Annotated in this window: 50 protein-coding genes and 1 pseudogene (1 of these 51 only partly in view); 22 read left to right on the forward strand and 29 right to left on the reverse strand. The window is 65.6% G+C overall.

The window, feature by feature from the left end:
- From AC3G88_RS25405 to AC3G88_RS25415, 3 genes and pseudogenes are all read left to right on the forward strand, one after another.
- Window positions 1-662 (forward strand): annotated as a pseudogene (locus AC3G88_RS25405) (lytic transglycosylase domain-containing protein); the annotation flags it as partial.
- A gap of 441 nt (window positions 663-1,103) precedes the next feature.
- Window positions 1,104-1,550 (forward strand): hypothetical protein, encoded by a 447-nt coding sequence (locus AC3G88_RS25410; RefSeq protein ID WP_488773742.1) that lies wholly within the window; start codon window positions 1,104-1,106, stop codon window positions 1,548-1,550.
- Window positions 1,551-2,154: 604 nt separating this feature from the next.
- Window positions 2,155-2,703, forward strand: coding sequence for a hypothetical protein (locus tag AC3G88_RS25415; protein WP_488894099.1), 549 nt, complete (start codon window positions 2,155-2,157; stop codon window positions 2,701-2,703).
- 165 nt (window positions 2,704-2,868) lie between these two features.
- On the opposite strand, the gene AC3G88_RS25420 is transcribed toward AC3G88_RS25415, so the two are convergent.
- From AC3G88_RS25420 to AC3G88_RS25430, 3 genes are read right to left on the reverse strand one after another with little or no spacing between them, the layout of a single operon-like run.
- Window positions 2,869-4,362: an efflux transporter outer membrane subunit gene (locus AC3G88_RS25420; RefSeq protein WP_488894100.1), complete on the reverse strand. Its 1,494-nt coding sequence runs from the start codon at window positions 4,360-4,362 to the stop codon at window positions 2,869-2,871.
- Entirely contained in the window at window positions 4,359-5,543 is a 1,185-nt protein-coding gene (locus AC3G88_RS25425) for an efflux RND transporter periplasmic adaptor subunit (RefSeq protein WP_488773738.1), read from the reverse strand. The genes AC3G88_RS25420 and AC3G88_RS25425 overlap by 4 nt, the downstream gene beginning before the upstream one ends.
- The gene (locus tag AC3G88_RS25430) at window positions 5,540-8,758 is read right to left on the reverse strand and encodes an efflux RND transporter permease subunit (RefSeq protein WP_488894101.1); all 3,219 of its coding nucleotides are present in this window, start codon (window positions 8,756-8,758) and stop codon (window positions 5,540-5,542) included. The genes AC3G88_RS25425 and AC3G88_RS25430 overlap by 4 nt, the downstream gene beginning before the upstream one ends.
- Before the next feature lie 186 nt (window positions 8,759-8,944).
- On the opposite strand from AC3G88_RS25430, the gene AC3G88_RS25435 reads away from it, so the two are divergent.
- The 3 genes from AC3G88_RS25435 to nfsB all read left to right on the forward strand — a co-directional run bounded on the left by AC3G88_RS25435 (window position 8,945) and on the right by nfsB (window position 11,868).
- Window positions 8,945-9,619 carry a heavy metal response regulator transcription factor gene (locus AC3G88_RS25435; RefSeq protein WP_488773736.1) on the forward strand — a complete coding sequence of 225 codons (675 nt, stop codon included), beginning with the start codon at window positions 8,945-8,947 and terminating at the stop codon, window positions 9,617-9,619.
- Window positions 9,616-11,040, forward strand: coding sequence for a heavy metal sensor histidine kinase (locus AC3G88_RS25440; protein WP_488773735.1), 1,425 nt, complete (start codon window positions 9,616-9,618; stop codon window positions 11,038-11,040). Before AC3G88_RS25435 ends, AC3G88_RS25440 begins: the two co-directional genes overlap by 4 nt.
- A gap of 174 nt (window positions 11,041-11,214) precedes the next feature.
- Window positions 11,215-11,868 carry an oxygen-insensitive NAD(P)H nitroreductase gene (nfsB, locus tag AC3G88_RS25445; RefSeq protein ID WP_488773734.1) on the forward strand — a complete coding sequence of 218 codons (654 nt, stop codon included), beginning with the start codon at window positions 11,215-11,217 and terminating at the stop codon, window positions 11,866-11,868.
- Window positions 11,869-11,922: 54 nt separating this feature from the next.
- On the opposite strand, the gene AC3G88_RS25450 is transcribed toward nfsB, so the two are convergent.
- On the reverse strand, window positions 11,923-12,690 hold the full coding sequence (locus AC3G88_RS25450) for a hypothetical protein (RefSeq protein ID WP_488773733.1): 768 nt from the start codon (window positions 12,688-12,690) through the stop codon (window positions 11,923-11,925).
- 49 nt (window positions 12,691-12,739) lie between these two features.
- Complete coding sequence (locus AC3G88_RS25455; protein ID WP_488773732.1) at window positions 12,740-13,660, reverse strand: LysR family transcriptional regulator; 921 nt, start codon at window positions 13,658-13,660, stop codon at window positions 12,740-12,742.
- Window positions 13,661-13,821: 161 nt separating this feature from the next.
- Between AC3G88_RS25455 and AC3G88_RS25460 the strand changes: the two genes are divergently transcribed.
- Window positions 13,822-14,577, forward strand: coding sequence for an SDR family NAD(P)-dependent oxidoreductase (locus AC3G88_RS25460; RefSeq protein WP_153948741.1), 756 nt, complete (start codon window positions 13,822-13,824; stop codon window positions 14,575-14,577).
- A gap of 107 nt (window positions 14,578-14,684) precedes the next feature.
- Here the strand turns inward: AC3G88_RS25460 and AC3G88_RS25465 are convergent, their stop codons facing one another.
- The 3 genes from AC3G88_RS25465 to hppD all read right to left on the reverse strand — a co-directional run bounded on the left by AC3G88_RS25465 (window position 14,685) and on the right by hppD (window position 18,603).
- Entirely contained in the window at window positions 14,685-15,881 is a 1,197-nt protein-coding gene (locus AC3G88_RS25465) for an amino acid aminotransferase (RefSeq protein ID WP_488773731.1), read from the reverse strand.
- Between the two features lie 66 nt (window positions 15,882-15,947).
- A complete protein-coding gene (locus AC3G88_RS25470) occupies window positions 15,948-17,336 on the reverse strand; it encodes an amino acid permease (RefSeq protein WP_488773730.1) in 1,389 nt (462 codons plus the stop codon).
- Window positions 17,337-17,529: 193 nt separating this feature from the next.
- Entirely contained in the window at window positions 17,530-18,603 is a 1,074-nt protein-coding gene (gene hppD / locus AC3G88_RS25475) for a 4-hydroxyphenylpyruvate dioxygenase (RefSeq protein WP_488773729.1), read from the reverse strand.
- A gap of 206 nt (window positions 18,604-18,809) precedes the next feature.
- Here hppD and AC3G88_RS25480 point away from each other — a divergent pair, with 206 nt between their 5' ends.
- Together AC3G88_RS25480 and AC3G88_RS25485 are read left to right on the forward strand one after the other, a co-directional pair.
- The gene (locus tag AC3G88_RS25480) at window positions 18,810-19,283 is read left to right on the forward strand and encodes an Lrp/AsnC family transcriptional regulator (protein WP_153948748.1); all 474 of its coding nucleotides are present in this window, start codon (window positions 18,810-18,812) and stop codon (window positions 19,281-19,283) included.
- 293 nt (window positions 19,284-19,576) lie between these two features.
- Window positions 19,577-20,098, forward strand: coding sequence for a hypothetical protein (locus AC3G88_RS25485; protein ID WP_488773728.1), 522 nt, complete (start codon window positions 19,577-19,579; stop codon window positions 20,096-20,098).
- A gap of 104 nt (window positions 20,099-20,202) precedes the next feature.
- On the opposite strand, the gene AC3G88_RS25490 is transcribed toward AC3G88_RS25485, so the two are convergent.
- Both AC3G88_RS25490 and AC3G88_RS25495 read right to left on the reverse strand, forming a co-directional pair.
- Window positions 20,203-20,529: a thioredoxin family protein gene (locus AC3G88_RS25490; protein WP_488773727.1), complete on the reverse strand. Its 327-nt coding sequence runs from the start codon at window positions 20,527-20,529 to the stop codon at window positions 20,203-20,205.
- 81 nt (window positions 20,530-20,610) lie between these two features.
- On the reverse strand, window positions 20,611-22,944 hold the full coding sequence (locus AC3G88_RS25495) for an ATP-dependent DNA helicase (RefSeq protein ID WP_488773726.1): 2,334 nt from the start codon (window positions 22,942-22,944) through the stop codon (window positions 20,611-20,613).
- 116 nt (window positions 22,945-23,060) lie between these two features.
- Between AC3G88_RS25495 and xth the strand changes: the two genes are divergently transcribed.
- Window positions 23,061-24,011: an exodeoxyribonuclease III gene (gene xth, locus AC3G88_RS25500; protein ID WP_488773725.1), complete on the forward strand. Its 951-nt coding sequence runs from the start codon at window positions 23,061-23,063 to the stop codon at window positions 24,009-24,011.
- A gap of 146 nt (window positions 24,012-24,157) precedes the next feature.
- Here the strand turns inward: xth and AC3G88_RS25505 are convergent, their stop codons facing one another.
- The 4 genes from AC3G88_RS25505 to AC3G88_RS25520 all read right to left on the reverse strand — a co-directional run bounded on the left by AC3G88_RS25505 (window position 24,158) and on the right by AC3G88_RS25520 (window position 27,004).
- Complete coding sequence (locus AC3G88_RS25505) at window positions 24,158-24,763, reverse strand: TetR/AcrR family transcriptional regulator (protein ID WP_488773724.1); 606 nt, start codon at window positions 24,761-24,763, stop codon at window positions 24,158-24,160.
- Between the two features lie 231 nt (window positions 24,764-24,994).
- Complete coding sequence (locus tag AC3G88_RS25510; protein WP_488773722.1) at window positions 24,995-25,444, reverse strand: copper resistance protein CopQ; 450 nt, start codon at window positions 25,442-25,444, stop codon at window positions 24,995-24,997.
- A 399-nt stretch (window positions 25,445-25,843) separates the two neighbouring features.
- On the reverse strand, window positions 25,844-26,539 hold the full coding sequence (locus AC3G88_RS25515; RefSeq protein WP_488773721.1) for a fumarylacetoacetate hydrolase family protein: 696 nt from the start codon (window positions 26,537-26,539) through the stop codon (window positions 25,844-25,846).
- 42 nt (window positions 26,540-26,581) lie between these two features.
- Entirely contained in the window at window positions 26,582-27,004 is a 423-nt protein-coding gene (locus AC3G88_RS25520; protein ID WP_029050737.1) for a VOC family protein, read from the reverse strand.
- A gap of 122 nt (window positions 27,005-27,126) precedes the next feature.
- Between AC3G88_RS25520 and AC3G88_RS25525 the strand changes: the two genes are divergently transcribed.
- Window positions 27,127-27,993, forward strand: a complete 867-nt coding sequence (locus AC3G88_RS25525; RefSeq protein WP_488773748.1) for a LysR family transcriptional regulator — start codon at window positions 27,127-27,129, stop codon at window positions 27,991-27,993.
- A gap of 19 nt (window positions 27,994-28,012) precedes the next feature.
- Here AC3G88_RS25525 and AC3G88_RS25530 read toward each other — a convergent pair whose 3' ends face one another.
- Together AC3G88_RS25530 and AC3G88_RS25535 are read right to left on the reverse strand one after the other, a co-directional pair.
- Window positions 28,013-29,311: an MFS transporter gene (locus tag AC3G88_RS25530; protein WP_488773720.1), complete on the reverse strand. Its 1,299-nt coding sequence runs from the start codon at window positions 29,309-29,311 to the stop codon at window positions 28,013-28,015.
- A 72-nt stretch (window positions 29,312-29,383) separates the two neighbouring features.
- Window positions 29,384-30,010, reverse strand: a complete 627-nt coding sequence (locus tag AC3G88_RS25535; RefSeq protein WP_488773719.1) for a TetR/AcrR family transcriptional regulator — start codon at window positions 30,008-30,010, stop codon at window positions 29,384-29,386.
- A 161-nt stretch (window positions 30,011-30,171) separates the two neighbouring features.
- On the opposite strand from AC3G88_RS25535, the gene AC3G88_RS25540 reads away from it, so the two are divergent.
- Together AC3G88_RS25540 and AC3G88_RS25545 are read left to right on the forward strand one after the other, a co-directional pair.
- Entirely contained in the window at window positions 30,172-30,936 is a 765-nt protein-coding gene (locus AC3G88_RS25540) for an SDR family NAD(P)-dependent oxidoreductase (protein ID WP_488773718.1), read from the forward strand.
- A gap of 213 nt (window positions 30,937-31,149) precedes the next feature.
- The gene (locus AC3G88_RS25545; protein WP_488773747.1) at window positions 31,150-33,096 is read left to right on the forward strand and encodes a methyl-accepting chemotaxis protein; all 1,947 of its coding nucleotides are present in this window, start codon (window positions 31,150-31,152) and stop codon (window positions 33,094-33,096) included.
- An 87-nt stretch (window positions 33,097-33,183) separates the two neighbouring features.
- Here the strand turns inward: AC3G88_RS25545 and AC3G88_RS25550 are convergent, their stop codons facing one another.
- From AC3G88_RS25550 to scpC, 8 genes are all read right to left on the reverse strand, one after another.
- The gene (locus AC3G88_RS25550; RefSeq protein ID WP_488773717.1) at window positions 33,184-34,437 is read right to left on the reverse strand and encodes a BON domain-containing protein; all 1,254 of its coding nucleotides are present in this window, start codon (window positions 34,435-34,437) and stop codon (window positions 33,184-33,186) included.
- Between the two features lie 221 nt (window positions 34,438-34,658).
- On the reverse strand, window positions 34,659-35,027 hold the full coding sequence (locus AC3G88_RS25555; RefSeq protein WP_488773716.1) for a hypothetical protein: 369 nt from the start codon (window positions 35,025-35,027) through the stop codon (window positions 34,659-34,661).
- A 220-nt stretch (window positions 35,028-35,247) separates the two neighbouring features.
- Window positions 35,248-35,646 carry a cupin domain-containing protein gene (locus AC3G88_RS25560; protein WP_488773715.1) on the reverse strand — a complete coding sequence of 133 codons (399 nt, stop codon included), beginning with the start codon at window positions 35,644-35,646 and terminating at the stop codon, window positions 35,248-35,250.
- Between the two features lie 81 nt (window positions 35,647-35,727).
- Window positions 35,728-36,567, reverse strand: a complete 840-nt coding sequence (locus tag AC3G88_RS25565) for an AraC family transcriptional regulator (RefSeq protein WP_488773714.1) — start codon at window positions 36,565-36,567, stop codon at window positions 35,728-35,730.
- Entirely contained in the window at window positions 36,551-37,510 is a 960-nt protein-coding gene (locus tag AC3G88_RS25570) for a patatin-like phospholipase family protein (RefSeq protein WP_488773713.1), read from the reverse strand. The genes AC3G88_RS25565 and AC3G88_RS25570 overlap by 17 nt, the downstream gene beginning before the upstream one ends.
- Before the next feature lie 112 nt (window positions 37,511-37,622).
- Window positions 37,623-38,147: a helix-turn-helix transcriptional regulator gene (locus AC3G88_RS25575; protein WP_487522198.1), complete on the reverse strand. Its 525-nt coding sequence runs from the start codon at window positions 38,145-38,147 to the stop codon at window positions 37,623-37,625.
- A gap of 9 nt (window positions 38,148-38,156) precedes the next feature.
- Window positions 38,157-38,429, reverse strand: a complete 273-nt coding sequence (locus tag AC3G88_RS25580; protein WP_153948771.1) for a hypothetical protein — start codon at window positions 38,427-38,429, stop codon at window positions 38,157-38,159.
- A gap of 301 nt (window positions 38,430-38,730) precedes the next feature.
- On the reverse strand, window positions 38,731-40,257 hold the full coding sequence (gene scpC, locus AC3G88_RS25585) for a succinyl-CoA:acetate CoA-transferase ScpC (protein ID WP_488773711.1): 1,527 nt from the start codon (window positions 40,255-40,257) through the stop codon (window positions 38,731-38,733).
- 427 nt (window positions 40,258-40,684) lie between these two features.
- Here scpC and AC3G88_RS25590 point away from each other — a divergent pair, with 427 nt between their 5' ends.
- Together AC3G88_RS25590 and AC3G88_RS25595 are read left to right on the forward strand one after the other, a co-directional pair.
- Window positions 40,685-42,439, forward strand: coding sequence for an FAD-dependent oxidoreductase (locus AC3G88_RS25590; RefSeq protein ID WP_488773710.1), 1,755 nt, complete (start codon window positions 40,685-40,687; stop codon window positions 42,437-42,439).
- Between the two features lie 175 nt (window positions 42,440-42,614).
- Entirely contained in the window at window positions 42,615-43,607 is a 993-nt protein-coding gene (locus AC3G88_RS25595; RefSeq protein WP_488773709.1) for a tripartite tricarboxylate transporter substrate binding protein, read from the forward strand.
- An 86-nt stretch (window positions 43,608-43,693) separates the two neighbouring features.
- Here AC3G88_RS25595 and AC3G88_RS25600 read toward each other — a convergent pair whose 3' ends face one another.
- The gene (locus tag AC3G88_RS25600) at window positions 43,694-44,671 is read right to left on the reverse strand and encodes a hypothetical protein (RefSeq protein WP_488773708.1); all 978 of its coding nucleotides are present in this window, start codon (window positions 44,669-44,671) and stop codon (window positions 43,694-43,696) included.
- A gap of 438 nt (window positions 44,672-45,109) precedes the next feature.
- On the opposite strand from AC3G88_RS25600, the gene AC3G88_RS25605 reads away from it, so the two are divergent.
- The 3 genes from AC3G88_RS25605 (at window position 45,110) to AC3G88_RS25615 (ending at window position 47,407) form a co-directional block, all read left to right on the forward strand.
- A complete protein-coding gene (locus AC3G88_RS25605; protein ID WP_488773707.1) occupies window positions 45,110-45,412 on the forward strand; it encodes a hypothetical protein in 303 nt (100 codons plus the stop codon).
- 294 nt (window positions 45,413-45,706) lie between these two features.
- A complete protein-coding gene (locus AC3G88_RS25610; protein WP_400394844.1) occupies window positions 45,707-46,783 on the forward strand; it encodes an alpha/beta fold hydrolase in 1,077 nt (358 codons plus the stop codon).
- 144 nt (window positions 46,784-46,927) lie between these two features.
- On the forward strand, window positions 46,928-47,407 hold the full coding sequence (locus AC3G88_RS25615) for a nuclear transport factor 2 family protein (RefSeq protein WP_488773706.1): 480 nt from the start codon (window positions 46,928-46,930) through the stop codon (window positions 47,405-47,407).
- Between the two features lie 80 nt (window positions 47,408-47,487).
- Here AC3G88_RS25615 and AC3G88_RS25620 read toward each other — a convergent pair whose 3' ends face one another.
- Window positions 47,488-49,233 (reverse strand): dipeptidase, encoded by a 1,746-nt coding sequence (locus AC3G88_RS25620; protein ID WP_488773705.1) that lies wholly within the window; start codon window positions 49,231-49,233, stop codon window positions 47,488-47,490.
- Between the two features lie 236 nt (window positions 49,234-49,469).
- Between AC3G88_RS25620 and AC3G88_RS25625 the strand changes: the two genes are divergently transcribed.
- Window positions 49,470-50,204, forward strand: a complete 735-nt coding sequence (locus AC3G88_RS25625) for a glutathione peroxidase (protein WP_400394840.1) — start codon at window positions 49,470-49,472, stop codon at window positions 50,202-50,204.
- A 211-nt stretch (window positions 50,205-50,415) separates the two neighbouring features.
- On the forward strand, window positions 50,416-51,822 hold the full coding sequence (locus AC3G88_RS25630; protein ID WP_488773704.1) for a dihydrolipoyl dehydrogenase: 1,407 nt from the start codon (window positions 50,416-50,418) through the stop codon (window positions 51,820-51,822).
- Window positions 51,823-51,880: 58 nt separating this feature from the next.
- Here the strand turns inward: AC3G88_RS25630 and AC3G88_RS25635 are convergent, their stop codons facing one another.
- Together AC3G88_RS25635 and clsB are read right to left on the reverse strand one after the other, a co-directional pair.
- Window positions 51,881-52,858, reverse strand: a complete 978-nt coding sequence (locus AC3G88_RS25635) for a lysylphosphatidylglycerol synthase domain-containing protein (protein WP_488773703.1) — start codon at window positions 52,856-52,858, stop codon at window positions 51,881-51,883.
- Complete coding sequence (gene clsB / locus AC3G88_RS25640) at window positions 52,855-54,096, reverse strand: cardiolipin synthase ClsB (RefSeq protein WP_488773702.1); 1,242 nt, start codon at window positions 54,094-54,096, stop codon at window positions 52,855-52,857. Before clsB ends, AC3G88_RS25635 begins: the two co-directional genes overlap by 4 nt.
- Window positions 54,097-54,350: 254 nt before the next feature.
- Here clsB and AC3G88_RS25645 point away from each other — a divergent pair, with 254 nt between their 5' ends.
- Window positions 54,351-55,202 (forward strand): class II glutamine amidotransferase, encoded by an 852-nt coding sequence (locus AC3G88_RS25645; RefSeq protein ID WP_488773701.1) that lies wholly within the window; start codon window positions 54,351-54,353, stop codon window positions 55,200-55,202.
- An 83-nt stretch (window positions 55,203-55,285) separates the two neighbouring features.
- Window positions 55,286-55,861: a TetR/AcrR family transcriptional regulator gene (locus AC3G88_RS25650; RefSeq protein WP_488773700.1), complete on the forward strand. Its 576-nt coding sequence runs from the start codon at window positions 55,286-55,288 to the stop codon at window positions 55,859-55,861.
- A gap of 32 nt (window positions 55,862-55,893) precedes the next feature.
- On the opposite strand, the gene AC3G88_RS25655 is transcribed toward AC3G88_RS25650, so the two are convergent.
- Window positions 55,894-56,298, reverse strand: the 3' portion of a protein-coding gene (locus tag AC3G88_RS25655) for an FkbM family methyltransferase (protein ID WP_488773699.1). The gene runs 168 nt beyond the window's last position; only the last 405 of its 573 coding nucleotides appear in the window; its start codon lies off the right edge, out of view — the gene reads right to left on this strand; the stop codon is at window positions 55,894-55,896.

Here is a 56,298-nt window from a genome sequence, read left to right on the forward strand (position 1 = left end):
AGGTCAAGGCGAGACTGCCTGATTTACCTGGTCCGGCGGTGTTTCATATGCATCCGGTGGGGGCGGTGGGGAATTTCTTCGTGGATATGCGTGTGCATGATTTCATCCGGAGAATCGGGGATGTTATCGCGCACGGGGAGGGAAATTATGAGTCTTACAACACCGGCACTATCAACCACAAAGTGGTTCACTCGTTCGTAAATCCGCCCGAAGGCACAATAACCAAGAAATCGATCAACGCCATACTCGAGGCGGCTAAATTACATCCAACAGATACAAATAGAATATTTGCGGCAGGAAAATATCAGGTGATAGAAACAACCCTGACGCAAGGAAAAGCTGCATTGAAGTTGACTGGAGATGAAATATTCGATGCTGAGACGCAGGAGTACTTTTTCAGGGAGTTTCTCATTGAGAAGGCGGGTAAAGGAAAGCTGGCGAACTTTATAAAGCGCGGGGTTGGATCCGCCGATGAGGCGCAATATGGGGCGTCACAGGAGTGGGCTTCTATTGCGACGCCAAAGGGGCGAGTACGATTGAGGAAGGCCGTCTCTGACGGAAACCAATCCTACTACGATGAGCCGCCGAACTTTGCCAATCCGGAGTCCACAAAAATGCTACGTGAGATATTAGAAGAGATATCAGAGTATTGGAAAGAGTAGGTGCGCATATGAAAAGAAAGCTCATCATTTGCGTAACCATCGGACTTTTCGGTGTCACCGCGCGAGCCGACTGCGTCATCGATAGTACCTTACCAACTTTGCCTCAGTTCATGCAGCAGGAAAATTACTCATCAGTCCGCAAAAAAGTTACTTTCGGCGGGGTGGGCGCCATATCGAGCTCCTGAAGCGCTGCCCTGTGCGGACGAAGACGAGCGATGCAAAGATCGACCGGAAATGCTCGCCTGTTCCGGAGTTCAGTTGGCGCCGTGCGCGTGGCTGTGGCGGAAAAATAAGGTATTTATCGTGGTAGGGACGATTTACGAAGTAGAGGATGAGCGATTTACAGGCGTCGGCGTTTATCACGAGTGCCCGCCATCGGAATAAATTTGGCTATGGCGCTTTGACGAGATCTCGCCATATTCAAGTCGGGAGAAATCTCCGATGAAAAGAAAGCTAATTCCGATATTGGCGATCGTGGTTCAAATGGAAATCTACGCAAAATGTGACATCGAGCCGATTCGAGACGTGCCCCACATCGCGATTGATGAACGATATTCCCATGTACGCCTAAAACTACTTTCCGCGGGATGTTTACCGTATCGCGCTCCTAATGCACTTCCATGTGAACTCGACGATAAACGCGGTGCGAATCGTCCCGAAATGCTTGCATGTTCTGGTGTTGGAATGGGTCCCTGCGCCTGGCTATGGAAGAAAAATATCATCGTTGACACGCTTGCAGATGTTGGTGATGAACTCTTCGTCGGCATTGGACAGTTCTATGGGTGTGCAGGTCCCGCCTGCATCGAATGTGACGCGCGGATTCATGAAGCCGAGGACAATCGTTTTAATAGCATCGGGGTTTATCACGAAATTCGTTCATTGAAATAATGAAAATGTGGTTGGAGCGGTGATCTTTATGAGATTTTGATCTGCTGTGAAAGCAGCAATGTTGTCAACATGCTGGCATGAATGGAGGGTTTTGATGCGATCAATTTTTCTTGTTTCTTTATGCTTCTTGCATGTTAATGCGGGAGCTACCTGTACGGTCGAAAAAATTCGCGATTATCCAGAGATGAGGGTTGGCGAAAAATACTCGAAAGTGCGGCAACAACTAATCTCGGCCGGCTGGACGCCATATAAAGCATCCCATGCGCTTCCATGTGAATCGTATGATTTGCGCTGCAAGGGCCGCCCAGAGATGATCGCGTGTTCGGGCGTGGAGTTAGGGCCTTGTGGTTGGCTGTGGAAAAAAACAGAATGATGCTTGTCGTCAATACGCTGGCCGATACGGGCGACGAAATTTTCCAAAGCATCTCCCAATATCAAGGATGTGACTGATCGGGTGAATGATTTTCGAAGCTCGACGCGGCCATGCTTCGGCAGGAAGTGGTCGAGAAACTTTTATGGGAAATCGCGAAGTGACACCCCGGAGATCTTAAGTGATTACTGTTTTTGATAACTCGGTTGCATCAACGGCGAAGGGGAATGGACGGTGAGCCGACCGCTGCGGTATCTTAAATGGGTAGGTGTTGCTGTAATTTTAATTATATCCAAGCCTGCAATCGGCGATGCAGCTAGCCATGCGCCTATCGACGGAAGTGCCTTGCACCCAGGGTGCTCGGTCGTCTTTGAGCGAGAGTATCTCGATCAGAAGAAGGGTTCGGGCGACGTGCCTCCTTTTTTTCTTTTTCCCGTTTGGCAATGTGACGATCAACGGTTGCTTATCGATAGATATGGAATTAATGGCGGTTCTCCTCAAGTGGTGGACGCCATGATCTGGAACGGCAAAGGAATAGTGGTGTTGGTGAAGTGGTCGGTCAGTTCGCGCGCCGCTGATTTCTCGGGCGATTACTATCGTGTATTCATTTATCGTCGTATTGAATTGACCGACGCCGAAGCCTTTGTGAGAGATTGTACGCTGATGAGTAAATTTCCAGAGGGCTGGGATGGCGAATGGAAAAATGGAGAGTCAGTCGTTTTCGAATACAAGGACGCCACTTCGCTCAGGCGGAAGATCTCGAAGATCTGGACTGAGTGGTAAAGCTCATGGAAAACCACTAGAAGGCACAAGGCTACGTTGGTCGGCGGCGCATATATGAACAGCGTAATTATTAGCGTGATTTTCGGTAGTTTCGGCGTGGCTGCTTAAGCGATTTGCATGGATGATGATGCTTCTCCGAAGTAATCGGGCGAGAAACAACCAGTTCTACTGGAGTCCAGTGCCCGTCCCTTGCCACCCCCCACCCAACGCCCGGAACAACGACACGCTGGCCGCCAACTGCCTCCGGTGCACGGCTTCCAGCGCGCGAGCGTCGATTAGGGCGGCGGCTTGCACGACGTTGACGTCGAGGTAGGCGGCGGCGCCCTTGCGGTAGCGGTCGGTGGCCTGTTGCAGGGCGCGGCGGGATGCGGTGACGGCGGCTTGCTGGCTGGCGGCTTCGTGGTCCAGCAACCGTAGTGCGGCGTAGTTGTCTTCCACGTCCTGTACGGCCTTGAGCACCGTTTCGCGGTAGTCGGCGGCGCTGGCGTCGAACTGGGCGCGGGCGCTGTCCACGCCCGCCTGGCGCTTGCCGCCGTCGAATATCGTTGCGGCTAGCGCGGGGCCTACGGCCCAGAAGCGGCTTGGCGCGGTCAGCCAGCCGGCCAGTCCCGAGCTTTCCAGTCCGCCGTTCAGGTTCAGCATCAGCGTCGGGAAGAAGGCCGCGCGGGCCACGCCGATCTGCGCGTTGGCGGCGGCGACGCGGCGCTCGGCGGCCGCGATGTCGGGGCGGCGCTGCAGCAGGGTGGCGGGCACGGCGGCCGGGGTGACGGGCAGGGCGATATCGGCGCTTGCGGTGCCGGCGATGTTCGCGGCGTCGGCGGGCAGTGCCGGCAGCGCAAACGTGCTGGCGGGTTCGCCCACCAGCGTGGCCAGCGCATGCAGCAACTGGGTGCGGGACAGTTGCAGGTCGGCCAGTTGCGCTTGTGTGCTTTCCACCTGAGCCTGCGCCTGCGCGACATCGCCTTCGGCGGCGATGCCGCCCTTGTAGCGGTTGGTCACCAGTTGCAGCACCGACGCGTAGGCGTCCACGGTCTGTTGAAGCAACGCGGCTTCGCGGTCGAGCGAGCGGATGCCGAAGTAATCGATCGCGGCTTCGGCCTGCAGGCTCAGGCGGACCGCGGCCACGTCGTCGGCACTGGCCTGCAGGCGGGCTTTTGCGGCATCGACGTTGTTGCCGATGCGTCCAAACAGGTCGGGTTCCCAACTGGCGCCGAGGCCCAGCAGGTGATCGGGCGTTGTTTTTCCAGCCCGCGAGTGCCCGAGTACGTTGGCCGACAGGTGCGTACTTGTGACGCTGGCCGTGGCGCCGACGGTCGGAAAGTAATCGGCGCGGGCGGCATCCACCTGGGCACGGGCATCGCGCAGCAGGGCCATCGATTTCAGCAGGCTCTGGTTCGATACGTCGATGCGGGCCAGCAGGGCGTCGAGCGTGGCGTCGTCGTACGCGCGCCACCAGTCCGGCGCGATGGCGTCGTCCGGCTGCGCGCCCTGGGCGCCGCCGTCCTGGGCTTCGTGGTAGGCGGCCGGCATCGGCATCGCCGGGACGTGATAGGGCACGCTGGCGCAGCCGGCCAGCCATGCGCAGGCCAGCACGATGACGGTGCGGTGGAAGGTGCAATGGAAGGTGCGCTTGATGAGCGGTTTCATGGTGAGCGTCATGCCGGATCTCGCTTTGCCGGCGCGGCCACGCGTACCGTCATGCCGGCCACGATGCCGTCGCCGGGGTTGACCACGACGCGGTCGCTGGCTTGCAGTCCGTCCAGCACTTCCACATGGGTGCCGAAGTCGCGCCCCAGCGCCACGTGGCGGATCGTCAGTGTGTTGTCCGGGCCGACCACGGCAACGGTCGGGCCGCCGGCCGGAAACATCAACGTATTGGCGGGCAGATCGAGCCCCGCGTGTGCGCTGCCCACTTCCAGATGCACCTGTGCGTAGGCGCCCGGGAGGATGCGGCCGTCCTGGCTATCGACATCGAGTTCCACGCGCAGGCTGCGCGTGACGGGATCGATGGCGCCGGCCGTGCGCGCCACCGTGGCGGGGTAGCGTTTGTCCGGCGCTTGCGGCAGCGTCAGCCAGGCCTGCGTGCCCGGCCCCATTCCCGCGCTGACGTCCTGCGGCACCTGCGCGTAGACGCGCAGCCGAGTGCCGGCCGAGATATGGAACAGTTCGCGCCCCTGGCCGGGCGCGCTGCCGGCATCGATCAGCGCCCCGGTATCGACGTTGCGTGCTGTAATCACGCCGTCGAACGGCGCGCGGATCTGCGTGTAGCTGGCAAGCTGCGCCAGCCGCGAGGTATTCGAGCGCGCCGCCGCCAGCAGCGCCGCCTTGGCGTTCATGTCGGCCACCTTCTGGTCGGTTTCCTGCTGGGCGACGGAGTTCGTCGCCTGCAGGTCCTGCCAGCGTTTGGCCGTGGTGCTCGCCAACTGGTAGTTGGCGGCGGCGGTCGCTTCGTCGGCGCGTGCCTGCCGCAACTGGTCGGCCACTTCGGGCGCGTCGATCTCGGCCAGCAACTGGCCCGCCTTGACCGGGGTGCCGATATCGGCGTACCAGTGGCGCAGATAGCCGTTGACGCGCGCATGGATGGCGGCGTCCTCGTAGGCGCGGACGTCGGCCGGCAGGGTGATGTCGTGCGCGGCCGCTGCGGCGCGCGGCTGCACCACGCTGACGATGGGCGTCTGCGCGGCCTGCGCGCGCTGCTGCAAGACGGCGTGGCCTTGCCAGCGCGGCACGATGCCGGCCGTCAGGGCCAGCGCCACGGCGGCGCCCGCCAGGGCCAGCATGGCCAGCCTGGGGTTGCGGCGCGGCGCGGCCGCCTTGGGATCGAGGTCGGTTCGGGTCATGCCAGGCGCTCCTGAAGGGGCGTGTTGTGATCGGATCGTGCGCGGCGGGCCATCCAGCCATGCAGCACGGAGAAAAAGACCGGCACCAGCACCAGCGTGGCCACGGTGCCGAAGGCCAGGCCACCGATCACGGTGCGGCCCAGCGGGGCGTTCTGCGCGCCGGCGCCGCCCGAGCCCAGCGCCATCGGCACCATGCCGAACAGCATCGCCAGCGCGGTCATCGCCACCGGCCGGAAGCGGCTGAAGCCGGCGTCCCAGGCGGCGTCGATGGGGTTCGCGCCTGCCGACAGGCTGTCGCGCGCATGGCTGATGACCAGGATGCTGTTGGCGGTGGCAATGCCCACGCAGATGATGGCGCCGGTGAGCGCCGGCACGCTGATGGTGGTGTCGGCGGCAAACAGCATCCACGCCATGCCCGAGAGCGCCACGGGCAGGGCGCCGACGATGGCCAGCGGATCGAGCCACGACTGGAAATTCACCACCATCAGCAGATACACAAGCACGATGGCGGCGGCCAGGCCCGTGACCAGCCCTGTGAACGATGCACGCATGGTCTGCACCTGGCCGCGCACGACGATGTCGGACCCGGCCGGCAGTTGCGGGCGCACCTGATCGACGATGCGCTGCACGTCGCCGGCCACGGCGCCGAGGTCGCGGCCGCGCACCGCGCCGAACAGGTCCAGCACGGGCTGCACGTTGTAGTGCGACACCACGCCTTGCTGGCTTCCGCGGGCGATGGTGCCGAACTGGCCGAGTTGCCCGGCGCCGCCCTGTTGCGCGGTGTCGGCGCCCAGCCCCAGCGGAATGTTCGACAGCCGCTGCAGCGAGTCCATCGCGTACTGGGGCACGGAGACGGCCAGCGGATAGCTGACGCCGTTCTTCGGGTTGAGCCAGAAGTTGGGCGCGGTCTGGCCGCTGCCGGACAGCGCAATCAGCATGTTCTGCGCCACTTCGCGCTGCGACAGCCCGGCCTGCAGCGCGCGCGTGCGATCCACGTCGACGGTCAGCGCGGGCTGGTCGGCCGGCTGCTGCAGGTGCAGATCGGTCAGGCCCGGCACGCCGGCCAGCTTGCGCAGCAACTGGTCTGCCACCTTGCGGTTGCCGGCCAGATCCTTGCCGACGATCTGGATGTCGATGGGGGCGGGCAGGCCGAAGTTCAGGATCTGGCTGACCATGTCGGCCGGCAGGAACGAGAAGCTGACGCCCGGGAAATCCTTCTGCAGCACGGCGTCGAGCTGGTCCACCAGCACGCCGGAACGGCCCGCGTCCGGCTTGAGGGACACCAGGATCTCGGCGTCGCCGGTGCCGATCGGCAGCGACGAATCGTAGGTCAGGTTGATGCCGCTGACCGGCAGGCCGATATTGTCGACGATGCCCGCCACGTGCTGCGGCCCCACCACGCGGCGGATGTCGGCTTCGACCTGATCGGTGATGCGGGCGGTCTCCTCGATACGCGTACCGGTGCGAACGCGCATATGCAGGCGGATCTCGCCGCTATCGACGGCCGGGAAGAAGTCCTGGCCCAGGAACGGCACCAGCGTCATCGACCCCACACAGGCCAGCGCGAAGAGCGTCATGGTCCGGCGCGGCCTGGCCAGCGCGGCGGACAGCATGCGCCCGTAGGCGCCGCGCACCCGCTCGAAGCCGGCCTCGAAGCGGCGGTGGGCCGTGCCGAACCAGCGGGTCAGGCCCGCCAGCCACCCCCTGGCGGGGCGTTTGGCTGTCCGCGCATCCGACTCGCCGCGCAGCAGGTAATGCGCCAGCGTGGGAATCAGGGTGCGGGACAGGAAGTACGAAGCCATCATCGCAAACACCACCGCCTCGGCCAGCGGCACGAACAGGTAGCGCGCCACGCCGCTGAGCAGGAACATCGGCAGGAACACGATGCAGATGCACATCGTGGACACCAGCGTGGGCAGCGCGATCTCGCCCGACCCGTCGAGAATAGCCTGCTCCAGCGGCTTGCCCGTTTCGCGGTGGTGGGCAATGTTTTCGATGGCCACGGTGGCGTCGTCCACCAGCACGCCCACGGCCAGCGCCAGGCCGCCCAGCGTCATGATGTTCAGCGTCTGTCCCAGTGCCGCCAGCCCGATCAGGGCGGCCAGCACCGACAGCGGGATGGTGATGGCGATAATCAGCGTGGCGCGCCAGCTTCCCAGGAACAGCAGGATCATCATGGCCGTCAGGCAGGCGGCCACCAGCGCCTCGTGCAGCACGCCGTCGATGGCCGAGGTGACGAACACGGACTGGTCGGACAGCGGCTGCACCTGCAGCGACTTCGGCAGGCCGGACAGGATGTGCGGCAGCAGGGCGCGGATCTGCGCCACCACGGTCAGCGTGGACGCACTGCCGGTCTTCTCGATTTCGAGCAGCGCGGCGCGCTTGCCGTCGTGGCGCACCACGTTGGTCTGGGGCGCGTAGCCATCGTGCACCTGCGCCACATCGCGCACATAGACCGTGCCGTCGGGGCCGCTGCGTACCGGCAGGTCGTTCAGCGCGGCCACGGTCTGGGTGCTGCCATTGAGGTCCACGCGGTATTCGAGCGCGCCGATCTTGGCCGTGCCGCCGGGCAGCACGAGGTTCTGGGCGTTGATGGCGTTGACCACGTCCAGCGGCGCCAGCCCGCGCGCCTGCAGCGCCGCCACGTTCAGATCCACCATCACCTGGCGCACCTTGCCGCCATAGGGCAGCGGCACAGACGCCCCCTGCACCGTGGCCAGTTGCGTGCGGATAAAGCTGTTGCCCAGGTCGTACAGTTCCTGCTCGGGCAGCGTGTCGCTGCCCAGCGCCAGGCGCAGGATCGGCACCGTCGAGGCGTTATAGCTCAGCACCAGCGGCGGCGTGGCGCCGGGCGGCATCTGCTTGAGGATCGATTGCGCGCCCGCCGTGGCTTGCGAAATCGCACGGTTGATGTCGGCGCCGGGGTGGAAGAAGACCTTGATGACGGCCACGCCCGGCAGCGACTGCGACTCGATGTGCTCGATGTTGTCGACATCGGTGGTCAGTGACCGCTCGTAGCCGGTGACGATGCGCTGGGCCATGTCCTGCGCCGACAGGCCGTTGTAGCTCCACACCACGCTGACCACCGGGATGTCGATCGACGGGAAGATGTCGGTCGGCATGCGCTGGATGGCCACCACGCCGCCCAGCAACAGCAGGATGGCGAGCACGATGAAGGTATAGGGCCTGCGCAGGGCGAGCCTGACAATCCACATGCTTTCTCTCCCGGCGCCCCGATGGCGCGGCAATCGTAAGGAATGGAGCCGATTCTAGAAACCGCCCGCCCTGTGAATTCCGGTCAAAACGATTACAGTCTTGTCATCCAAACCGGCGGCGCCGCTCGCTACCATCCAGCTGGCAATGCGGCGGATTGGCGCCGCCGATGGTTGAGGACTGGACCGATGAAGATCCTGGTAGTCGAAGACGAACCGAAAACGGGCGAATACCTGCGCAAGGGGCTGGCCGAGTCGTCCTTTGTGGTGGATCTGGCGCGCACTGGCGCCGATGGCCTGCACCACGCGATGGAAGACGACTACGACCTGATCATCCTTGACGTGATGCTGCCCGGCATGAACGGCTGGGACGTGCTGCGCCGGCTGCGCGAAAGCAAGGACACGCCCGTGCTGTTCCTGACGGCGCGCGACGAGGTGGAAGACCGTGTGCGCGGCCTGGAGCTGGGCGGCGACGACTACCTGGCCAAGCCGTTCGCGTTCGTGGAACTGCTGGCGCGCGTGCGCACGCTGCTGCGGCGCGGGCCGGTGCGCGAGGCCGACCGCATCGAGGTGGCCGACCTGGAAATCGACCTGATCCGGCATCGCGTGATGCGCGCCGGCCAGCGCATCGACCTGACGCCGCGCGAATTTGCGCTACTCCATTTCCTGGCACGCCGCAGCGGCGAGGTGCTGAGCCGCACGCAGATCGCATCGCATGTCTGGGACATGAATTTCGACAGCGACACCAACGTGGTCGATGTGGCCATCCGGCGCCTGCGCGCCAAGATGGACGACCATTTCGCGCCCAAGCTGATCCACAGTGTGCGCGGCATCGGCTACGTGCTGGAACTGCGCGCGTCGTGACGGCGCGCCGGCATACCCGCCTGCTGCCCCGCTCGCTGACCGCGCGGCTGGCGGTGGCATTCGCGCTGATCGCCGGCTGCGCCTTCGCGGGCGTGGGCCTGTACCTGTACCGGGCGCTGGCCACGCAGATCATCGAGCGCGACGACTCGGAGCTGCTGCGCAAGGCCGTTCGTGCGCGCGCCGAGCTGGCCGAATTGCCGGCCGCCGACGCCCAGGCCGGTCGGTGGCAGGAGATTCGCGGCATTGTCGCGGGCAACGACGAATTCGGCCTGCGGCTGCTGGCGCCGGATGGCGCGCTGCTGACGCAGGCGGGCGCGCAGCCGGGCAACATGCCGGCGGTGGACGCCATTGGCGCCGACACGCCGCCATCGGCAGCGGCCATTCAGTCATGGGAGACGCCGGGCGCGATACCGGCGCGCGGTCTGGCGATGCAGGCGCGCGTGGGCACCGGCGCGGGCGCGCGGACGGTGCGGGCGGAGATCTACCAGGTAGCGGCGTCGCGCGTGCTGCTGCTGCGCGACTATCGGCTCAAGCTCTGCGTCGCCGTGTGCCTGGGGGCGCTGGGCGCGGGCTTGCTGGGCTACGCGGCCTTGCACGCAGGCATGGCGCCGCTGCGGCGCATTGCGGCCGGCACGGCGTCGGTGACGTTTGCCAGCGGCGTGCTGCCAGTCGATCCGTCGCGGCTGCCGGCGGAGCTGGACGAATTGGCCAGCGCGCTGCAACGAATGATCGACCGCCTGCGCGAGCGCTACGAGCGCCTGTCGCAGTTCTCGGCCGACCTGGCCCATGATTTCCGCACCCCGATCGGCAACCTGCTGGGCCAGACCCAGGTGGCGCTGTCGAGCGAGCGGTCTGTGGAGGAATACCAGGCGCTGCTGGCATCCAACGTCGAGGAATACGAGCGGCTGTCACGCATGATCGAGAACATGCTGTTCCTGGCGCGCGCCGACAATGCGCAGGTGGCCATGCACCGGGTGGAGCTCGACCTGCCGTCCGAACTGGCCCGTCAGGCCGACTATTTCGAGCTGCTGGCCGATGCGCGCGGCATCGCCATCCAGGTGGACGCGCGGGGCACGCTCTACGCCGATGCCACGCTATTCCGGCGCGCGCTGGGCAACCTGCTGTCGAACGCCGTGCATCACTCGCCCGAATCGGCGGTGATTGCGCTCCGGAGCCGGGATGAAGCCGGCACGGTGGTGATCGAAGTGGCCAACCACGGGCCCGGCATCGCGCCCGAGCACCTGCCACGTTTGTTCGACAGGTTCTTCCGTGGCGACCCCGCCCGCGCCAATTCCGGGGAATCGTCGGGCATCGGGCTGGCCATCGTGAAGACCATCATGGAACTGCACCACGGCGCGGTGCAGGTGGAATCCATGCCCGACGGCCTGACCACGTTCCGGCTGGTGTTTCCTGACCGCTGAGAGGGTGATCGCCCTCCGGGCACCCGCGCCTGCCGCGGCGGGCTCCATGGAACGCCTGGTCATTTTCACTCCCGAAGTGAAAGTGCTGACAGATTTCCCCGGTTTTTCGATAGCATCGCGGCTGCGATAATGCGACGCATAGTCGATTTACTTATCCACGATCCGGAGCTCCTCATGAATTTCACCGACGCCGTCCTGTCCCGCCATACCGTCAAGGCCTACGAAGGCGGCCAGACCTTGCCGCAGGAACAGGTGGACATGCTGCTGGCGTGGCTGCACAACAGCCCGTCGTCGGTCAACTCGCAGCCGTGGCATTTCGTGGTGGCATCGACGCCCGAGGGCCGCGAGACCATCGCCAGGGCGGCCACCGGCACGTTTTCGTACAACCATCCGAAGATCGTCGATGCCTCGCATGTGATTGCGCTGTGCATGCGCGCCGACCTGGACGAAGCCCACCTGCGCGCCGTGCTGGACCAGGAGGAACGCGACGGCCGGTTCAAGGTGGAAGGCGCCCGCGAAGGCCAGGACAAGAGCCGCCGCTCGTATGTGGACCTGCACCGCTACGCGCTGCGCGACGTGCCGCAATGGATGGAAAAGCAGGTCTACCTGGCGCTGGGCGGCCTGCTGCTGGGCGCCGCGATGCTTGGCATCGACGCCACACCGATGGAGGGCTTTGACGCGGGCGCGCTGGACACGGCGCTGAACCTGCGTGAGCGCGGCCTGACCAGCGTCGTGCTGGTGTCGCTGGGCCGTCGCAGCGAAAAGGACTTCAATGCCGGCCTGCCGAAGTCCCGCCTGCCGAAAGAGGCGGTGTTCACGCATATCTGAGGCCAGCGGGGCCGGAAGAGGCTCTGGCCCCTATCCCGCTTTCCGGCGAGGCCGTCAGGTCTGCGGGTCGGCCAGCAGCCATTGGCCGGTGACCGGGCATACCCAGACTCGTCGGCCATCGCGCCGCACCTGCTCTTCCTCGACCTGTGCGGCGGGAGCCCAGTCATGGTCGAACGTCACGCGTAGCGCGCGGGCCACCCGGGCCTCTTCGATGGGCAGTTCCCAGGTCAGGAACAGCTGCGTGTTGTCGTGTCCGTCCTGGTTGGCCGGGAAATCGGCGGGATCGAAGCGGTCCGCGCCGCGCGGCACGACGCCGTGGGGCTGGCAGGTATCGAACAGCAGCACCGTGCCGCGACGCAGGGGGATGCGCAGGTCCAGCGATGGAAAATGTACGTCCTGTCCCTTGTCGTCACTGAGGAACAGATTGCAGAAGGCTGCGCCGCCGTACTGGTCGCCGTCATGGTGATACCGGGCGCCCCGGCAGACCATCAACGCGATATCGCTTTGGGCCAGCAGGCCCGGCAGGCCCAGCGACGCCGTCCAGTCGGCCACGGCCTGCACGCAGCGCCCGTAGTCGGGCCAGCGCATCCGCGCACGGGCCAGCGGCATGACCTCGACATCGCCGGGCTCCAGCGTCATCTGCGACGCAATCTCGCGCGTCCAGTCCGCCAGCAGCCGCGCCGGCGGGGCGGGAATGTCCACCGTATCCGACAGGATCACCTCGCTCACGCGCCGGCTGCGCATGGCGTCGCCGCTCCGGAAACAGGCGGTCAGGGCTTGCGGCGAAGGCGGTGGGGAAGTGGGATGGCGGTCGTCGGGCATGGCCGGCAGTGTAACGCCGGCCAACGCGGGGCCGGCACGTGGCGCAGGCCTAGCGCCTGCCCGTGCAGTCGAACGGCGCGAACAGTGCCACCACCCAGTCCACAAACGCCCGCAGCCTTGCGCTCTGGTTCCTCGACGGGTGGAACACGATATGCAACGGATGCAGCGGCCGGCTCCATTCAGGCAGCAGTGGGACCAGCGCGCCGGTTTCCACGTGCGGCCGCGCCATGAAGCCGAAGGTCTGCGCCACGCCCAGGCCGCTGACCAGGGCCGTCAGGTGGGCCGTGCTCTCGTTGACAAACACGCCGTGCCGGCTGCGCACGTCCACGTCGATGCGCTCGCCGTCGCGCTCGAACCGCAGCGGCATCACGCGGCCCGTGAGCGACGAAAAGTAGCCCACCACGTCGTGGTCGGTCTGCAGCACGGCCGGGTGCGTCGGCTTGCCGCGCGCGGCAACGTACGGCGCGGCGGCGTAGGTGCCCCAGTCCAGGCTGGCGACATGCCGGGCGATCAGGGACGTATCGGTCAGGTCGCCGCCCCGGATCACGCAATCGACGGCGTCGCCGATCAGGTCCACATGGCGGTCGCCCACGCCGACTTCGAGCTGGATCTCGGGATACTTCGCGCGGAAGGACGGCAGGTTGGGCAGCAGGATCAGGTTGGCCAGCGATGATCCGATGTCCACGCGCAGGCGCCCGCGCGGTGCGCCGCGGGCATCGGCAAACAGCGTATCCATCTCATCCACATCGGCCAGCAGCTTGACCGCGCGGCGGTAGTACGCCTGGCCCTCGTCGGTCACCACCACCTTGCGGGTGGACCGCTGGAACAGCTTGATGCGCAGGTGTGATTCCAGGTCCTGGATCAGCTTGGTGACGGTGGGACGCGGAATGTTGAGCGTGTCGGCGGCCTTGCTGAAACCGCCGGACTCGGCGATGCGGACGAATACGCGCAGGGCTTGCAGTTGATCCATGGCTCAGGAGAAGGCAAAAACGGGCAGGGCGATGGCGCCGCACGCAGTATGCCTGATTATTCATGGTGATGAATAATGATTTAATTTGATCGCTGTTTATTCGTAATTCATTAACGCTTACAGTTGCGCTCATCCACTCTTCAACACGAAAGGAACACATCATGAGCAAGCGACTGGAAGGCAAGATCGCCCTGGTAACTGGCGGCACGAGCGGCATCGGACTGGCCGCCGCGCAGGACCTGGCCCGCGAAGGCGCGAAGGTGTATGTAACGGGCCGCCGCGCCGCGGAGCTGGACAAGGCCGTGGCAGCCATCGGCCATGGCGCGGTAGGTGTGCAGGGCGACGTGACCCGCGAGGCCGATCTCGATGCGCTGGTCAAGACGATCCGCGAGGGCGATGGGCGGCTGGACGTGCTGTTCGCCAATGCCGGCGGCGGCACCATGGCGCCGCTGGGCGAGATCACGGCGCAGCATTTCGACGATACGTTCAATCGCAATGTCCGTGCCGTGGTGTTCACGGTGCAGAAGGCCCTGCCGCTGATGGGCAAGGGCGGTTCCATCATCCTGACCGGCTCGATTGCCGGATCGACGGGCACACCGGCGTTCAGCATCTACAGCGCCTCGAAGGCGGCGGTGCGCGGCCTGGCCCGCAGCTGGGTGCTGGACCTCAAGGATCGCGGCATCCGCGTGAACGTGGTGAGCCCCGGGTCCACGCACACGGTGGGCCTGGCCGAGCTGGGCGGCGACACCAAGGCGGGCCAGGACGGGCTGCTGGGCTACCTGGCCTCGCTGGTGCCAATGGGCCGGCTGGGCGCCCCGGAGGAAATCGCCCGCGTGGTGACGTTCCTGGCGTCCGACGATTCGAGCTTCATCAACGGCGCCGAAATTGCCGCCGATGGCGGTCAGGCGCAGGTCTGAGCGACAGGCCCGGTTCGGACGATATCGTCCGGGCAAAGCAAACAGCCACCCGAGGGTGGCTGTTTTGCTTAAAACGCGAGGGCGCGTCGAAGGGGGCGGCCCAGCTATCAGCCCTTCAGCACCTGGCCGATGGCGTTCGCCACCACGCCGACGTTGCGTTCGTTCAGGCCGGCCACGCACATGCGGCCCGAGCGCAGCACGTAGACGCCGTGCTCGTTCTTCAGGCGGTCCACCTGGTCGGCCGACAGGCCGGTGTAGGTGAACATGCCGCGCTGCTTGATGTAGCGCGACAGCTTCTCGCCGCTGACATGCTCGCGCAGCTGGTCGTGGATGGCCTGGCGCATGCGCGTGATGCGCTGGCACATGGCGGCCAGTTCCGTTTCCCAGCTCTGGCGCAGGGCCGGCGTGGTCAGCACACGGGCCACCACGCGGGCGCCGTGGGTGGGCGGGTTGCTGTAGTTGGCGCGCACGGCGCCGGTCAGCTGGCCCAGCACGCGGCCGGCTTCGTCGGCGCTCTGGCAGATCACGGAGAGACCGCCGCAGCGTTCGCCGTACAGCGAGAAATTCTTCGAGAACGAATTGGCCACCAGCGCGGGCACGTTCTGGCGGGCCAGTTCGCGCACGGCAAAGGCGTCGTCATCCAGGCCCGAGCCAAAGCCCTGGTAGGCCATGTCGACAAACGGCAGCAGCTTGCGGGCCTTCAGCACGCCGATCACCTGGCGCCACTGGTCTTCGTTCAGGTCCACGCCGGTCGGGTTGTGGCAGCAGGCGTGCAGCAGCACGATGCCGCCCTGCGGAATGGCGTCGATGGCCGCCAGCATGGCGTCGAACTTGAGGCCGCCGGTTTCGGCGTCGTAGTACGGGTAGGTGTTGACCTTGAAGCCGGCGCGCTCGAACACCACGCGGTGGTTTTCCCAGCTTGGGTCGCTGATCCACATTTCCGCCGTCGGGAAATAGCGTTTCAGGAAGTCGGCGCCCACGCGCAGCGCGCCCGAGCCGCCCAGCGTCTGCAGCGTGGCGATACGGCCTTCGGCGCGGGCGGCGCAATCCTCACCGAACACCAGCGCCTGCACGGCCTGGCGGTAGGCAGCGATGCCGGCCATCGGCAGGTAGGGGCGCGGGCCCATGTCCGACAGCAGCGCGGCTTCGGCTTCGGCCACGGCCTGCATGACGGGCAGGCGGCCTTCGTCGTCAAAGTAGATGCCGATGCTCAGGTTGACCTTGTTGGTACGCGGGTCCTGCTGGAAGTCCTCGTTGAGCGAGAGGATCGGGTCACCGGGAAAGGCTTCGATGTGTTCGAACATGGGATGCGTCTGGCTTGCGGGTTCAGGGGGGGGCGGCCCGGTGTGCGCACGGGCCGCTCAGGCAGGTTACTGGATCTGGGCGCTCGCGGCGGGCATGGCCGAACCGGCGCTCTTCTGCCGGAGGCGATAGCTTACGCCAAGAATGACCAGCCAGACCGGAATCAGGTAGACCGAAATGCGCAGGCCCGGGGTCAGGAACATCACCACCAGGATGCCGGCCAGGAAGACCAGCGTCACGTAGTTGGTCAGCGGATAGCCCAGGCTCTGGAACGCCGTGGTCTTGCCTTCGGCGCGCTTGGCGCGGCGGAACATCAGGTGAATGATGCTGATCATGGCCCAGTTGATGATCAGGGCCGACACCACCAGACCCATCAGCAGCTCGAAGGCTTCGCCCGGCATGAAGTAGTTGACCAGCACGCACAGGCCGGTGGCCAGGGCCGATACGCCCAGCGCGGCCAGCGGAATGCCACGACGGTTCACCTTCATCAGCGCACGCGGGGCGTTGCCCTGTTGCGCCAGGCCCAGCAGCATGCGGCTGTTGCAGTAGACGCCGCTGTTGTAGACCGACAGCGCCGCCGTCAGCACCACCACATTCAGCACCGTGGCCACGATATCGCTGTTCATCGCATGGAAGATCAGCACGAACGGGCTGCCGCCGGTGACCACCTTCTGCCACGGGTACAGCGACAGCAGCACGGCCAGCGCGCCAACGTAGAAGATCAGGATGCGGTAGATCACCTGGTTGGTGGCCTTGGGAATGCTCTTGCCCGGGTTGTCGGCCTCGGCGGCGGTAATGCCCACCAGCTCCAGACCGCCGAACGAGAACATGATCACGGCCATCGCCATCACCAGTCCGCCCAGCCCGTTCGGGAAGAAGCCCCCGTGCTGCCACAGGTTGGCTACGCCGGCTTCGGGGCCGGCGCCGCCAGTACCCAGCATGTAGCCGCCAAAGCCGATCATGCCGACAATGGCCGCGACCTTGATGATCGAGAACCAGAATTCCATCTCGCCGAACGACTTCACGCTGGCCAGGTTGATGGCGTTGATGACGACGAAGAAGCCCAGGGCCGATACCCATGTCGGGATGCCCGGCCACCAGTACTGGACGTAGATGCCCACCGCCGACAGTTCGGCCATGCTGACCAGGATGTACAGCACCCAGTAGTTCCAGCCGGACATGAAGCCGGCAAAGTGGCCGCAATACTTGTTGGCGAAGTAGCTGAACGAGCCGGCTACCGGTTCGTCGACGACCATCTCGCCCAACTGGCGCATGATGAAGAACGCGACGATGCCGGCCAGCGCGTAGCCCAGCAGCACGGATGGGCCGGCCAGCTTGATGGTCTGGGCAATGCCCAGGAACAGGCCGGTGCCGATGGCGCCGCCTAGCGCAATCAGCTGGATATGGCGATTCTTCAGGCCACGCTTGAGCGTGCCTTGGCTATCGGGAGCATGCATTGGGGTGTCTATCCTCTACCCATTCTTGTGGAATGGCGGCGCGCCTCTTTGGGGTTGGGCGCTTTGAAAAAACGCCGGCGCGGGTAACGCCGGACGCGGGGGTGCGCGCCGGCGAAAACCCGAGAGTTTACCGGCACACGCTTGGAAACGCAGAAGAAACGGGTCAGCCCGGTTCAGCGCCGGGCCGGATGCGTCACACCTTCAGCGTGCCGCGCTCGATCTGGTCGCGCTCGAGTGATTCGAACAGCGCCTTGAAGTTGCCTTCGCCGAAGCCGTCGTCGCCGGAACGCTGGATGTACTCGAAGAACACCGGGCCCAGCACGGTCTTCGAGAAGATCTGCAGCAGCAGGCGGGGCTTGCCGCCTTCGGTGGTGCCATCCAGCAGGATGCCACGGGCCTTGAGCTGGTCCACCGGCTGGCCGTGGCCGGGCAGGCGGGTGTCCAGGGCTTCGTAGTAGTAGTCGTTCGGGGCGGTCATCAGCTCGACGCCGGCCAGTTGCAGGCTGTCGATGACGTCGAGCAGGTTGTCCACGGCAAAGGCGATGTGCTGGATGCCTTCGCCGTTGAACGCCATCAGGAATTCCTCGATCTGGCCGGCCCCCTTGGACGATTCCTCGTTCAGCGGAATGCGGATCTTGCCGTCCGGCGCGGTCATCGCCTTCGAGGTCAGGCCCGTGTACTCGCCCTGGATGTCGAAATAGCGGATTTCGCGGAAGTTGAACAGGCGTTCGTAGAAGTTCGCCCAGTAAGCCATGCGTCCACGGTAGACGTTGTGCGTCAGGTGGTCGATCAGCTTGAGGCCGTGGCCCTTCGGATGGCGGTCCACGCCCTCGATGTATTCGAAGTCGATGTCATAGATCGACTTGCCGTCCTCGAAGCGGTCGATCAGGTACAGCGGCGCGCCGCCAATGCCCTTGATGGCCGGCAGGCGCAGTTCCATCGGGCCCGTGGCGATTTCGACCGGCTGGGCGCCCAGCATCAGCGCGCGGTTGTACGCCTTGTGCGAGTCCTTCACGCGGAAGGCCATGCCGCAGGCGCTGGGGCCATGTTCGGCGGCGAAATAGGCGGCTTCGCTATGCGGCTCGTTGTTGACGATGAAGTTGATGTCGCCCTGGCGATACAGCACCACGTCCTTCGAGCGGTGACGGGCCACCAGCGTAAAGCCCATTTTCTCGAACAGCGGTTCCAGCACGTTGGGGGTGGGCGAGGCGAATTCAACGAACTCGAAGCCCATCAGTTGCATCGGGTTTTCAAACAGGTCGGCCATGATCGGAGTACCTCGGGGGCGAGAGCGGGGATAGAAATAATATTTCGGTGAGGCAGCCGCGCGAGTGGCTTGGGGGACGCTTGGCGCGCTGCATGACGTGAGGAAATTGTAGAACCCGCCCCGCTAAATAGGATTTCGTAAGGCACGCAGGGAAACCCTGAAAGATGAGATAAGATTTCGTCAAACCGCCATCTCAGGAAATCAGAATGCAGCAAACCGACCTCGACCGCATTGATCGCCGCTTGCTGGCGGAACTGCAGGAACACGGGCGCGCCACCAACCTCGAACTGTCCGAGGCGATCAACTTGTCCCCGGCCCAGACGCTGCGCCGCCACCGCCGCCTGGAAGAGGGCGGCATCATCAAGCGGTACGAGGCGCGGCTGGACAGCACCGCGCTCGGGTTCGGCGTGACGGCGTTCATCCACGTGACGATGGAACGCGGTCATATTCGCGATTTGTCCAAATTCAAGGGGCTGGTGGCGGAACTGGCCCAGATCCAGGAGTGCTTCTCCGTGACCGGCGACATCGACTATGTGCTGAAGGTGGTGGCCAAGGACCTGAAGTCGCTGTCCGACTTCCTGCTCGACACCCTGATGCGCATCCCCGGCGTGAGCGGCGTGAAATCAAGCGTGTGCCTGGACGAAATCAAGTGCACCAGCGCGATGCCGCTGGATTTGTGAACAGGGTCGCAGATGCACGCCTGAAAAGCCCGCCATGTGCGGGCTTCTTGTTTCGTTGGGCTGTGAAAACCGGAGATATGCGATTTTTTGTGAGCGGCACCTCGTGCTAGAGATGTGGGGCTTTTCCCAAATCTCTCGGAGGTCAGAATGTCACACTCTCGCAGCACAAAAGAACGGCCATATGGGCGGATGATCGATCCCGACAAGGTTCAGGTGGAACGATGAGAGAGATTCGATTTTTGGAAACTCGGAAATGAATGGTTGAAAGTTTCCAGAGGAAAGGAGTACAGGTAATGCGAATCGCCCCGGCTGTACTGTTTCTTGTCGGTTGTCATTCCATTGCCCAGGCGCAGCCGCCGCAAGCTGTCATCGAAAGTTGTCTTCTCGGGTATTCAACCACTGCTGGAACTTCTGTCGCGATGGGCACGAGCGGGCATCAGGTTATTGAAGACGTTCCTGGCTACCGCCTGACGTGGCCAGAGCGATTGCCCGGTATTCGCGTCGGATATGCCATCAGCAACGACGGGGATAACGATTATGTGTTTGTGGGCCGCCGCCGTGGGTATGTCAGACGGGCCATTCCACTGACGCAATGGCAGCCTGCGCCATTAGACAACCCCTTGCGCGCACAGTATGGCGTCGTGACACAGGGAAAAAGCCGCTACGCGTGCGTGGTGGAAGCCGCCGGACAGGGTTCCGCAGCTTTCGTCATGGCCGGGTACATCGGCCAATTGGCACCAGCCAAGGAAAAGGCCATACAACTCTACTATGCGGTAGCGGACACCAAGACATTCAAGGGATTCAAGTCGGATTGATTTTGCGGTTGGCCGAGTAGAAACAGCCCGCCGTAGTGCGGGCTGTTTGTTGTCGGTCCCGTTCAGTGAGACAAAGCGAACCCGGGGACGGGAGCTTCGGGAAATCACTGGTCGATCTTGCGCATGGCCTCGGTGATGTCCCGGGCGTCGTCCGGGCGCACCAGGCGCGCCACCTCCTTGCCGTCGCGCAGGAATACCAGCGTGGGCCAGAGCTTCACGCGGAACGAGCGGCCAAGCGGGCGTCCGCTGCCGTCCTCCACCTTGATGTGGTCGATGGCCGGGTGCTGGCCGAAGGCCGATTCGATCAGCGGTTGCGCGCGCTGGCAGAAGCCGCACCAGGGGGTGCCGAACTCCAGGATGGTGGCGCCGCGCAGCGCATCGATCTCGTCGCGCGACGGCTCCGTCGTGGCAAAAGTGTGGGTCATGCTCATCGGTTGGGGCTCCGTCGATACATGGATCTGGTGATGGTCTGATGCCCCCGACACGCGATTTCCGCGCCAGCGGCGTAGCCGTCATTCTGCCAGCGACAGCGGGCGCGCGTGCGCCGGCGGCCCGGTAAGAATTTCCCACCATGCCGGCAAAAGCGCCTGCACTTCGGCGCGCGCATAGCGGTCGTCGATCAGCCAGACCACGCCACGGTCCTGCTGGGTGCGGATCACGCGGCCGGCGGCCTGCACCACCTTGCGCAGGCCCGGATACAGGTAGGCGTAGTCGTAGCCTTGTCCGAACACGGTTTCCATGCGCTCGCGCAGCTGCTCGTTGACCGGATTGATCTGCGGAAGGCCCAGCGTGGCCACGAAGGCACCGATCAGGCGGTCACCGGGCAGGTCCACGCCTTCGGAAAACACCCCGCCCAGCACGGCGAAGCCGATGCCCTGGCCGCCGGGCGCGAAGGCGTCCAGAAACGCTGCCTGGCCTGCCTCGGTCATGCCACGCGCCTGCGACCAGGCAGGAATGCCGGGGTGCTGCTCGGCCAGCAGCGCCGCCGCCTGCTGCAGATAGTCGTGGCTGCTGAAAAACGCCAGATAGTTGCCCGGGCGCCGCGCAAACTGGTCGGCCATCAGTTGCACGATGGCGGGCAGCGAGCGCCGGCGCTGTGCGAAGCGCGTGGAAATATGGCGCGCGACGTGTACATCGAGCTGCTCGGCCCGGAACGGCGACGGCACTTCCACGCCTACCGCGCTGGCGGGCAGCCCCAGCAGGTTGCGGTAGTAGTCGGCGGGCTGCAGCGTGGCCGAGAACAGGGTGGTCGAATGCGCGCCCGCGAAGCGCGGGGCCAGGTAGGGAGCGGGCAGCAGGTTGCGGATGCACAGGTCGGCGTCGAAGCCAGTCCGCTTGCGCGGCGTGCGCGTGATGTCGAACAGCGAATGCTTGCCGCCGTATTCGGTCATCTGCTCGGCCAGACGCAGGAAATGCATGGCGTCGAAATAGAAGCGTTCCAGCGCGGCGTCGTGCCGCTGCGGATGGTCGCTCATGTCGTCGATGATGGCCGTGCAAAGCTGCACCAGCGCCTCGACGAACGCGGCGGGCTCCTCGTCGCGCGTTTCGTACGGGGCATCGCCGGACTTGGCCAGCGCATGCCATTGCCGGTAGACGCGGTCCATCGGCCGCTTCAGCGCCGCCGGCGCGGCCAGCCGTACGCCCCGGAACGCCGCATGGTCGAGCGTGGACGTGTACATCGCACGGCCCCGGTCCACGAGGTTGTGCGCTTCGTCCACCAGCACGCTGACGCGCCATTCGTTCATCGCGGTCAGCATGTATAGCAGCGCGCTGCGGTCGAAGTAGTAGTTGTAGTCGCCAACCACCAGATCGCTCCAGCGGATCATCTCCTGGGCCAGGTAATAGGGGCAGACCTGGTGCGCGCGGGCGATGTCGCGCGTGGTGGCGCGGTCCAGCAGCGGTGCGCGACTGGCGGCGTCGCGGGCAGCGGGCAGGCGGTCATAGAAGCCCTGCGCCAGCGGGCACGATTCGCCGTGGCAGGCCAGGTCGGGGTGTTCGCAGGCCTTGTCGCGGGCGGTCAGCTCCAGCACGCGCAGCGGCGTCTCGTCGGCGTTCTGCCTGAGCTGCCGTGTGGCATGCAGCGCCACGGCGCGCCCCGTGGATCGGGCCGACAGGAAGAACACCTTGTCGATGCGCTGCGTCGGCATGGCCTTGAGCGCCGGGAACACCGTCCCGATCGACTTGCCGATGCCCGTCGGCGCCTGCGCCAGCAGCGTGCGCGCCGACGCGTTGGCCTTGTAGACCGATTCCGCCAGCATTCGCTGCCCTTCGCGGAACGTGCCGTGCGGGAAGGCCAGCGCGGCCAGCCCCGCGTCGCGGCCCGTGCGATGCGCGGCCTCGCGTTCGGCCCAGTGCATGAAGCGGCGGCAGCTGTCCTCGAAGAATTCGCGCAGCGCCTGGGCCTCGAACCGTTCCTTGAGCACGCGTTCCTGCTGGCTCACGATGTCGAAATACACGAGCGCCACGTCGATCTGCTTCAGTTCGCGCGACTGGCACAGCAACCAGCCGTAGATCTTGGCCTGGGCCCAGTGCAGCGCCTGGTGATTCTGTGGAGTCTCCACCTTCTGGCCGCGCACCGTCTTGATTTCTTCCACGCGGTTGGTCACCGGGTTGTAGCCGTCGGCACGCCCGCGCACCCGCAGGCCCTCGAAATCGCCCGCCAGGGCGATCTCGGCCTCATAGCCCGGCCCGCGCCGGCTTGTCACCACGCCATGCCCGGCCACGCCTTCCTGCCCGGTGGGCGAGGGCGTGAAGCGCAGATCGAGGTCGCCCGCCTTCGCCGTGAACTCGCACAAGGTGCGCACGGCGACGGTATAGCGGGGCGGGTTGGTAGATGTGGCGGACAAGACGCAAAAGGGGGTAAGGATCGCGGGACTGTATGAATATACAGTGATCGGACACCGACAGGAAATTCCGGCGCGCGAATCTAAGATGGAAACCGGCCTGAAAGGAGAACGTTCCGATGCATCCGCTCAAGATCGCCACCTTCAATATCAATGGGGTACGCACGCGCCTGCAGGCGCTGCTGAACTGGCTGGAACGCGAGGCGCCCGACGTGGCCTGCCTGCAGGAGCTGAAGACGGTAGACGAGGGGTTTCCGATCGACGAGATTCGCGCGGCCGGTTACGGGGCGATCTGGCACGGCCAGAAGTCGTGGAATGGCGTGGCGATCCTGGCCAGGGGCGCCGATCCGGTGGAGGTGCGGCGTGGGCTGCCGGGCGGCGACGAGGATACGCAGAGCCGTTACCTGGAAGCCGCCGTCGAGGGCGTGCTGATCGCGTGCCTGTACCTGCCCAACGGCAATCCGCAGCCGGGCCCGAAGTTCGACTACAAGCTGGCATGGTTCGAACGGCTGATCCGGCATGCGCAGACGCTGCTGGAGAGCGGCCACCCGGTGGTCATCGCCGGCGACTACAACGTGGTGCCCACCGATGACGACATCTACAACACGCGTTCATGGCTCAAGGACGCGCTGCTGCAGCCGGAAAGCCGCGAGTGTTACCGCCGCCTGCTGGCGCAGGGCTGGACCGATGCGCTGCGTGCGCGCTATCCCGACGAGAAGATCTACACGTTCTGGGATTACTTTCGCCAGCACTGGCAGACCAATTCAGGGCTGCGGATCGACCATCTGCTGCTGAGCCCCGGCCTGCGGCTGCGCGATGCCGGCGTCGACAAATGGGTGCGCGGCGAGGAGAAGGCCAGCGATCATGCGCCGGCATGGGTCGTAATCGACGCTGGCGGCGGAGAGCCGGCCGGGAAGGTGACGAAGGGGGCGGCGAAGGCGACGGCGAAGACATCCACTACGACGAAGGCAGCGGCGACGAAGGCGGCGACGACGAAAGCGGCCCCGAAGAAGGCGCCCGCAAAGAGGGCCGCCGCGAAGAAGGCTGCGACCGGGAAAGGCGCCTCGTAAACAAACGAAAAAACGTCGACGAAAAAAATCGCCGGAGGACGATCCCGGCGTCGGAGAAATTGGGTGACGCCCGTCGCGAGAGCGGACGGCGGGCGTCGGGCGCCTGAACCGGGGCGCCCAGAAAACTGTTCAGGCCCGGATGGTCATCAGGCCATCGCCGGTTCGTGCTCGGCCACTGCGCACATCGAACCGCGCACGGCACCCAGCAGCATGTCGGCCGCGGCGTCCAGCCGATCGCTGGAGCCCGACATCCGCGCGGTGATGATGCCGTTCTGGATCGCGCCATACAGCACCTTGGCCAGCAACTGCGGCGGCACCGGGTACGGCTGGCCGCGTTCGGCCTCGGCGCGGCGCAGCAGGTTCGCGATCCAGGTTTCATTTGCCTGGAAATGTGCCTGCAGGTAGCTGCGGATCGCATCGGGCAGTGCCAGCACCTCGGCGGACAACATGCCGGCCAGGCAGATCTGGTTCAGCTCGATGTCGTTGCGCAGCGGGCCCACATATCGCTCGGCCTGCTCGATCAGCGGCAGCGATGTGTCGATGGCCGCCAGCCGGGCCTGCGAGCGTTCACGGTACAGGCGCACCACTTCCAGCACCAGATCGTCCTTGGCCGGGAAGTAGTAGTGGATGCTCGATGTCTTCACGCCTACCAGCTCCGCGAGGTCGCGGTAGCTGAAACCGTTGTAGCCCCGTTGCCGGATCAGCACGGAGGCGTGCTCGAGCAATTGATCGCGTACGGAATGCGTTTTCATGTCAACTGTCCGCGCCTTTTGTGGCGATGGACCCTCCGGTTGTTCGCCCGCCCGGCCTTTCAGATGGACAGGTTCTGCGCAACCAGCGAAAGGACTGCGCCGCTGGTGAGGCAGAGCACCACCCAGCCGCCCAGGATCAGGGCTGTGTCACGCAAGGTCATGATGAAGCTCCAGGTATCTGTTCCGGCCATGTCCCGGGAATCTCCTCCGGGGCATGGCCGTGGCGGGGGCTCAGGCGAGGGCGCCGTCGGTGTACACGTCGAAGCTGCGCGACGGTTCGGAGGAGACACCCGTGCGGTCCAGGCCGGCGACGGTGCGGGCACCATCGGTGTACGGGTCGAACTTGTCGATCTTGGCGCCGTCGGTGAACGGGTCGGCCTTGCCGACGCGCGCACCATCGGTGTAGGCGTCGCGGTTGCCGATGCTGGCCACCAGGCCGTCGCGGTTGGTCACCCGTGCACCGTCGGTGAAGGCGTCGCGGTTACCGATGCGGGCGCCTTCGCTGAAGGCATCGAACTTGCCCTGACGGGCGCCATCGGAAAAGGCGCTGCGTTGGTCTTGCACGCGATAGCTGTAACCGTAGACTTCGCCAGTCTTCTGCGCGGCGGGGGCGGCCTGGACAGCGCCAGTCACAAAAGCGGCGGCGAGGGCGGCGGCGGTAACGATGGTCTTGGCGTTCATGATGCTCTCCTTGGCAAGGCCGGCGATCCGGGTTCGTGTGTGGATCGCTGGCCGATGTCTGTGCTGCGAATCAGGGGTCTTTCTTCTTGCTGCTATCTACTGCTAGATAGATACGGTGCGCTAAAAAAAAGACCGCTTCCGGTACTGACAAACAACCTTGTGATGCTTGGATTCGGCTGCGCGGCTTGTTTCGTTTGCTGCGTTGCGTCGTCCATGGCTCGAATATTATCTACTACTAGATAGATAAGCAAGGAGAATTTGAAGAAATTCCGATGTGCCCGGTGGAGGGTTTGCTCTAGGCGCGATGGCTCACGACGCTAACCTGCTGAATCCAAAAGAAAAAGGCGGTAATGCCGGTCGCGCCGACATCACCGCCTTGGGTCAGCCGTAGGGCCCGGCTTACCGCTTGCCGATCGTGAAAGCGATCTCGCCGACACCTTCGACGCCAGCCGTCACCGCGTCACCGGGGTTCAACGCACCCACGCCTGCCGGGGTGCCCGTAAAGATCAGGTCGCCTGGCTGCAGTGTCATGGCCTCGGAGATATACGCGATGACATCGGCCACGGGCCAGATCAGTTCGGTCAGGTCGCCTTGCTGGCGCGTTTCGCCGTTGACCTTGAGCCAGATGGCGCCCTTGGCCGGATGGCCGATGACCGACGCCGGTTGCAACGGGCCACACGGGCCCGACGCGTCGAACGACTTCGACCAGTCCCACGGGCGGCTCATCTTCTTGGCCACGTCCTGCAGGTCGCGGCGTGTCAGATCCACCCCCACGCCGTAGCCCCACACCAGATCCAGCGCCTGCTCGGGTTTGACGTTGGCGCCGGCCTTGCCAATGGCCACCACCAGTTCGATCTCGTGATGCAGGTTTTCGGTCAGCGGCGGATATGGCACGACGCCTTCGGCCGCCACCACGGCGTCAGCCGGCTTGGTGAAGAAAAACGGCGGCTCGCGGTCGGGGTCCTTGCCCATCTCGCGGGCGTGCGCGGCGTAGTTGCGGCCCACGCAGAACACACGGCGGATCGGAAAACGGGCCTGGCTGCCGGCAACGGCCACGCTGGCCTGCGGCGCGGGTTGGATCACGAAATCGGTCATGTCTCGCTCTGTCTCGCTATCAGTGGGACGGGTTGCCCCGGATTACTTCGCAAACACCTGGCTCAGGTCGCCAAACGCCTTGAATTCGAGGGCGTTGCCCGACGGGTCCAGGAAGAACATCGTGGCCTGCTCGCCAACCTGGCCCTTGAAGCGCACGTGCGGTTCGATCACGAACTTCGTGCCGGCGGCGCGCAGTTTGTCGGCCAGGCGTTCCCATTCGGCCATTGGCAGGATCGCGCCGAAATGGCGCACCGGCACGTCGTCGCCATCCACGGCACTGGTGGCGCGATGGCCGCATTCGTCCGGCGACAGGTGCGCCACGACCTGATGGCCGTAGAAGTTGAAGTCCACCCAGGCGTCGGAACTGCGCCCCTCGGGGCAGCCGAGCAGGTCGCCATAGAACTGGCGCGCGGTGGCGAGATCGTGCACCGGGAAGGCAAGGTGGAACAGGGGAATGGCGCTCATCGCTGTGGCTCTTTGGAGAGGCGGTTGTGGAGTGTGTCGTTGATTGTAATCAGCAGAACTCGTAATATGAAACGAATCATTTTTTGACTGAGTATCGAAAATTTCGATGCTTGAACTGCTCCTTGCTGCGCTACTTCAAGACTTTCCTCGTGGCCGCCGAAACCGGCTCGTTTTCCGCTGCCGGCACGCGGCTGGGCCTGACGCAATCGGCCGTAAGCACCCAGATCCGCCGCCTGGAAGAGGATCTGGGCTGCACGCTGTTCGATCGGTCGGGTAAATCGGTGGCATTGAGTGACGAAGGCCGCCAGATGCTGGACGATGCCGCGAGGATCGTCGGTCTCTACGAATCGATGAAAGGCGCGCGGGCCCAGCGCGACATGGCGCCGCTGGACCTGGGCGCCGTGTCCACCGTGCAATCGAGCCTGCTGCCTCAGGCGATGCAGCGTTTCAGGGTGGCGCACCCGGACACCCACGTGAACATCGTGCCGGGCATGTCGACGCAGTTGCTGACCCAGGTGGATGCCCGTGAACTCGATATCGCCGTGCTGGTGAAGCCACGCCTCGGCATTCCGCCAGAACTGAAATGGGTGCCGCTGATCCGCGAACGGTTCGTGGCCGTGGCGCCGCCCGGCGCGCCGGACAACCTGAAGGACATGCTGGAGACCGTGCCGTTCATCCGCTACAACCGCCATTCCACGGGCGGGCAGCTGGTGGATCGCTACCTGCGGCGGCACCGGCTGTGGGTGCGCGAAGGCATGGAGCTGGACGAGCCCGCCGTGATCCTGCAGATGGTCAGCGAAGGGCTGGGCTGCGCGATCATTCCGTCGGCCCTGGTGCCGCTGCGTCAGACCCCGCATATCAAGGAAGTGCCGATGCCGGGCCAGCCGCTGTATCGCGAGATCGGGGTGCTGGTGCGGCAGTCGGCGCTCAAGCGTGCGTCGGCTGCCGCCCTGATCGACGCGTTCGTGGCGGCCAGCCGCGAACGCTGAGGGGAAGGACGGGGACGCCTCAGGCCCGTGCCGGCTGAGGGGTGGCTTCAGGCGCCTTGCGGCGGACCATCAGCGCCAGCAGCGCGGCCACCAGGCACGCGCTGCCGGCAACGTACAGCGCCGGCGAGTAGGTGAGCCACAGCGTGCGTGACAGCCCGGCGCCAAATGCCGCCGTGGCCGCGCCGATCTGGTGCGCGGCGAAGATCCAGCCAAACACCATCGGGGCGCGCTCGCGGCCAAACGTGCTGCCTGCCAGCTTGATGGTGGGCGGTACCGTGGCGATCCAGTCCAGACCGTAGAACATGGCGAACACGGACAGGCCATAGAGCGTGAATTCCGAGTGCGGCAGCCAGAACAGCGACAGGCCGCGCAGCGCGTAGTACCAGAACAGCAGCTTGCGGCTGTCGTAGCGGTCCGACAGCCAGCCGGACATGATGGTGCCGACGAAGTCGAACGCGCCCATCATCGCCAGCGCCGAGGCAGCCGGTACGGCCGACATGCCAAAGTCTGCGCACAGGGCGATGAAGTGGGTCTGGATCAGCCCGTTGGTGGATAGCCCGCAGATAAAGAACGTACCGGCCAGGATCCAGAACGTCTGCGTGCGGGCCGCCTCGCGCAGCACCACGAACGGACCCGACCATGACAGGGGCGCGGCCGGCGCCGGCGCCGCGGCAACCGCCGCCGGCACTTCGCCATAGGGCGCCAGGCCAACGTCGGCCGGCCGGCCGCGCAGGAAACCCAGCACCACCACCGCCAGCGCGGCACATGCCGCCAGTACTGGCAGCACGGCCACGCGCCAGCCCATATGCTCGATCAGCCATGCCGCGACGGGCAGGAAGGCCAGTTGCCCCGTGGCGGAGCTGGCGGTCAGCACGCCGATCACCAGCCCGCGCCGCGCCGTGAACCAGCGGTTGGCCACCAGCGCGGCCAGCACCAGGGCCGTCAGTCCCGAGCCGATGCCCAGCATCAGGCCCCAGGCGACGAACAGTTGCCAGATCTGCGTGGAGATCGTTGCCAGTGCCATGCCACCGGCAATCAGCGCCAGGGCCGCACAGACCACGTTGCGGACACCAAATCGCTCCATCAGGATGGCCGAGAACGGCGCCATCAGCCCGAACAGCGCAAAGCGGAAGGCCAGGATCGATGACACCTGGTCGGTACTCCAGCCCATCTCGGTGGTTAGCGGTTTCAGGAAGGCGCCGGGCAGGCCGAGCGCGGCGGAAGTGGTCAGCATCACGCAGAACGTGATGGCAGCGACGATCCACGCGTAGTGGATGCCGCGCCGGTCCAGCCGGCGGGATAGGGCTTGCGCAAACATGGGGCTCCGTTGGGGGCGATGGGATGGAAGGAGGAATGGCATCGACGGGTTCTTGCGCGATGCCCAGGGCGATCAGGCGGGCGCGGCCTCGCCGGCGCGCAGCAGCCAGGCGCGCGCGGCATCGAGGATGTCGTCGGAAAGGGCGTCGCCCGCCGTGGCGCGTGCCAGCGTGACGGCACCGACCAGCGTGGCCATTTCCAGCAGGGCAGTGCGGTTCGCGGCGGTGCCGTCGGCACCCGGCTCCCCGGCTGTCGTATCGGGGGCCAGCGTCTTCCAGGCGGCCAGCAACTGCTGGATGCCATCCAGAAAGGCGCCACGTACGGGCTTGCCGGCCGGTTCGCGCGCCACGTCGCCCACCAGTGCCGACGCCGGGCAGCCATGCTCGGGTGCGTCGCGATGCACTTCACTAAGGTACTGCTCCACCAGAAAGCGCCGGGCGGCATGGCGGTCGCCGCCGGCCTGCTGGATCCGCTGCCGCCAGCGCGCCGCCGAATCGGCAAATGCCCGCGCGCAGCCTGCCGCTGCCAGGTCGTCCTTCGACGAAAAATGGCCATAGAAGCCGCCATGGGTCAGCCCGGCATCCGCCATCACCTGCGCAACCGTGACGCCGTGCAGGCCGTGTTGGCGGAACAATCGGGCCGACGCAGCCTCGATGGCTGTCCTATGCTGATCGGCGACTGCCCGTGATGCGCGTGCCATGTCGATCTCCTTGTCGCAAATTCTTGAAAAACGAGCTTGACCGGATTTTAGATGATGTCCATACTTTATTCAATAAATGCTGGTCGTCATGCAAAAACGCATCGGACGGCCGGCAATGAAAGTGTTGCAACCTGTTCCTCATCCCCAAAGGAGAACCTGTCATGTTCAAACTGTTCGATATGTCTGGCCGCGTCGCGGTCGTCACCGGCTCCACCAAGGGCATGGGCCTGGAAATGGCGCGCGCCCTGGGCCAGGCCGGCGCCCGCGTGGTGGTGTCGGGCCGCGACGCCGCGGTGTCCGACAAGGTGGCGGCCGGCTTGCGCGAACAGGGCATCGATGCCACGGGCATTGCCTGCGACATCGTCAGCCTCGACAGCGTGCGCGCCTTTGCAGACCAGGTACTGGCCAGGTTCGGCCGCGTGGATGCGCTGGTCCTGAACGCCGCAGGCAGCACGGCGGTCGGTTCCATGCTGGCGCAGGGGCCGGAGCAGTTCGACGAGGTGATGGCCGGCAACGTGCGCGGCAACCTGGTGCTGGTGAACGCGCTGGCGCCGCAGATGATCGAACGCAAGGACGGTTCGATCATCTTCATGTCCAGCATTGCCGCGCGGCGCGGCTCCGCCATGCTGGCCCTGTACAGCATCTCGAAGGGCGCCACCGATCTGGCCATGCGCAACCTGGCGCAGACGCTGGGCCAGTACAACATCAACGTCAACAGCATCAACCCGGGTCCGGTGCGCACGGACTTTTCGCGCGACGCGCTGTGGGGCGACCCCGAACGCGAAAAGGCGTTGTCGGCCAATATCCCGATGCGCCGCATCGCCGAGGCCAGCGACGTCGCCGGCCTGGCGGTGCTGCTGGCATCGCCGGCGGGCCGTTATATATCGGGTCAGACCATCGGCCTGGACGGCGGCGCCACGGCGTAGCACCGCGTCCTCCGCGCAGCGCACAAGCGCGCGGCCGGCTGCTTGCATGAGCGGCCGGCCCGCGCTTTTTTTGGGCATTCGGCACCCGCGTTGTGCGGCGAACGCACTGGAGTTGTGCGACATCAAAAAGTCAGTGAAATAGCGGTAAAAATGGCTTTATTCCTATGAATTGAAGCCGTTACAGCGGGCTATGAGACCCTTGAAACTAGGACGATCGTGCCCGCATTCCTGACCCCCGCCATCCGGTTGATGTCCCGCCTGACCATCACGCGCAAGCTGGTGCTGCTGTCCGTACTGTTCCTGATTCCGCTGTGCGGGGCGCTGTTCGCGGTGCTGAACCAGTCGGTGCAGTCGATTCGCGATACGCAGGACGAGCAGCGCGGCCTGAAGCTCGTCGGCATCGCGCTGGACTTCATGCGCGAAACGCAAGTGCGCCGGGGCGCCGCCAATGGCGTGCTGCTCGGCAACGCCAGCTTCCGGCCCACCTTCGAGGCTGCCGACGCCAAGGCCGCGCAGTATCTGGCCGGCCTGCTGGGGGAATCGGCCGCCATCGAATCGTTTGGCATCGCGCCCGACGTACAGAAGCTGGGCGAATCCTGGCAGCAGATCCGCAAGCTTGGCCTCGACACACCCGCCGCGCCGCTGTTCGAGCGCCATACCGCGCTGGTCAGGCAGACGCGGTTGTTCATCGGCGACGTGGCCGACCATTCGTCGCTGGCGCTGGATCCCGAGGCTGGCTCCTACTACCTGATCAACCTCACCGTGGGTCCGATGCCCAAGCTGGCCGAAGTCAGCGCGCTGGCGCGTGGGCGGGGCGCCGGCATCATCGCGCAGGGCGGCTATTCCGACGCCGCGCAGCAGGCCGAGCTGGCCGCGCTGGCCGACCAGATCCTGGACGGGCTGGAGGCGGCACGCCGCGACATGGCGCGCGTGGAGCGCGCCGCGCCGCAGTATCAGGCCCGCGTGGGTGCGGCGATGAAGCAGCTGGCGGCCGTGGACAACTTCTATCGCACGCTCAAGGTCAGCATGCTGGGGTCGGCCGGTATCACGATCGACGCCAAGTCGTACTTTGCCGAAGGCACCGCCGCCATCGAAGCCGTATCGGCGGTCAGCCGCGAGTTCACGGCCCTGGCGGACGTCATGCTGGCGCAGCGTGTGGCCGCCGAGCAGCGCAAGCTGGCTGTGCTGGCCGCCATTGCGCTGCTGACCGTGGGCGGCGCGCTCTACCTGTTTGCCGGCTTCAGCCGTGGCATGCGTGACGACGTGCGTGATGTGGCCGACCTGGTGGCACGCATCAACGACGGCGACCTGGGCGTGCAGATCGCGGCGCGCGGCCGGGACGAACTCAGCGACGTCAAGCGGCATCTGATGACGCTGGTGGAGGCATGGCGCGGCATCATCGGCGATACGCGCGACAGCGCGCAGAACGTGCTGGTGGCGGCCGGGCAGATCGCGCAAGGCAATGCGGACCTGTCGCAGCGCACCGAGGCGCAGGCGTCGTCGCTGGAGCAAACGGCGGCCAGCATGGAGGAACTGACGTCGATCGTGCAGCAGAACGCCGGCAACGCCAGCCAGGCCAGCACGCTGGCTGCCGAAGCCGCCGGCATTGCGGTGGCGGGCGGCGAGTCCGTCGGCCGCATGCGCCAGACCATGAGCGAGATCGAGGCCGATTCCCGCCGGATCGTCGATATCATCGCCGTGATCGACGGCATTGCGTTCCAGACCAATATCCTGGCGCTCAATGCGGCCGTCGAGGCTGCCCGCGCCGGCGAGGCTGGGCGAGGCTTCGCGGTGGTGGCGGGCGAGGTACGCACGCTGGCCCAGCGCGCCGCCAATTCGGCGAAGGAAATCCGCACGCTGATTTCGCAGTCGGCAGGCCGTGTTGCCGATGGCACGGCCCTGGCCGTCGATACCGCCGCCACCATGAGCGAAGTGGTGACGGCGGTGCAGCGCGTGACGACGATGATGGACGAGATCAGCCGCGCGTCGCACGAGCAGAGCGGCGGCATTGCGCAGGTCAATCAGGCGGTCACCCAGATGGACCAGGTCACCCAGCAGAACGCGGCGCTGGTGGAAGAGGCCGCGGCGGCAGCCAGGGCCCTGCAGGAACAGGCCGAGCGCATGGAGCAGACGGTGAGCGTGTTCCGGCTCGCGGCATAGATCGCGTAAAACGCATAAAACGGAAGCCCCGGAATCAAAGCGCCCGCTTCGCAGCGGGCGCCTCTTTCCGGGCCGGCTTGGCCGGCTTTACCAGCCGTTGAAACCGCCGGCGCCGGTGACGGCGGCATCCACGTCCTGGCGCTGGACGCGGATGTTGTTTTCCACTTCCGTCACGCCGAACGTGTTGTCGGCCAGATCCTCGATATCGTATTTCTGGCCGCGCGTCTGCACCGTACCGCCAAGCGTGACCTTGCCCTTGTCGACGTCGACCGACACTTCGCGCACGTCGATGCCGGTGGTAAAGGTCAGCCGTTCACAGATCTCGTCGCGGATACGCTCGTCGGTGCGCGTGTAGCCGCGCGGGCCGGTGCGCTTTTCCATGGCGCCGGGGCCGAACCAGTCGCTGACGGCCTGACCGATGCGGTGGCCCAGGTTGTAGAGCGCGCCATGCTCCGCTTCGTGGTCGTCGTCATGGTCCCGCCGCGCATCGCGCCAGCGTCCGCCGGCGTCGCGTCCGGATTGGGAATAACCGCGCTGCTGTGCATCGCTGCCGCCGCCCATGTAGTCGCGCCCGTAGCGTTGTGCGTGGTAGTCGGGACGGCTTTCGCCCCACTCGTCGCGCGGCTCCGTCCAGTAGCGGGTATCGCTGCGCAGGTCGTTGAAGTAGGCGGTGTGGCCGCTGCCCTGACCGCTGTGCTGGCCGCCGCTCTGGCCCCGATATGCCGGGGCGCGCTGCTCTGCCGTGCGCAGCCAGGCCTGGTCGGCATTGCCGAAGCCGCGTTCGTCGCGCCGTTCGCCCGAACCCCGGCCACCTCGGCCGCCCTGGCCCGGCTGGCTGCGCTGCCAGGGGGCACCGCGACCGCGGTCGTCGTCTTCGTCATTGCCATAGTTGCCGCCGGAGCCATACTGGCCAAACTCGCCCTGCCGGCGGTGCACGCCATAGTCGGCGCGCCTGTGCTCATCGCCCAGATCGCCGTAATCGCCATATTCGCTGGCGTACTGGCGGCTGCGGTATTGCTCTCGCTGGCGCCAGTCCTGGTCGTCTTCCGGGGACTCGCCATAACCGCCGTTCAGTCCGTATTGCAGATCGCTGCCGTGATCCTCCCGGCCGCGATAGCCCGAGGGTGCCGGACCGCCTTCGCTTAGCTGCCCCGGCGTCAGCCGCTGGCGGCGCCGCGCGTCGTCCCAGTTGTCACCGAACGATTCGGGCTGCCAGTCCTGATCCTGCCAGCGTGAGCCGCGGCCATCGTCCCAGGGATCGCCCAGGTCGTCGTCGCGATGGTTTTCATCGGCTCGCCAGGGGGTGTTCCGGCGATTGCGCTCGCTGTGGTAGTCGCCCATATTGCGCTCCTGAAGGTTGCGGGATCGCCACGCGTGCAATGCGACGTGCCGCATCGCACCGTTGGCCATTCGTACAATCTGGCAAGTTCCGTACCGTGGCGACGACGCCTTGCATGGACTGGCATGGCGGGCGGCCGGGCGCTCGGGAAACCACCCCGTTCCATGCAACCCTTGCGACGCTGCGTGTAAAGACTGCACGCCCGCGCCGGGTGCTTTTTGGCTCACTGCGGGTTCACGCGGCGGATGTTCGTGGCCGGCGGCGAAACGTTCGTGGCGGGCGAAGCGGGGGCCGGCGGCACAGGCACAGGATCGCCAGGCACCGCATGGGGTTCGCGCACCGGCGCAATGCCTTCCACCGCGTGGAACGGATGGCTGTTCGCGTAGTCCGTGGCCACCGCTTCCAGAAAATTCGTGGGACGCGGCGCGGCGGGCGCGGGTAATGCCTTGTCCGCATGGGCGGCCGTGTGGAAGCAGAGCAGCAGGACACGCAGCAGCAGGATAACGTCGCGGATCCGGTAGCGGATGAAGTGGGCTTGGCGGGGGGGAGGAGGCGCGACGACGCCCGGCCGCAACTGTGGCGGAATCAACATGGCAGTTCTCCGGGAAAGGAGCAATACGCTCCGGATCAGGGTCGAGACGCGGCGCCGCGCTCGATGCGTCTGATTGCAGGGAACATGCCACCGCCAAATGCCGGCCGGGCGCCTGGCGCCCGTCACATTCGGCGGATAAAACTAGGCAAACTGCTATGTCATTCCAACACCTGACATCGCGATGCGTTGGGGAAAGGCCAACTACCAGGCTGCCGGCGCGTCAGATCCAGACGTCGTTCTGCGCCGTGCGGTCGCCGCCCTGGTCGCCAGTGTTGACCACACCGCGCGGCTCGATCAGCAGCATGCGGACTTCCGCCTCCGCGACCGGCCTGTGTTCGACGCCTTTGGGTACTACGTACATTTCGCCCGCATTGACGATCACGTGGCCATCGCGAAAGTCGAGACGCAACTGGCCGTCGAGCACGATGAACGTCTCATCGGTATCGGCATGCTGGTGCCAGATGAACTCACCCTCGATCCTGACGATCTTGAACTGGTAGTCGTTCATTTCGGCAATGACGCGCGGCTGCCAGTGGTCGGTGAACAGGCTCAGCTTCTGGGTGAAATTGACCGCGCTGGCAGCGCGATGGGTAGGGACTGCGACTGGCGATGGCTGCATGACAAGGCTCCTTGCGGCGTATGAGACAGGCGGCCGAGTCTGCGCCAGTGTCGGCGCACGGTCTTGTACGATCGTGCAGGCTCAGATCGCGGCGCCCCGCAACGCGCGCAGCCAGCGGCCCGGCGAATGCCCGAAGGCGCGCGTGAAATGGCGGGTCATATGGCTCTGGTCGGTGAACCCCGCGCAGACGGCGGCGTCGGCCAGCGATTGTCCGGCTGCTGCCAGCCGCCTCACCATGTCCAGCCTGCGCATCACCAGATAGCGATGCGGACTGGTGCCATAGAGCACCCGGAAGTCGCGCGACAGGCTCCAGCGGTCGCGGCCAGTGGCCTGCTCCAGTTCGTCGAGTGTCACCGGACGCTCCAGGTTGTCCTGCAGGCATGTCCGGGCCAGTTCGGCGGCGCGGTAGTCCACCGCCTGTCGTCCGCGCGCCGCCCCGGCCGCTGCTGACAGCGCGTGCGCAAGGTCGAAGATCGCGTCGTCCTCTTCCAGCGGGTCCAGGGGGCTGTTCATGGCCTGCAGCAAGGTGCCGGCCGCCGCAAACAGCCGCGGATCGTCGGAACGGCCACCGGCCACGAATGGCAGCGGTCTGCCGCCCAGCACGCGCTGGATCAGCGCAGGCTCGATGTAGAGCATGCGGTAGTGGAATCCCGCGTCGGTGCCGGCATGGCCATCGTGCGGCTCGTCCGGATGCAGCACGATGGTGCCACCCGGCTGGCTATGAACCATGCCCCGTCGATAGGAAAAGCTCTGAACGCCGGCCAGCGTGCAGCCGATGGCATAGGTGTCATGGCGGTGCATGTCATAGCCATGGCCGCCGAAGAATGCCTCGATGCGTTCCATCTGGCGCGCGGACGCGTCGCGTTGCACCCAGTCGCGCTTGCCCGGCAGCGCAATGCTGGCGTCAGTGGACGCCGCCATGCGTGGTCGATTGGTCATGGGTGTGGGGGTGGGCATGCGGAGCGCCGGCCGGGGGCAGGCCGATGTCGGCGCTGCAGCTGGGGTTTTCGGCATCGTGCGCGTGCGGTTCCAGCGCGCCGGGCACCCGGCGGCTCGACAGGCCGTCGGCGCGCAGCCAGGCCAGCGTCGCCGCGGCCGCACGATCGATCAGCTCGCCGCATCGGCTGTAGTCGTACGGCGAGACATCGAGCGGACACAGCGGCGGCACCACGGCAATGTGGGCATGCTCGCCCCAGCGTTCCAGGTCATGCACCAGTTGCCGCGCCACCAGCAGCGACAGCGCATTGAACGCATGTTCGATCGCGCCCTTGGGCGGACGTCGCTCGGCGCATGCAAAGCCCGCTGGCAGCACGATGATGCGCGTGGCGCCAAGCCGGATGGCCGTGGACACGGGCGTATTGTTCGCCACGCCGCCGTCGATCAGCTTCTGGCCGTTGATTTCCACGGGCGGGAAGACGCCCGGGATGGCCGCGCTGGCCAGCACGGCCTGGACGATATTGCCCGACGACAGCAGGACTTCCGCCCCACTATGCATGTCGGTGGCGACGATGTGCAGCGGCAGGGCCGCGTCCTCCACGCGTGCGTCCCCCAGATGGCGCTTGAGCAGGCGCTTCAGTGCCATCGACTCCACCAGATGGCCGCGATTGCCAATGATCATCCCAAGCATGCTGCGCCATGACCACGGCAGCACCTCGGCCCGCGTGATGCTGCGCCACAGGCCTTCCAGCTTCGAAATGCCATCGGGGTGAGGGTTGCTGGCGAAGTAGGCGCCGTTGATGGCACCGGCAGAGGCACCGATGACCAGATCTGGCGCGATGCCCCAGCTCACCAGCTCGCGGAGCATGCCGACTTCGATGGCGCCCAAACTGCCGCCGCCGGCGAACACGAATGCAGTCTTTTCCATGGTCTTCAGGGTCTGGGCAGCCTCGCCCGTCGGGGTTTGAACAGATTGTGGTGTGGAGAGGATAGGCCACTTCCGGTCCGGCAAAAAGGGCCGGCAGGGTGGAAATGACCCGTCAGGCCACCAGTGGCTCGAGTTGCTGCCGGATTTCCGGCACCAGTCGCGTGGCGCTGCGCGCCAGGTTCACCTGCATCGTGACTTCGGCCACATCCACCAGCGCGGGGTCCAGGTCATAGCTGCCGCGCTGCGCCAGCCAGCGCAGCACGTCCGCCAGGTGCCAGACCGACGCGGACCCTTCGTGCACCGGCAGCGGAAACGACGCGGGGTAGCTGGTCATCAGCTTGCGCATGTTCTGCCGCGAGACCCCGACAGCCTCGGCCACATCGGTCAGGCCGACCAGGTCGGGCGTGGCCTCGATCAGCCGCGCATGCGGCGCGGCGCGGCGCACATCGGCCAGGGCGCTGACGATGGCGCCATGGGCCGTGTCAGCCTCGCGCGCGAACATCAGCGCGATGCGTCCCGGCATGCCGATGCCGACCAGCGCATCGTCACAGCCGCTGGCCCCAAGGCGCTCCACCACGTCGTCGTGGTCGTTGTCCGAATCGGGGAGCTGGTATTTCAGCGTGAAGTTGTATTCCATGTTGTCCTGTCAGTGCGAGACACCAGGGGGCGCTTTGCGGTCTTGATGGATGGCGCAGTGGTCCACCACGCGACGCAGGAACCGGGCATGCAGTTCCGGGTTGCGCGGCGTACTCCAGATCGACACGATGCAGAATTCCCCGCAGCGGCAGGCGGCGCAGTGATAGGGGCAGTACAGCTTGCCCCAGGCATGCGATCCGCCCAGCTTGCAACGCCAGAATTCGCCCTCGGCGTACTGGACTGCGGCTTCGATTTCCTTTCTTGGATGTTTATCCCGACCCATCAGGCCTCCCACGATATGCGGCAGCTCGCGAGTTGTCAACTGACAATCTGCGAGGCGGTTGACGAAAAGCAGTGGGAGAGACCCTATCAGGGCGCGCTGGAAAAATGGCGATTTGGACACAAAAGACACAAACTCGCACGAACATGTGTCGGCGAGCGTCCGGGCCACGGACTGGAAATCCAACGGAAGGGTGGCGACGACGCCTTGGAACCGGCCGCCGCGAGCGCGTGGCCTGAAGCGCCATCGGACCCGCAACACATGCTGCGGGTCCGGAGGGGGGCTGCTGGCGCGGAGGAGTTGGTCAGGCCGCCAGCGGTTCGTTTGCCGGCTTGCCCGCGGCCGTCAGCATGGTGCCGTGGTCGCGGTAGTGGGTGTGCCAGGCAAACGCTTCTTCCAGCACATGGGGCGTCTGCCCGCCGCGCAGGCAGGCCCGGCGGTAGTAGTCGAGCAGGCCGTCGCGGTAGGCCGGATCGGTGCAGTTGTTGATGACCTGCAGCGCACGCTCTCGCGGCGCCAGGCCGCGCAAGTCAGCCAGGCCATGCTCGGTGACGAGGACGTCAACGTCGTGCTCGCTGTTGTCCACGTGCGTCACCATCGGCACGATGCTGGAAATCTTGCCGTCCTTGGCCACCGACTTGGTGACGAAGACCGACAAATACGCATTGCGCGCGAAGTCGCCCGAGCCGCCGATGCCGTTCATCATGTGCGTGCCGCCCACGTGCGTGGAGTTGACGTTGCCGTAGATGTCGCATTCCAGCGCCGTGTTGATGGTGATCAGGCCCAGGCGGCGCAGCACCTCGGGATGGTTGCTGATCTCCTGCGGACGCAATACGAGCTTGCTCTTGTAGTGCTCGATGTTGTCCAGCACGCGGCGATACACCGGCGCGGACAGCGTCATCGACGCCGCCGAGGCAACGCGCATCTTGCCGGCGTCGATCAGCGCGATGGTGCTGTCCTGCAGCACCTCGGAATACATCGTCAGATCATGGAATGGCGAATCGGCCAGGCCGTGCAGCACCGCGTTGGCGATGGTGCCGATGCCGGCCTGCAACGGCTGCAGGGTCGGCGACAGGCGGCCCGCGCGCACTTCGCGCTCCAGCAGCGCATTCAGGTGGCCGGCAATCTGGCTCGTCTCGGCATCGGGCGGCAGCGCGTTCGACGGGCTGTCGTCGGCTTGCGTGATGACGATGGCCGCGATGCGCGACGGGTCGACGGGGATGTAGGGCAGGCCGATGCGCTGCTCCACGGCAATCAGCGGGATCGGCTGGCGATACGGCCGCTGCACGGGGAACGCGATGTCGTGCAGGCCTTCCAGCCCGCTCGGCATGCTCAGGTTCAGCTCGATGATGACCTGCTTCGCCATCTTGGCGAAGCTGGCCGAGTTGCCGACTGAGGTGGTAGGCACGATGCCGCCCGATTCCGTAATGGCGGTGGCCTCGATGACCGCGATGTCGACCGGGCCGATCTGGCCGCTGCGCAGCAGTTCCGCGGTCTCGCCCAGATGCTGGTCGATGAACATGACCTCGCCGCCGTTGATCTTGCGGCGCAGCGTGGCGTCGGACTGGAACGGCAGGCGGCGCGCCAGCACGTTGCTGTCGGCCAGGATCTTGTCGGTGTCGTGCCCCAGCGAGGCGCCGGTGATCAGCGTGATCTGGAGCGGATCGGTGGCGGCGCGGCGTGCCAGCGCGACGGGAACGGCCTTGCAGTCGCCGGCGCGCGTGAATCCGCTCATGCCGACGGTCATGCCGTCCCGGATCAGGCCTGCGGCTTCATCGGCCGACATGATCCTGTCCTGGAGGGTGGCCAGGCGAATGCGATCGCGGTACATCTAGTCTCCTTGCTGGGGGCTGTCTGATCTGCCGCCAGGGGCCTCGTGGGTCCATGACGGACGGTGCGTCTTGGAGGCGCGCAGCACAGTGTAGCGACCGCTTAATATTCTCACCATGATTTAAAGCTCTGGAATTCAGTCGGATTTTTCATAGTCATGCAGGTGGCACGCCGCCGGCGTAGCGTGTGGCAAGGAGAGGGCGGCGAGAACCATACATGGAGCCTTGCCGTGGCTTCATGATCCTGCGCAAGAGTGGTGCATGCCGAACCATTTACGGGGGCGCGAACATCGCGGCTGTGTTTCCGCGCTGGCGGGGCTACTATCCATTCCAGCGCGGCCGGCATGCCCGGCCAGGCAGTCTTCGCAGTCTTCGATCGATGCATCACGCGCCGGCGTCGCCGGCCGCTTCACAGCAACGGGGGAAAGCATGGAGATGACCCAGGCGACGTCGGAACTCGACGCCCATCCTGACACCGATGACGCACCGGCTGCGCAACCAACGGTGACCGAGCTCGAGGCGCCGTTCTCGAACCTGGAAACGCGCCGGCACCAGATGTTCCCCACCCTGACGCAAGCCGAGATCGACCGTATCCGGCGCTTTGGCGAGGTCCACACATGGCGGGCCGGCGAACTGATCTTCCAGGTAGGCGATGCGGGTCGCGGCATGCACGTGGTGCTGGCCGGGCGCGTGCGGATCGACCGCCGTGACGGGTTAGGCCACCGTACGCCGATTACGGAGGAAGGCCCGGGCCAGTTCCTGGCCGAAGTCGGACAGTTGACCGGCAAGCCGGCGCTGGTGGATGCGGTGGCGCTGGAGGATGTGACCATCCTGGTGGTCCCGCCGCCCAGCCTGCGGGCGCTGCTGGTGGCCGAGGCCGACCTGGGTGAGCGCATCATGCGCGCGCTGATCCTGCGTCGGGTGGGACTGATCGAGCAGGGGGGCGGGCCGGTGCTGGTCGGCAAGGGCACCGAGCCGTTGCTGCTGGCATTGCAGGCGTTCCTGCGCCGCAACGGCCATCCGCACCGGGTCATCGACATCGAGACCGATACCGATTCCACCTGCCTGCTCGACATCAGCAAGGCGCCCCAGAGCGATTTTCCGATGGTGATCTGCCCCGACGGCAGCGTGCTGCGCGCGCCGGACGAAGGCCAGCTTGCCAGTTGCCTGGGGCTGGTGCCCGAATTCGATCCGGACCATGTCTATGACGTGATCGTGGTCGGGGCCGGTCCGGCCGGGCTGGCGACGGCCGTCTATGCCGCGTCCGAGGGGCTGTCGGTGGCCGTGCTCGATTGCCGGTCGCCCGGCGGCCAGGCCGGCGCCAGTGCCCGCATCGAAAACTATCTGGGCTTTCCGACCGGCATTTCCGGCCAGGCGCTGGCCGGCCGCGCGTTCGTGCAGGCGCTCAAGTTCGGCGCCCACGTCGCCATTCCGCTAGAAGCCAAGGCACTGCATTGTGGTGAAAATCCGATTGAACTCGAGCTGCAGGATGGCCGCCGCATTCCCACGCGCACCGTGGTGATCGCCAGCGGCGCGCAATACCGGCGTGCCCAGATCGACTCGCTGGAACGCTACGAGGGACGCGGCGTGTACTACTGGGCGTCGCCAGTGGAGGCCAAGCTCTGCAAGGACGAACACGCGATGCTGGTGGGCGGCGGCAATTCGGCTGGCCAGGCGGCGGTGTTCCTGGCGTCGCACGCGGCCGAAGTGCACATGCTGGTGCGCGGCGAAGGGCTGGAGGCCACCATGTCGCGCTATCTGATCGACCGGCTCAATGGCCTGCCGAACGTGCATCTGCACACCCATGCGCAAATCACGGCGATGGAGGGCGATGGCTGGCTTTCCACGGTCCGGTACAAGGAGCGCGCCAAAGGGCCGGAATGCGTGGCCGTGCCGATGCGCCACGTGTTCCTGTTCATCGGCGCCGCGCCCAACACCGAGTGGCTGCGGTCGTGCCATGTGGAGACCGACAACAAGGGCTTCATCCTGACCGGCTACGACGCGCATCACTCCTGTACCGAACGGGCCGACTACACGCTCGAAACCAGCGTGCCCGGCGTGTTCGCGATTGGCGATGTCCGGTCGGGCTCCACCAAGCGCGTGGCCGCGGCGGTGGGCGAGGGCGCGGCCGTGGTGGCGCAGATCCACCACTACCTGGCCACGCTGGAACATGCCCGGGTCTGATTGCAACGATGTCCGATTCGTGAGTTGTGGGCATCAATGTCGTTCTGAACACGATAACCCTGCGCTTTGTTTCATGGTTACACTGCCTGCGCCTTGTCCGAAACCGTGCCGGACAGGGCGATTCGGGTATTCGACCGGGCCCAAGCCCGGCGCACCAACCAGGAGACAGATCATCATGGGTATTTCCTTCGCCAGCCTTGCCAGGCGTGCGGGCATTGCCGTTGCGGCGATGGCTGCCACGCTTGCCGCCGTGCCTTCGTTGGCCGCAGACAGCTTTCCCAACCGTCCCATCCGCCTGATCGTGCCGTTCGCGCCCGGCGGCAGCGTGGACATCGCTGGCCGGCTGATCACCGATGCCTGGGGCAAGCAGCTGGGGCAATCGATCGTGGCCGACAATCGTGCCGGCGCTTCGGGCAATATCGGCATGGACCAGCTGGCCAAGTCAAAGCCCGACGGCTACACGCTGGCCATCAACAACGTGGCCCTGGCGGTCAATCCGTCGCTATTCGCCAAATTGCCATTCGATACGGCCAGGGATTTTGCGTCGGTCGGCACCATGGGCACGTCGCAGCACGTGCTGGTGGTCAACAACGCGCTGCCGGTGAAGAACGTCAAGGAACTGGTGGCCTTGGCCCGCGCGCAGCCTGGCAAGCTGAGCTTCGGATCGGCCGGGTCGGGCAGCACGTTCCATATGGCGGCCGAACTGTTCAAGACCGAGTCCGGCACCGACATCCTGCATGTGCCCTACAAAGGCGGTGGCCCTGCCCTGGTCGATACGATTGCCGGCCAGGTGCAGATGAGCTTCCCGGTGCTGTCCGCGGCGCTGCCGCACGTGCAGGCCGGCAAGCTGCGCGCGCTGGCCGTGACCGGGCCCAGGCGTTCGCCGCTGATGCCCGAAGTGCCCACCATGGCCGAAGCCGGCCTGCCGAACTACGCGTTCGAGACGTGGTTCATCGTCAGCGCGCCGGCCGGTACGCCCAAAGACGTGCTGGCAAAGCTGAACCAGACGCTCAATGCGGCATTGGCCCAGCCCGAACTCAAGGCGCGGCTGCTCAAGGAAGGGTTCGAGCCGCTGACGATGAGCCCGGCCCAGGCCGATGCCATGCTGCGCAAGGAAATGGTTCGCTGGGCCGCACAGATCAAGCAGGCCGGCATCACGCCCGAGTAACGCCTGGGTAACGCGCCCGGCGGAGCCCATCGCGGGGTCGCCGGTCCGCCAGATCAAAGCGCCCGATTGGCGGACCGCCGGCTGGCTCAGGCCGCCATCGCCGGCATTGGCGCGCCGTTGGCCGGCATCGCGTACATCAGCGGCGCCGCGCCGGCCTGGATGCGTGCGCGCTGTGCCTCGGTGGTCATCTCCTCCAGCAGCCTGGAGAAGCGCGGTTCGAACATGCCGGTCACGATGTACGTCCAGCGGTACGCCTTGAGGATCACCGCCTCCACGTCCGGCGCATGCGGGGCATCCTGCGCGCCGCGGATCACGCGCATGAAGTAGGCCGCATCGGCGTGGGCCTGTGCCTGCAGGATCGCGTCGAAGCCGCCCACGATCGCCAGCATGTCGTCGATCGCCGCATCGCGCTCGGCGTCGCTGACGCGGGCGTTCTCGCGGATCCACTCCAGTTCGTCCAGGATCGCGTGCTGCGATTCCTCGCGCCAGTGGTACAGGAACACGTCCTTGAACAGCTCGGATACGTCCGGCGCCGTGCCGATGCTGGCGCGATAGTGCGCCTGCGAGAACAGTTCGAGCTGGCAGATCACGGCCAGCACGGCCCAGGTGCGCTTGCCGAGCACGAACGCGGCCACGTCGTTGGGCTGGGCGTCGAAGCGATAGCCTTCGGGCATGTCCTGCGCGGCCAGCCGTTCGATGCGGCGGAACAGTTCCTGGTGCTTCAGTTCCTCGTCGGAAAAGCGGATCAGGGCCTCCAGCGCGACCTGGTCGCCCAGCGCATGTTGCCCGGTCAACTCCAGCACCTTGGCGCTGACAAAGCGCTCCACCAGCCCGAACATGTTGGCGTAGGTGCGGCCTTGCACCTGGCTCAGGAATCGCTGCTCGGCGGCACTCAGGAAGGGCAGTTCGTCGACGAGCGACAGGCCGTCGGGCATGAACTTGTGCGAAAGGTCGAACGTGCGGCCGCGAATCACGTCCTGGTCGATGTCCCAGCGGATGCGGCGTGAAGCGGCGATGCAGCGGGCGTAGCGTTCTGTGTCGGCGGAAAGGGATACAGCTTGCATTGCGAAACTCCTTGATACGTGAAATCCGTCCCATGGAGGACGTGGGGCGGATACTCGGACGTTTTGGGGTGTCGCGCGTGAGGCCGGTGTCCCGACTGCAATCGTTTTCATCGGAATCGGCACCGGAAAGCGGGACGTGCGTCCTTGGCGCGGGTTTACTCGGGGAATTACGATAGGACTACCCGCCATGCCATGCTGGAGGCGGCCTCCAGACCGCCGCTGTGCGTCACCGGCCCGGTCCGTTTGCCTGCACGGGACCGAAGTCCCACGGGCGGGCACCGGGTTTTCCCCCGAAGCGGGCAAAAACCGGGACACCGGTCACGTACACGCTCGCCAGCGATTTCCGACAATGACTCCACGGATCGGCCAATGCCATTCCGGCCCACAGCCCTCCGTGCTGTTCTTCTGATTGGAGTTCGAAAGTTTGGAGTCGTCGAGATGTGTACGAAAGTTGCCAAGACCCTGCTTGCCGTTTCAGCCGTTTCCGCATTGACCATCGGCATTACCCAGACCGCCCACGCCGCGTGGAGCGAAGTTTTCGTTCCGTCGAATGGATCGACGCTGCACGCCAGCAAGTCATCGTGCCTGCGTGGCACGTTCGATCCCTATGCGGATGGCGCGCGAATGGGCCCGCGTGATGCCTTCAGCGATGGCGGCAACCGCATTGGTCCGCGCGACGCGTACACCGACGGCGCGCGCAGCGTCGGCGCCCAGGGAGACTGCGCGATGCGCGCGGCCTGACGTGCGCTAGCGCGCTGCGCCCGGCCGCGGCAGACCACCTGCCGCAGTGCCGGGCCTTTCAACTTCCGTCGCGGGACACCGCCCCTGGTGTACGGCATCCGGCGCACCCTCCATGCACCGCGTCTGGCCTTCCGCACATTGCGGGGCCGGCAGTCGGTCTTGATGTCGGCGCGCTGGAGATCGTTGTCTAAGATAGGTGAGTCGCCCGGCTCGGCCGGACGCGGTAAGCCGTTGCCGGGCGTTGCACGGCGGCGCGCCGCGTCTGCCGTATCCTGCCCCGTGCGCGACCCGCCCATGCCGATGCTCAAGCAGCAGATTCGCCTATGCACCAGCCCGGACCGTGTACGCCTGGCGTACGCCATCACGGGCAGCGGGCCGCCGCTGGTAAAGGCCGCCAACTGGATGAGCCACCTCGAGTTCGACGTTGGCAGCCCGGTGTGGAGCCATATGCTGTGCGCGCTGTCCGAGCAGCACACGCTGATCCGCTATGACGAGCGCGGCTGCGGCCTTTCCGATCGCCACGTGGAAGACCTGTCGTTCGACGCCTGGCTGCGCGACCTGGAAACCATCGTCGATGCCATGGCCGTTGAGCCGTTTGCGTTGCTGGGCATCTCGCAGGGGGCGTCGATCGCCGTGGCCTATGCCGTGGCGCATCCCGAGCGCGTCAGCCATCTGGTGCTGCACGGCGGCTACGCGCGGGGGCGGCTCAAGCGCAACCAGGGCGACGCCATGCGCGAAGAGGCCGATCTGATGATCCGGCTGGCCGAGATCGGCTGGGGTCAGGAAAATCCGGCGTTCCGGCAGTTCTTCACCACACAGTTCATTCCGGGCGGCACCGCCGAGCAGCACCGCTGGTTCAATGAACTGGAGCGTGTGTCCACGTCGCCGGTCAATGCCGCGCGCTTCATGCGCGTCTTTAACGAGATCGATGTAGTGGACCTGCTGCCGCGAGTCAGCTGCCCGACGCTGGTGATGCATGCCGTGCGCGATGCGCGCGTGCCGTTCGACGAAGGGCGGCTGATCGCCAGCATGATTCCCAACGCCCGCTTCGTGCCGCTTGACAGCGGGAACCACCTGCTGCTGGAAACCGAGCCGGCGTGGGACCGCTGGATCGAGGAAGTGCGCGCCTTCCTGCCGGCGCCTGCACCGTCCACCGACCCGGCGTTCGGCGCCCTGACGCGGCGCGAGCGCGACATCGTCGTGTTGATCGCGCAGGGCCGCGACAACGCGCAGATCGCCGCCCACCTGGGGCTGTGCGAAAAAACCGTGCGTAACCACATCACCAGCATTTTCTCGAAACTCGAGGTCGAGAATCGCTCGCAGGCGATTGTCCTGGCGCGCGAATCGGGGTTTGACCGGCAGCGTGTCTAGCGGCCCCCGATCGCGCACGAGCCGGGCGCTGCGACGAATTGCCGCTTGACATACAGGTCTGTCTATTCAACACTATGAGACAGATCTGTCTACATATGGATCCGATTGATTTCCAGGTTTTTCCGATTCCCAAGGAGCCTTCCCATGTCGAGCCAACCCGAAGTTCGTCCACCCCTGCCGCCGTTCACGCTGGAGACCGCCGCCGCCAAGGTGCGCGCGGCCGAAGACGGCTGGAACACGCGTGACCCCGATCGCGTGGCGCTGGCCTATACGGTCGACAGCGCCTGGCGCAACCGTGCCGAATTCGTAAACGGACGCGACGATATCGTGGCTTTCCTGACGCGCAAATGGCAGAAGGAACTCGACTATCGGCTGATCAAGGAGCTCTGGGCGCACGACGGCAACCGCATCGCGGTGCGCTTTGCGTACGAGTGGCACGACGACTCGGGCAACTGGTTCCGGTCGTACGGTAACGAGAACTGGGAATTCGACGAAAACGGCCTGATGCGCCGCCGGTTCGCGTGCATCAACGACGCACCGATCCGCGAGGCGGACCGCAAGTACCACTGGCCGCTGGGCCGCCGGCCCGATGATCATCCGGGCCTGAGCGATCTGGGCTTCTGAGGTGCCGCCGACCGGGAGCGCGCGGTGGTTGCCCTCTCCCGCCAGCGGGAGAGGGCGCCTTGCATCACGGCTTCATTGCATCACTGCATCTTCTGCAGGTTGCCCACGCGCACCAGCATCTCCGTGAACATCTGCATGTCCAGGTTCAGGTCGGAGACTTCCTTGTACTCCTTGGCGTTGTGCGCGGTGTACTTCTTGCCGGGCATGGCCGGGCCGAAGTTGATCGCGTTCGGCATGAGCTTGGCCGTCGTGCTGCCGGCCGTGGGCACCGGCCTGGCTTCGAGCCCGGTGGTGTCGCCGTAGATGTTCAGCAGCGTTGACAGCCACGCGCCCTTGGGGTCGCGGGCCATCCAGTCGCCCTGTTCGTGCTGGATCTCCAGCGCGGTGTGCGTCTGCGCAGCCCAGGCCTGGATGCGCTCGGCGATCTTCGCGCGCAGGGCGTCGGGCGTGGACCCGCGCGGCATGCGCACATTGGCCGTGACCTCGAGCTTGCCGTTGCGCTCGCGGATCAGCGTTGGCGACATCGTCAGCGGGCCCATGAAGTCGTCGCGATAGCCCACATCCATCTTCTCGCCCAGGTAGCCGGTGCCGTACAGGTCCGTCAGGTAGCGCGTGGCGCGTGCGTACTGGTTGTCCGCGAATGGCACGCCCGACGCCTGCAGGAACATCGCCAGGCGCGGTACGGGGTTCACGCCTTCTTCGGGGCGCGAGCCGTGGGCCGACGAGCCAGTGACCTTCACGTCGATGGCGTCGCCGCTGCGTGCGATGTCGATCGTGAACTTGCCCTGCGCGGCCTGCTGGGCGATGAACGCCGCCCGCGCCTGCTCAAGCGTGGCGGCCACGGCGTTCAGGTCGCCGCCGGTAATACGCGCGGTGGCCGTCTGCGGAATCGCGTTTGCCGATGCGGCGCCGGCCATCGCGACGATGGCCGCCTGCTTGCCATCGGCGGGCTGGTCCGGAAAGCGCACGGTCAGCGCGCCAGAGCCCTTTTCGGCCACCACGGCCGGGTACTTGCTGTCGAGCACGATGTTGTACTCGGGCAGGGCGGTCTTGTCGCGGTAGTACTTCATGCCGTCGCCGCCGGTTTCCTCGGTGGTCTCGATCATCAGGCGGATCGTGCGCGCCAGCGGCACGCCGCTTTCGCGCACGGTCTTCATGGCGAAGAGCGCCGCCGCAATCGATCCCTTGTCGTCGATGGTGCCGCGGCCGTAGAGGTAATCGCCCACGCGCGTGACCTGGAACGGATCGAGCTTCGTGCCGTCGTCGAGCACCCATTCGTCCGCCACCACGGGCACCACGTCGGCGTGCGTAAGGATGCCGAACGTCTCCTTGCCCTGGCCCGGCAGCGTCACCTCGAACACGCGGTTGTCCACGTTGCGGAACTGCAGGCCGAAGTCGTTCGCCATGCGCTCGACGAGCTTGCCGAACGCGACGATGGCAGGGTTTTCGTGCTGCGGCACCTTGTCGTCGCGCACGGTGCGCAGCGCCACCATTTCGGTGATGCTGTCCAGCACCGCCTGCTGGTTGTGCACGCGGTTGTAGACGCCCAGCAGGCGCCCGATGTTGACCAGGTCGTCGCCCTTGAGCGGCCGCCTGGCCCGGTAGGCGCGCACCGAAGCAGCGAGCTTCGGATCGGCCTTGACGGCAGTGTCCAGGAACGCGCCGAAGCTGGCGGGCGGGGTGGCCGTGGCGCTGGCCACCAGCTGGTCGAGTTCCGGTTTGGCCAGCGTGGCCGCCGTGGCGCTGGTGGCGCTCGTGGCGCCGAGGGCGAACAGGGTGGCGGCCAGCAGGGTCGCGGCGGGTAGCCGGATGGGCAGGCGAGTCATGGAGCGGTTGTCCCTTCATGGTTTTTGTGTGCCCGCATGATAACGACGCCGCTGTGGGAGCGGAAGCATTCCAAACCGTGCTCGATAGTCAAAAGCAATCGGATTCCTACGATTGATCATAGAAATTCTCAATCGGCTCGGTTGAGACAATGAATTTTACGGATCACATTCAGACCGCGACAATCCACTCCATCGCCACAACACGTGGCGCCTAACTCACCCAAGGAGTGATTTCGATGCTGCAATCCCGTGAAGGCCAACGCGTTCCCAATGTGACGTTTCGTGTGCGTGACAACAACGAGTGGAAGGACGTGACCACGGCCGAACTGTTCAACGGCAAGACCGTTGCCGTGTTCTCGCTGCCGGGTGCCTTCACCCCGACGTGTTCGTCGACCCACCTGCCGCGCTACAACGAGCTGGCCCCGGCGTTCCGCGCTGCCGGCGTGGACGCGATCCTGTGTGTGTCGGTCAACGACACCTTCGTGATGAACGAGTGGGCCAAGGACCAGGAGTCCGAGAACATCGTGATGATCCCCGACGGCAACGGCGAGTTCACCGACGGCATGGGCATGCTGGTGGACAAGGCCGACCTGGGCTTTGGCAAGCGCAGCTGGCGCTATTCGATGGTTGTGAAAGACGGCGTGGTGGACAAGATGTTCATCGAGCCGGAAGAACCGGGCGACCCGTTCAAGGTGTCCGATGCCGACACGATGCTGAACTACATCGCGCCGAACGCGAAGCGTCCCGACCAGGTGGTGGTGTTCTCGAAGGTGGGCTGCTCGCATTGCGCAAAGGCCAAGCAACTGCTGCAGGACAAGGGCTACGAGTACATCGACGTGCCGCTGGACAACAAGATCCGCGGCAAGGTGCTGGGCGCCATGTCCGGCGAGATGACCGCGCCGCAGGTGTTCATCAACGGCAAGCTCGTTGGCGGTGCCGCCGCGCTGGAACAGTACCTGGCGGCCGCCTGATCCTCCCGCCCGGGCCCGGCTCCCCCGGCCGGTGTCCTGGGCACCTTTTGTCGCCCCCCGCAACGCCCCCGCAACCTTCCGCCGGCCAGCCGGCGGCGGTGCGGGCCGGCAGTCGCCGGACCCGATGGCATCGCCCTGGCCGCGCCATGGCAGGACGGTGTCATCCCATCCGCCGATTGATGCAAAGCAGACTCACGAACAGGAAACGCACATGAAAACGATTCAGACCGACGTGGCAGTGATTGGCGCAGGAACCGCCGGGCTGGCAGCGTATCGCGCGGCCATCGCCGCGGGCAAGCGTGCCGTGGTCATCGAGGGCGGCGCCTATGGCACCACCTGCGCCCGTGTGGGCTGCATGCCGTCGAAGTTGCTGATCGCGGCGGCCGAGGCGGCCCACGAGGCCCGCCATACCGCCGCATTCGGGGTGCACGTGGACGGGCAGGTCCGCATCGACGGCCGCCAGGTCATGGACCGCGTACGCAGCGAGCGTGACCGCTTCGTGGGCTTTGTGGTGCGCGGCGTCGACAACATTCCCGAGGAAGACCGCCTGCGCGGCTATGCACAGTTCATCGACAACACGGTGCTGCAGGTGGGCGCCAATACCGTGGTGCGGGCCAGCCGCGTGGTGATCGCCACCGGATCGCGTCCGGCCGTGCCGCCGTCGTTCACGGTGTTCGGTGACCGTCTGATCATCAACGACGACGTATTCTCGTGGCAGGACCTGCCTGCCAGCGTGGCCGTGTTCGGCCCCGGCGTGATCGGGCTGGAACTGGGGCAGGCGCTGTCCCGGCTGGGCGTGCGGGTGCGCGTGTTCGGCGTCGGCGGTGGCGTGGGCCCGTTGTCCGATCCCGAAATCCGGGCTTACGCGGCCAGGACGTTCGATGCGGAATTCCCGCTGCTGCCCGATGCCAACGTGACCGATATGCGCCGCGAGGGCGACGAAGCGGTGATCACGTTCCGGGGCGAGGACGGCAAGCCGGTGACCGAGCGTTTTGCGTACGTGCTGGCTGCCACCGGACGTCGGCCGAACGTCGACAACCTGGCGTTGGAAAACACGGCGCTGGCACTGGATGCCCGCGGCGTGCCGGTGTTCGATCCGGTCACGCTGCAGTGTGGCGATGCGGCGGTGTTCATTGCCGGTGACGCCAACAACGTCCTGCCGCTGCTGCACGAGGCGGCCGATGAGGGCCGGATCGCCGGCGAGAACGCCGCGCACTGGCCGAACCTGCGTCCGCTGGCGCGCCGGGCGCCGATTGCCGTGGTGTTCTCCGATCCGCAAATCGCCATGGTGGGCAAGCGCCATGCGGACCTGATCCAGGGTCGCTTCGTGACCGGTGAAGTCAGCTTCGAGGATCAGGGCCGTAGCCGTGTGATGCTGAAGAACCGGGGGCTGATGCACATTTATGCCGACCGGGCCACGGGCCGCTTCCTGGGTGCCGAATGGATCGGCCCGCGCGCCGAGAATATCGCGCATCTGCTGGCCTGGGCGTACCAGCAGAACCTGACAATCTCGCAGATGCTGGCCATGCCGTTCTATCACCCGGTGGTGGAAGAGGGCCTGCGTACCGCGCTGCGCGATGCGGAGGCCAAGCTGACGCAACTGAAGGTGGCAGCCTGAGGCCTGCAGATTGATGACCGAAGGGCGGGTGGCGCAGGCGCGCTGCCCGCCTTTTTTCCTATCCAGCCTGCGCGCGGCGGGCGGCCCGCGCGCCGCGCAGTTCCATCCAGGCATAGGCCGACGTGGCGAATACCATGGGCAGCAGGTAGTACAGCGCGCGGTAGGCGATCAGGGCGGCCACCACGATGTGCTCCGGCGCAACGGGGCGCAGCAGCACCACGAATACGCTTTCCAGCACGCCGATGCCGGCCGGGATGTGCGCCAGCGCGCCCGCCACCGCACCCACCAGCAGGGCGGCCAGCGCCTGGGGCAGGCTGACCGCCTTGGGCAGCAGCAGATCGATGATGCACGCCAGCACGATCCAGTTGGTGATCGACAGCACGTTCTGCAGCAGCGCAAAGCGGAAACCGGGCAACCGGAACACATGCCGGCCGAACCGCACACTGCGCGTCCTGGCCTTGGCGCAGGCCAGCCAGTACAACAGGCCGCACGCCAGCATGGCCGCGCCCACGGCGCGCAGCATCCATGGCGTGATGCCCCACTCCGCCGGCAGCGGCGGGGGTGCCAGCGTCAGCACCGCGCCGGCCAGCAGCATGTAGCCTGTCCAGTTGGTGATGATGGCGATGGTGTAGATGCCGGCCACCTGGGACCCGCTGACATTGGCGCGCGAGTAGAGCCGCAGCCGCATGCCCAGCCCGCCCACCATCGCCCCGACGTTGAGGTTGAAGACATAGGCGATGAAGGCGATCAGCATGACGCGTGGCGTGGACAGGTGATGCCCGGTATAGCGGCGGCCCAGCAGGTCGAACGAGGCATGCAGCGAGAAGCTGACGCAGGCCAGCCCGAGCACCGGCAGCAGCGTTGCGGCGTCGTACTGCTTCAGCGCCTGCAGGACCTGCGCCCAATCGACGCCACTGAGGCTCCGGTAAATCAGGTAGATCACCACCGCCACGAACACCAGCCCCGCCACGCGCTTGACGATGGACCATCGGACATTGCGCCGCAGGCTTCGGCGCAGGTTGGCGGCGGTTGTCATGGGCCGTCCTGCTGCGTCTGACGCACCATTGGCTCTGGCGATTGGGTGTCCGGTACTGGCACCGGCGACACGATTTTCGGCGTGTGCGCCGGCAACCAACCGGCCCATGCCGGAAACTTGCGCAGGAAATGGAAGATCAGCGGCGTGGCGATGCCATGCCACCACGCGCCGCGCGGCGTCGATGGGGCGCCGACCTCGGAGCAGCGCGCGGCCATCAGGTTGCGCAGGTTGTCCCTCAGCGATGCCACGAACGCGGTGTCGCGGATCACAAGGTTGGCTTCGAGGTTCAGCGACAGGCTCAGCGGGTCGAGGTTGCTCGATCCCACGGTGGCCCAATCGTCGTCCACCACGGCCACCTTGCTGTGGTTGGGCCGCTCGCAGTACTCGAAAATGCGCACGCCCGATTCGCGCAGGTGCGCGTACAGCATGTCCACGGTGCGCTTGACCCATAGCATGTCTGGCCGGCCCTGCAGCACCAGGCGCACATCGACGCCCCGCTGCGCGGCGTTGCAGATCGCCTGCAGCAGCCGGTATCCCGGCAGGAAATAGGCATTGGCGATCACGATCTGGTGTCGCGCCGCGCGAATGGCCGTCAGATATTGCTGCTCGATGTTATTGCGGTGTGCCTGGTTGTCGCGTGTGACAAAGAGTACGGAGCCGGGCGCGGCGCGATCGGTGGGGTGCGGCGGGGGCGCCCGCCGGATGGGCGCGCGAAGCTGCCTGGCGGGCCGGTCGCCGCTGGCTTCGCGCATGAATTCGTGAATGATGCGGGCAGCCGGGCCCTGTACCTCGACGGCATAGTCCTGCTTGGCGGACGGGCTGGCCTGCACCAGGTGCTCGACGGACAAGTTGATGCCGCCCACGAAGGCCAGTTCGCCGTCGATGGCGACCAGTTTGCGATGCAGCCGCCGGAAGAGATTGGTCCGCTTGCCCAGCAGCCGGCGCCCCGGCGCGAACACGCGCACCACGACGCCGGCTTCGGCCAGCCTCGCAAGGTAGTCGGGCGACAGGTCGGCCGAGCCGAAGCCGTCCACGGTCATGCCGACCGCGACGCCACGGCGCGCGGCCGCCGCCAGCGCATCGGCGAGCTGCCTCCCGACATCGTCCTCGAACAGGATGAACGTTTCCAGCAGCACGCTATGGCGCGCCGCCCCGATGGCCGCGATCAGGCGCGGGAAGTATTCGTCGCCGTTTTCCAGCAACTGCAGGCGGTTTCCGGTGGTCCATGCGTGCTCCATTTCGGGCATGTAGCACGAAAGGTGCCCGGCGACGGATCGGGGGCAGGCAGCGCGCCAGTGGCCGCGAAGCGTGATGTATTGGATATATTTGGGGCGCGTGGCATGGCCGAATCGAAACGCGATCCCGGGCAGCCGATGTAGGAATTGCCACAGGCCGCCACAGGACGGCCCCCCAATTGCGCCGTAACAGCATCCTGGCGGACCACTTGCTATGCTGAAGTGGATATCCCGACTGACAGACTGGAGGAGGCATCATGTGCCGCTGGCTGGCCTATTCGGGCCGTTCCGTTCCGATGGAGGCAGTCCTGTTTCAGCCCGAGCATTCGCTGATCGACCAGAGCCTGAATTCCCGCCTCGGCCATACCACGACCAATGGCGACGGCTTCGGGGTCGGCTGGTACGGGCGGCATTCCGAGCTGCCGTTCCGCTATCGGTGCCTGCACCCAGCCTGGAGCGACACCAACCTGCGCGAGGCCGCGCGGGCGGTACGGGCGCCGCTGTTCGTGGCACATATACGGGCCGCCACAGGCACGCCGACCCAGGAAACCAACTGTCACCCGTTCCGGTTTGGGCGCTGGCTGTTTGCCCACAACGGGCTCATCCGCGACTACCCGCTGGTGCGGCGGGACCTGATGATGTCCGTGGCGCCGCATCTGTTCCGGTGGATCGAGGGCTCGACCGATTCCGAGGTGATGTTCTTCCTGGCACTGACATTCGGCCTGGAGCGCGATCCGCAGGGGGCGCTCGAGCAGATGGTGGGGCTGATCGAGTCGGTCGGGCATCGCCACGATATCGAGCACCCCATCAACATGACCGTCTGCGTGACCGACGGGCAGCAGATCGTGGCGGCGCGTTATTCGAGCGAACGCGATTCAAGGTCGCTGTTCCACAGTACGTCGTTTCGCCAGTTGCGGGCGCTCTATCCCGATGACCCGCGCATCATCGCTGCCGGGGACGACGCCTTCCTGGTGCTGTCCGAGCCGCTGATCGACGTGCAGGGCGTGTGGGAAGAAATTCCGGAATCGACCATGCTGGTGGCGCGTCGCGGCGATATCCAGCAGCGTTGTTTCACGCCGCGGTTGCCCGACCGGGACGGGGTGGGGTGACTGGACCGAGGCGAGTACGCTGCCTCGGAGACAGACCTGTCTACTATAATGGCAGTGTTTTTCGCTGAAGCCCGTACCTCGCCATGGCCACCCCTTCCGCTCGCGACCGCATTCTCGACACCGCCGCACGCCTGTTTTATCGCGATGGCTACCGTGCCACCGGCATCGACCGCATCATTGCGGAATCGGGCGTGGCCAAAATGTCGTTATATCGGCACTTTGCGTCGAAGAACGATCTGATCTTCGAATATCTGCAGCGCCGGCACGACGTCTGGATGGCGTGGTTTGAAACGGGTGTGCGACGCCGGCTGGCAGCGCGGCCCAATCTGGACGTGATGGCCGATACGCTGGGCGAGTGGTTCGAGGGTGACGATTTTCGCGGCTGCGCCTTTATCAATATGGTGGCGGAATCGGGCGGCGGTGCCGGCGACGATCCCCGGCTACTGGAGCAGGCGGTGTCGCACAAGGCGTCGTTGCAGGGTTTTGTCCGAGGCATCGCCAGGGAACTGGGACTCGATCAGCCGGAGGCGGTCGCCGAAGAGGCGATTATCTGTATCGAAGGGATGATCGTGCGCGCGCAGACCACCCATGACACAGCCGTGGTGCGCGCGGGGCGGCACACGCTTGCCCGATTGCATGCGGCATTTACCGGGTCATGAGGCATGACGCCAGTCCTCGGGGTCAAAACACGTTAGCCACGCCGGAAATACACTTCGGTACCGACCTCGCGCGAGGTTTCGTCATGCACCAAGTCATAAACGGGGCTGAGCATTCTTCTGATGGTTTCGGCATCGCGCAGGCTGTGATGCTCGAGCATGATGACCTGGGTATTTTCGAGATTCAGATGCGACAGAATCTCGACTTCAGATCCCTCGGTGTCGATTTTCACCAGATCGCAGGATGGCAGGCCGCTGGCCGCCACACATTGGACGCGAATGGTCTGGTTTGTCATGCGCGCGCCTTTTGAAAATCCGCCCGTGACAAACATGTCCCCCACGTGAATATCGTCCTCGCCGGCTGTGGCGCGCACTGCGCTGGGAGAAATATGGCACCAGGCGCCATCGACGTTTTCACGCAGCTTTTCCACGTTGAATGG

The organism is Cupriavidus sp. 86D6 (assembly GCF_057815095.1).

Bases quoted from the DNA above. Each gene is read 5' to 3' on its own strand.
- AC3G88_RS25410 (WP_488773742.1), top strand. From the start codon at position 1,104: ATGAAAAGAAAGCTAATTCCGATATTGGCGATCGTGGTTCAAATGGAA.
- AC3G88_RS25420 (WP_488894100.1), bottom strand. From the start codon at position 4,362: ATGACGCTCACCATGAAACCGCTCATCAAGCGCACCTTCCATTGCACC.
- AC3G88_RS25425 (WP_488773738.1), bottom strand. From the start codon at position 5,543: ATGACCCGAACCGACCTCGATCCCAAGGCGGCCGCGCCGCGCCGCAAC.
- AC3G88_RS25430 (WP_488894101.1), bottom strand. From the start codon at position 8,758: ATGTGGATTGTCAGGCTCGCCCTGCGCAGGCCCTATACCTTCATCGTG.
- AC3G88_RS25435 (WP_488773736.1), top strand. From the start codon at position 8,945: ATGAAGATCCTGGTAGTCGAAGACGAACCGAAAACGGGCGAATACCTG.
- nfsB (WP_488773734.1), top strand. From the start codon at position 11,215: ATGAATTTCACCGACGCCGTCCTGTCCCGCCATACCGTCAAGGCCTAC.
- AC3G88_RS25450 (WP_488773733.1), bottom strand. From the start codon at position 12,690: ATGCCCGACGACCGCCATCCCACTTCCCCACCGCCTTCGCCGCAAGCC.
- AC3G88_RS25455 (WP_488773732.1), bottom strand. From the start codon at position 13,660: ATGGATCAACTGCAAGCCCTGCGCGTATTCGTCCGCATCGCCGAGTCC.
- AC3G88_RS25460 (WP_153948741.1), top strand. From the start codon at position 13,822: ATGAGCAAGCGACTGGAAGGCAAGATCGCCCTGGTAACTGGCGGCACG.
- AC3G88_RS25465 (WP_488773731.1), bottom strand. From the start codon at position 15,881: ATGTTCGAACACATCGAAGCCTTTCCCGGTGACCCGATCCTCTCGCTC.
- AC3G88_RS25470 (WP_488773730.1), bottom strand. From the start codon at position 17,336: ATGCATGCTCCCGATAGCCAAGGCACGCTCAAGCGTGGCCTGAAGAAT.
- hppD (WP_488773729.1), bottom strand. From the start codon at position 18,603: ATGGCCGACCTGTTTGAAAACCCGATGCAACTGATGGGCTTCGAGTTC.
- AC3G88_RS25480 (WP_153948748.1), top strand. From the start codon at position 18,810: ATGCAGCAAACCGACCTCGACCGCATTGATCGCCGCTTGCTGGCGGAA.
- AC3G88_RS25485 (WP_488773728.1), top strand. From the start codon at position 19,577: ATGCGAATCGCCCCGGCTGTACTGTTTCTTGTCGGTTGTCATTCCATT.
- AC3G88_RS25490 (WP_488773727.1), bottom strand. From the start codon at position 20,529: ATGAGCATGACCCACACTTTTGCCACGACGGAGCCGTCGCGCGACGAG.
- xth (WP_488773725.1), top strand. From the start codon at position 23,061: ATGCATCCGCTCAAGATCGCCACCTTCAATATCAATGGGGTACGCACG.
- AC3G88_RS25505 (WP_488773724.1), bottom strand. From the start codon at position 24,763: ATGAAAACGCATTCCGTACGCGATCAATTGCTCGAGCACGCCTCCGTG.
- AC3G88_RS25510 (WP_488773722.1), bottom strand. From the start codon at position 25,444: ATGAACGCCAAGACCATCGTTACCGCCGCCGCCCTCGCCGCCGCTTTT.
- AC3G88_RS25515 (WP_488773721.1), bottom strand. From the start codon at position 26,539: ATGACCGATTTCGTGATCCAACCCGCGCCGCAGGCCAGCGTGGCCGTT.
- AC3G88_RS25520 (WP_029050737.1), bottom strand. From the start codon at position 27,004: ATGAGCGCCATTCCCCTGTTCCACCTTGCCTTCCCGGTGCACGATCTC.
- AC3G88_RS25530 (WP_488773720.1), bottom strand. From the start codon at position 29,311: ATGTTTGCGCAAGCCCTATCCCGCCGGCTGGACCGGCGCGGCATCCAC.
- AC3G88_RS25535 (WP_488773719.1), bottom strand. From the start codon at position 30,010: ATGGCACGCGCATCACGGGCAGTCGCCGATCAGCATAGGACAGCCATC.
- AC3G88_RS25540 (WP_488773718.1), top strand. From the start codon at position 30,172: ATGTTCAAACTGTTCGATATGTCTGGCCGCGTCGCGGTCGTCACCGGC.
- AC3G88_RS25550 (WP_488773717.1), bottom strand. From the start codon at position 34,437: ATGGGCGACTACCACAGCGAGCGCAATCGCCGGAACACCCCCTGGCGA.
- AC3G88_RS25555 (WP_488773716.1), bottom strand. From the start codon at position 35,027: ATGTTGATTCCGCCACAGTTGCGGCCGGGCGTCGTCGCGCCTCCTCCC.
- AC3G88_RS25560 (WP_488773715.1), bottom strand. From the start codon at position 35,646: ATGCAGCCATCGCCAGTCGCAGTCCCTACCCATCGCGCTGCCAGCGCG.
- AC3G88_RS25565 (WP_488773714.1), bottom strand. From the start codon at position 36,567: ATGGCGGCGTCCACTGACGCCAGCATTGCGCTGCCGGGCAAGCGCGAC.
- AC3G88_RS25570 (WP_488773713.1), bottom strand. From the start codon at position 37,510: ATGGAAAAGACTGCATTCGTGTTCGCCGGCGGCGGCAGTTTGGGCGCC.
- AC3G88_RS25575 (WP_487522198.1), bottom strand. From the start codon at position 38,147: ATGGAATACAACTTCACGCTGAAATACCAGCTCCCCGATTCGGACAAC.
- AC3G88_RS25580 (WP_153948771.1), bottom strand. From the start codon at position 38,429: ATGGGTCGGGATAAACATCCAAGAAAGGAAATCGAAGCCGCAGTCCAG.
- scpC (WP_488773711.1), bottom strand. From the start codon at position 40,257: ATGTACCGCGATCGCATTCGCCTGGCCACCCTCCAGGACAGGATCATG.
- AC3G88_RS25590 (WP_488773710.1), top strand. From the start codon at position 40,685: ATGGAGATGACCCAGGCGACGTCGGAACTCGACGCCCATCCTGACACC.
- AC3G88_RS25595 (WP_488773709.1), top strand. From the start codon at position 42,615: ATGGGTATTTCCTTCGCCAGCCTTGCCAGGCGTGCGGGCATTGCCGTT.
- AC3G88_RS25600 (WP_488773708.1), bottom strand. From the start codon at position 44,671: ATGCAAGCTGTATCCCTTTCCGCCGACACAGAACGCTACGCCCGCTGC.
- AC3G88_RS25605 (WP_488773707.1), top strand. From the start codon at position 45,110: ATGTGTACGAAAGTTGCCAAGACCCTGCTTGCCGTTTCAGCCGTTTCC.
- AC3G88_RS25610 (WP_400394844.1), top strand. From the start codon at position 45,707: ATGCCGATGCTCAAGCAGCAGATTCGCCTATGCACCAGCCCGGACCGT.
- AC3G88_RS25615 (WP_488773706.1), top strand. From the start codon at position 46,928: ATGTCGAGCCAACCCGAAGTTCGTCCACCCCTGCCGCCGTTCACGCTG.
- AC3G88_RS25620 (WP_488773705.1), bottom strand. From the start codon at position 49,233: ATGACTCGCCTGCCCATCCGGCTACCCGCCGCGACCCTGCTGGCCGCC.
- AC3G88_RS25625 (WP_400394840.1), top strand. From the start codon at position 49,470: ATGCTGCAATCCCGTGAAGGCCAACGCGTTCCCAATGTGACGTTTCGT.
- AC3G88_RS25630 (WP_488773704.1), top strand. From the start codon at position 50,416: ATGAAAACGATTCAGACCGACGTGGCAGTGATTGGCGCAGGAACCGCC.
- AC3G88_RS25635 (WP_488773703.1), bottom strand. From the start codon at position 52,858: ATGACAACCGCCGCCAACCTGCGCCGAAGCCTGCGGCGCAATGTCCGA.
- clsB (WP_488773702.1), bottom strand. From the start codon at position 54,096: ATGGAGCACGCATGGACCACCGGAAACCGCCTGCAGTTGCTGGAAAAC.
- AC3G88_RS25645 (WP_488773701.1), top strand. From the start codon at position 54,351: ATGTGCCGCTGGCTGGCCTATTCGGGCCGTTCCGTTCCGATGGAGGCA.
- AC3G88_RS25650 (WP_488773700.1), top strand. From the start codon at position 55,286: ATGGCCACCCCTTCCGCTCGCGACCGCATTCTCGACACCGCCGCACGC.